This is a genomic window from Pseudomonas syringae group sp. 26L6 (genome assembly GCF_032587815.1).
GTDB classification, from domain to species: Bacteria; Pseudomonadota; Gammaproteobacteria; order Pseudomonadales; family Pseudomonadaceae; genus Aquipseudomonas; species Aquipseudomonas amygdali.
Map to the genome: position 1 here is coordinate 115344 of NZ_JAWHPJ010000018.1, position 56553 is coordinate 171896.

General features: G+C 59.3%; 53 protein-coding genes and 1 pseudogene (2 of these 54 running past the window's edge). 28 read left to right on the forward strand and 26 right to left on the reverse strand.

From position 1 onward, the window contains the following. A protein-coding gene (coaD, locus tag RYA97_RS08155; RefSeq protein ID WP_002555639.1) for a pantetheine-phosphate adenylyltransferase crosses the window boundary here: on the reverse strand, positions 1-205 show its start. The gene continues 275 nt to the left of window position 1, outside the view; 205 of the gene's 480 nt are visible here — the first part of the coding sequence; its start codon is at positions 203-205; the stop codon falls past the left edge of the window. Between the two features lie 110 nt (positions 206-315). Here coaD and RYA97_RS08160 point away from each other — a divergent pair, with 110 nt between their 5' ends. Genes RYA97_RS08160 through RYA97_RS08170 form a run of 3 tightly spaced genes read left to right on the forward strand, consistent with a single transcriptional unit; the run spans position 316 to position 2094 of the window. Continuing rightward, complete coding sequence (locus RYA97_RS08160) at positions 316-477, forward strand: hypothetical protein (protein ID WP_155276207.1); 162 nt, start codon at positions 316-318, stop codon at positions 475-477. A gap of 42 nt (positions 478-519) precedes the next feature. After that, a complete protein-coding gene (locus tag RYA97_RS08165; protein WP_005781208.1) occupies positions 520-1182 on the forward strand; it encodes a TetR/AcrR family transcriptional regulator in 663 nt (220 codons plus the stop codon). A 54-nt stretch (positions 1183-1236) separates the two neighbouring features. Further along, positions 1237-2094, forward strand: a complete 858-nt coding sequence (locus RYA97_RS08170; protein WP_005781206.1) for a sulfurtransferase — start codon at positions 1237-1239, stop codon at positions 2092-2094. Positions 2095-2110: 16 nt separating this feature from the next. On the opposite strand, the gene RYA97_RS08175 is transcribed toward RYA97_RS08170, so the two are convergent. The 5 genes from RYA97_RS08175 to RYA97_RS08195 all read right to left on the reverse strand — a co-directional run bounded on the left by RYA97_RS08175 (position 2111) and on the right by RYA97_RS08195 (position 7170). Further along, positions 2111-3136, reverse strand: coding sequence for a hydrolase (locus RYA97_RS08175; RefSeq protein WP_004654847.1), 1026 nt, complete (start codon positions 3134-3136; stop codon positions 2111-2113). Positions 3137-3318: 182 nt separating this feature from the next. Further along, positions 3319-3663, reverse strand: a complete 345-nt coding sequence (locus RYA97_RS08180; protein ID WP_199734978.1) for a hypothetical protein — start codon at positions 3661-3663, stop codon at positions 3319-3321. 74 nt (positions 3664-3737) lie between these two features. Further along, the gene (gene rsmD, locus RYA97_RS08185) at positions 3738-4328 is read right to left on the reverse strand and encodes a 16S rRNA (guanine(966)-N(2))-methyltransferase RsmD (protein ID WP_003316320.1); all 591 of its coding nucleotides are present in this window, start codon (positions 4326-4328) and stop codon (positions 3738-3740) included. Next, positions 4328-5821, reverse strand: coding sequence for a M16 family metallopeptidase (locus RYA97_RS08190; RefSeq protein ID WP_002555634.1), 1494 nt, complete (start codon positions 5819-5821; stop codon positions 4328-4330). The genes rsmD and RYA97_RS08190 overlap by 1 nt, the downstream gene beginning before the upstream one ends. After that, positions 5818-7170: a M16 family metallopeptidase gene (locus tag RYA97_RS08195; RefSeq protein WP_005781203.1), complete on the reverse strand. Its 1353-nt coding sequence runs from the start codon at positions 7168-7170 to the stop codon at positions 5818-5820. The genes RYA97_RS08190 and RYA97_RS08195 overlap by 4 nt, the downstream gene beginning before the upstream one ends. A 256-nt stretch (positions 7171-7426) precedes the next feature. On the opposite strand from RYA97_RS08195, the gene ftsY reads away from it, so the two are divergent. From ftsY to rpoH, 4 genes are all read left to right on the forward strand, one after another. Continuing rightward, the gene (ftsY, locus tag RYA97_RS08200) at positions 7427-8917 is read left to right on the forward strand and encodes a signal recognition particle-docking protein FtsY (protein WP_005781201.1); all 1491 of its coding nucleotides are present in this window, start codon (positions 7427-7429) and stop codon (positions 8915-8917) included. Next, complete coding sequence (gene ftsE, locus RYA97_RS08205; protein WP_002555631.1) at positions 8914-9585, forward strand: cell division ATP-binding protein FtsE; 672 nt, start codon at positions 8914-8916, stop codon at positions 9583-9585. Before ftsY ends, ftsE begins: the two co-directional genes overlap by 4 nt. Then, positions 9582-10616, forward strand: coding sequence for a permease-like cell division protein FtsX (ftsX, locus tag RYA97_RS08210; RefSeq protein WP_002555630.1), 1035 nt, complete (start codon positions 9582-9584; stop codon positions 10614-10616). The genes ftsE and ftsX overlap by 4 nt, the downstream gene beginning before the upstream one ends. 118 nt (positions 10617-10734) lie before the next feature. Then, the gene (gene rpoH, locus RYA97_RS08215) at positions 10735-11589 is read left to right on the forward strand and encodes an RNA polymerase sigma factor RpoH (protein ID WP_002555629.1); all 855 of its coding nucleotides are present in this window, start codon (positions 10735-10737) and stop codon (positions 11587-11589) included. Positions 11590-11808: 219 nt separating this feature from the next. Here the strand turns inward: rpoH and mtgA are convergent, their stop codons facing one another. Next, positions 11809-12519 carry a monofunctional biosynthetic peptidoglycan transglycosylase gene (gene mtgA, locus RYA97_RS08220; protein WP_002555628.1) on the reverse strand — a complete coding sequence of 237 codons (711 nt, stop codon included), beginning with the start codon at positions 12517-12519 and terminating at the stop codon, positions 11809-11811. A gap of 80 nt (positions 12520-12599) precedes the next feature. Between mtgA and RYA97_RS08225 the strand changes: the two genes are divergently transcribed. From RYA97_RS08225 to trmB, 4 genes are all read left to right on the forward strand, one after another. Further along, the gene (locus tag RYA97_RS08225) at positions 12600-12980 is read left to right on the forward strand and encodes a DUF423 domain-containing protein (RefSeq protein WP_005781198.1); all 381 of its coding nucleotides are present in this window, start codon (positions 12600-12602) and stop codon (positions 12978-12980) included. A 115-nt stretch (positions 12981-13095) separates the two neighbouring features. After that, positions 13096-13296: a sulfur carrier protein ThiS gene (thiS, locus tag RYA97_RS08230; RefSeq protein ID WP_003372514.1), complete on the forward strand. Its 201-nt coding sequence runs from the start codon at positions 13096-13098 to the stop codon at positions 13294-13296. A gap of 52 nt (positions 13297-13348) precedes the next feature. Then, entirely contained in the window at positions 13349-14143 is a 795-nt protein-coding gene (locus RYA97_RS08235; protein WP_003304387.1) for a thiazole synthase, read from the forward strand. Between the two features lie 97 nt (positions 14144-14240). Continuing rightward, positions 14241-14888 carry a tRNA (guanosine(46)-N7)-methyltransferase TrmB gene (trmB, locus tag RYA97_RS08240; protein ID WP_212785061.1) on the forward strand — a complete coding sequence of 216 codons (648 nt, stop codon included), beginning with the start codon at positions 14241-14243 and terminating at the stop codon, positions 14886-14888. Positions 14889-14940: 52 nt separating this feature from the next. Here trmB and RYA97_RS08245 read toward each other — a convergent pair whose 3' ends face one another. Together RYA97_RS08245 and RYA97_RS08250 are read right to left on the reverse strand one after the other, a co-directional pair. Then, positions 14941-15999: a hypothetical protein gene (locus RYA97_RS08245; RefSeq protein ID WP_010194758.1), complete on the reverse strand. Its 1059-nt coding sequence runs from the start codon at positions 15997-15999 to the stop codon at positions 14941-14943. Between the two features lie 190 nt (positions 16000-16189). Beyond that, a complete protein-coding gene (locus RYA97_RS08250) occupies positions 16190-16702 on the reverse strand; it encodes a dihydrofolate reductase (RefSeq protein ID WP_005781189.1) in 513 nt (170 codons plus the stop codon). Between the two features lie 109 nt (positions 16703-16811). Between RYA97_RS08250 and RYA97_RS08255 the strand changes: the two genes are divergently transcribed. The 10 genes from RYA97_RS08255 to RYA97_RS08300 all read left to right on the forward strand — a co-directional run bounded on the left by RYA97_RS08255 (position 16812) and on the right by RYA97_RS08300 (position 27940). Beyond that, entirely contained in the window at positions 16812-18191 is a 1380-nt protein-coding gene (locus tag RYA97_RS08255) for a DUF2868 domain-containing protein (RefSeq protein ID WP_005781187.1), read from the forward strand. Then, positions 18184-19572 carry a GTPase/DUF3482 domain-containing protein gene (locus RYA97_RS08260; protein ID WP_117140509.1) on the forward strand — a complete coding sequence of 463 codons (1389 nt, stop codon included), beginning with the start codon at positions 18184-18186 and terminating at the stop codon, positions 19570-19572. The genes RYA97_RS08255 and RYA97_RS08260 overlap by 8 nt, the downstream gene beginning before the upstream one ends. 434 nt (positions 19573-20006) lie before the next feature. Next, positions 20007-20600 carry a transcriptional regulator BetI gene (gene betI / locus RYA97_RS08265; RefSeq protein ID WP_002555619.1) on the forward strand — a complete coding sequence of 198 codons (594 nt, stop codon included), beginning with the start codon at positions 20007-20009 and terminating at the stop codon, positions 20598-20600. Positions 20601-20702: 102 nt separating this feature from the next. Beyond that, positions 20703-22175 (forward strand): betaine-aldehyde dehydrogenase, encoded by a 1473-nt coding sequence (gene betB / locus RYA97_RS08270; RefSeq protein WP_016981554.1) that lies wholly within the window; start codon positions 20703-20705, stop codon positions 22173-22175. Positions 22176-22315: 140 nt separating this feature from the next. Beyond that, entirely contained in the window at positions 22316-24022 is a 1707-nt protein-coding gene (gene betA / locus RYA97_RS08275; RefSeq protein WP_005758134.1) for a choline dehydrogenase, read from the forward strand. 286 nt (positions 24023-24308) lie between these two features. Beyond that, positions 24309-24827, forward strand: coding sequence for an RNA polymerase sigma factor (locus RYA97_RS08280; protein WP_002555616.1), 519 nt, complete (start codon positions 24309-24311; stop codon positions 24825-24827). Further along, complete coding sequence (locus RYA97_RS08285; protein ID WP_005781175.1) at positions 24824-25807, forward strand: FecR domain-containing protein; 984 nt, start codon at positions 24824-24826, stop codon at positions 25805-25807. Before RYA97_RS08280 ends, RYA97_RS08285 begins: the two co-directional genes overlap by 4 nt. Positions 25808-25928: 121 nt before the next feature. Next, positions 25929-27062 carry a PepSY-associated TM helix domain-containing protein gene (locus RYA97_RS08290; protein WP_010194796.1) on the forward strand — a complete coding sequence of 378 codons (1134 nt, stop codon included), beginning with the start codon at positions 25929-25931 and terminating at the stop codon, positions 27060-27062. Then, on the forward strand, positions 27059-27241 hold the full coding sequence (locus RYA97_RS08295) for a hypothetical protein (protein WP_005781169.1): 183 nt from the start codon (positions 27059-27061) through the stop codon (positions 27239-27241). The genes RYA97_RS08290 and RYA97_RS08295 overlap by 4 nt, the downstream gene beginning before the upstream one ends. A gap of 69 nt (positions 27242-27310) precedes the next feature. Beyond that, on the forward strand, positions 27311-27940 hold the full coding sequence (locus RYA97_RS08300; RefSeq protein WP_005781167.1) for a glutathione S-transferase family protein: 630 nt from the start codon (positions 27311-27313) through the stop codon (positions 27938-27940). A 266-nt stretch (positions 27941-28206) separates the two neighbouring features. Here the strand turns inward: RYA97_RS08300 and RYA97_RS08305 are convergent, their stop codons facing one another. After that, positions 28207-28710 carry an ATP-dependent zinc protease gene (locus RYA97_RS08305; RefSeq protein WP_005735042.1) on the reverse strand — a complete coding sequence of 168 codons (504 nt, stop codon included), beginning with the start codon at positions 28708-28710 and terminating at the stop codon, positions 28207-28209. Positions 28711-28903: 193 nt separating this feature from the next. Here RYA97_RS08305 and RYA97_RS08310 point away from each other — a divergent pair, with 193 nt between their 5' ends. Next, on the forward strand, positions 28904-29803 hold the full coding sequence (locus tag RYA97_RS08310) for an acyltransferase (RefSeq protein ID WP_316892090.1): 900 nt from the start codon (positions 28904-28906) through the stop codon (positions 29801-29803). On the opposite strand, the gene RYA97_RS08315 is transcribed toward RYA97_RS08310, so the two are convergent. Further along, positions 29783-30346, reverse strand: a complete 564-nt coding sequence (locus RYA97_RS08315) for a DUF2780 domain-containing protein (RefSeq protein WP_004654797.1) — start codon at positions 30344-30346, stop codon at positions 29783-29785. The two genes, RYA97_RS08310 and RYA97_RS08315, sit on opposite strands and share 21 nt — an antisense overlap. 230 nt (positions 30347-30576) lie before the next feature. Between RYA97_RS08315 and RYA97_RS08320 the strand changes: the two genes are divergently transcribed. Continuing rightward, positions 30577-31623, forward strand: coding sequence for an RHS repeat-associated core domain-containing protein (locus RYA97_RS08320; protein ID WP_044295362.1), 1047 nt, complete (start codon positions 30577-30579; stop codon positions 31621-31623). Between the two features lie 237 nt (positions 31624-31860). Then, complete coding sequence (locus RYA97_RS08325; protein ID WP_005781157.1) at positions 31861-32883, forward strand: RHS repeat-associated core domain-containing protein; 1023 nt, start codon at positions 31861-31863, stop codon at positions 32881-32883. Between the two features lie 56 nt (positions 32884-32939). Here RYA97_RS08325 and fdhA read toward each other — a convergent pair whose 3' ends face one another. The 10 genes from fdhA to RYA97_RS08375 form a co-directional block, all read right to left on the reverse strand. Continuing rightward, on the reverse strand, positions 32940-34136 hold the full coding sequence (fdhA, locus tag RYA97_RS08330; RefSeq protein WP_005781155.1) for a formaldehyde dehydrogenase, glutathione-independent: 1197 nt from the start codon (positions 34134-34136) through the stop codon (positions 32940-32942). A 49-nt stretch (positions 34137-34185) separates the two neighbouring features. Next, positions 34186-35043, reverse strand: a complete 858-nt coding sequence (purU, locus tag RYA97_RS08335; protein ID WP_004655932.1) for a formyltetrahydrofolate deformylase — start codon at positions 35041-35043, stop codon at positions 34186-34188. A 245-nt stretch (positions 35044-35288) separates the two neighbouring features. Further along, positions 35289-35921 carry a sarcosine oxidase subunit gamma gene (locus tag RYA97_RS08340; RefSeq protein WP_016981551.1) on the reverse strand — a complete coding sequence of 211 codons (633 nt, stop codon included), beginning with the start codon at positions 35919-35921 and terminating at the stop codon, positions 35289-35291. Positions 35922-35972: 51 nt separating this feature from the next. After that, positions 35973-38993: a sarcosine oxidase subunit alpha gene (locus RYA97_RS08345; RefSeq protein WP_004663381.1), complete on the reverse strand. Its 3021-nt coding sequence runs from the start codon at positions 38991-38993 to the stop codon at positions 35973-35975. Continuing rightward, on the reverse strand, positions 38990-39286 hold the full coding sequence (locus tag RYA97_RS08350) for a sarcosine oxidase subunit delta (RefSeq protein WP_002555603.1): 297 nt from the start codon (positions 39284-39286) through the stop codon (positions 38990-38992). Before RYA97_RS08350 ends, RYA97_RS08345 begins: the two co-directional genes overlap by 4 nt. A gap of 15 nt (positions 39287-39301) precedes the next feature. Next, a complete protein-coding gene (locus RYA97_RS08355) occupies positions 39302-40552 on the reverse strand; it encodes a sarcosine oxidase subunit beta family protein (RefSeq protein WP_002555602.1) in 1251 nt (416 codons plus the stop codon). 17 nt (positions 40553-40569) lie between these two features. Then, on the reverse strand, positions 40570-41823 hold the full coding sequence (gene glyA / locus RYA97_RS08360) for a serine hydroxymethyltransferase (RefSeq protein ID WP_316892093.1): 1254 nt from the start codon (positions 41821-41823) through the stop codon (positions 40570-40572). 269 nt (positions 41824-42092) lie between these two features. Further along, complete coding sequence (gene choV, locus RYA97_RS08365) at positions 42093-43271, reverse strand: choline ABC transporter ATP-binding protein (RefSeq protein WP_002555600.1); 1179 nt, start codon at positions 43269-43271, stop codon at positions 42093-42095. After that, positions 43268-44116: a choline ABC transporter permease subunit gene (gene choW, locus RYA97_RS08370; protein WP_170846044.1), complete on the reverse strand. Its 849-nt coding sequence runs from the start codon at positions 44114-44116 to the stop codon at positions 43268-43270. The genes choV and choW overlap by 4 nt, the downstream gene beginning before the upstream one ends. Positions 44117-44180: 64 nt before the next feature. Then, on the reverse strand, positions 44181-45128 hold the full coding sequence (locus RYA97_RS08375; RefSeq protein ID WP_002555598.1) for a choline ABC transporter substrate-binding protein: 948 nt from the start codon (positions 45126-45128) through the stop codon (positions 44181-44183). Between the two features lie 780 nt (positions 45129-45908). On the opposite strand from RYA97_RS08375, the gene RYA97_RS08380 reads away from it, so the two are divergent. After that, on the forward strand, positions 45909-47012 hold the full coding sequence (locus tag RYA97_RS08380; protein WP_002555597.1) for a GlxA family transcriptional regulator: 1104 nt from the start codon (positions 45909-45911) through the stop codon (positions 47010-47012). A gap of 181 nt (positions 47013-47193) precedes the next feature. Here RYA97_RS08380 and RYA97_RS08385 read toward each other — a convergent pair whose 3' ends face one another. Next, positions 47194-48324 carry a methyl-accepting chemotaxis protein gene (locus RYA97_RS08385; RefSeq protein WP_404940567.1) on the reverse strand — a complete coding sequence of 377 codons (1131 nt, stop codon included), beginning with the start codon at positions 48322-48324 and terminating at the stop codon, positions 47194-47196. Continuing rightward, positions 48325-48819, reverse strand: a pseudogene (locus tag RYA97_RS26445) (MCP four helix bundle domain-containing protein); the annotation flags it as partial. 421 nt (positions 48820-49240) lie between these two features. Between RYA97_RS26445 and RYA97_RS08390 the strand changes: the two are divergent. Then, positions 49241-49474 (forward strand): hypothetical protein, encoded by a 234-nt coding sequence (locus tag RYA97_RS08390; protein WP_002555595.1) that lies wholly within the window; start codon positions 49241-49243, stop codon positions 49472-49474. Further along, positions 49471-49773, forward strand: coding sequence for a cell division protein ZapA (locus RYA97_RS08395; RefSeq protein ID WP_005735052.1), 303 nt, complete (start codon positions 49471-49473; stop codon positions 49771-49773). The genes RYA97_RS08390 and RYA97_RS08395 overlap by 4 nt, the downstream gene beginning before the upstream one ends. Before the next feature lie 13 nt (positions 49774-49786). On the opposite strand, the gene RYA97_RS08400 is transcribed toward RYA97_RS08395, so the two are convergent. Both RYA97_RS08400 and RYA97_RS08405 read right to left on the reverse strand, forming a co-directional pair. Beyond that, a complete protein-coding gene (locus RYA97_RS08400) occupies positions 49787-50500 on the reverse strand; it encodes a PolC-type DNA polymerase III (RefSeq protein WP_005744060.1) in 714 nt (237 codons plus the stop codon). Further along, positions 50497-52431: a putative nucleotidyltransferase substrate binding domain-containing protein gene (locus RYA97_RS08405; RefSeq protein WP_005781137.1), complete on the reverse strand. Its 1935-nt coding sequence runs from the start codon at positions 52429-52431 to the stop codon at positions 50497-50499. The genes RYA97_RS08400 and RYA97_RS08405 overlap by 4 nt, the downstream gene beginning before the upstream one ends. 232 nt (positions 52432-52663) lie before the next feature. On the opposite strand from RYA97_RS08405, the gene RYA97_RS08410 reads away from it, so the two are divergent. Continuing rightward, positions 52664-53110, forward strand: coding sequence for a response regulator (locus RYA97_RS08410; RefSeq protein ID WP_002555590.1), 447 nt, complete (start codon positions 52664-52666; stop codon positions 53108-53110). A 45-nt stretch (positions 53111-53155) separates the two neighbouring features. On the opposite strand, the gene RYA97_RS08415 is transcribed toward RYA97_RS08410, so the two are convergent. Further along, positions 53156-56553, reverse strand: partial view of a type III effector gene (locus RYA97_RS08415; protein WP_198661912.1) — the 3' portion only. The gene runs 340 nt beyond the window's last position; the window shows 3398 of its 3738 coding nt (coding positions 341-3738); the start codon falls outside the window, past its right edge; its stop codon occupies positions 53156-53158.

Genomic DNA, 56553 nt, shown 5'->3' on the forward strand with positions numbered 1-56553 from the left:
AGCCGACGACTTCCACGTTGGGCAGGTGTTTGGTGACTTCGCGGGCCAGTTCGACGCGTTGTTCCAGAGGAAACAGCGGGTTTTTCTTCGGGCTGGCGGCAACCGCAATGACCACGTGGTCGAACAGGCGCGAGGCGCGCTCGACCAAATCTCCATGGCCCTTGGTAATCGGGTCGAAGGTGCCTGGGTACAACACTCGGTTCATCGCGTCGTCCTGGTCGGAGTCCGTTGTGGGACTCGGATGGTATCGCAGCCTTCCCGATGGGCCAAGCTGCGTAATAAGCGCCAAGCGTCGTATTGCGCCGATTATCGGCCATGTTTCAGCCCAAACCCCCGATTTTGGGGCTATTTACTGTGGTGCGGATGATGCTCGACGCGCAGCAATTGGCCAAGACGCCTTATGTTCAGCTTGCCTGCGTCGACTCGTCACTGGTGCTGCTTCGATTCTGCCACCATTGCGGCATCTGCCTGCGTTAAGATTGCCATCATCTGATTAGCGATTAGAGTGGCCTTGTCCGCATGGCAACCCGTACCAAAACCCGTGAACGTATCGTGCAAACCAGTCTGGAGCTGTTCAATCAGCAGGGCGAACGAAGCGTGACCACCAATCATATTGCTGCGCACATGGAAATCTCGCCCGGCAATCTCTATTACCACTTCGCCAACAAGCAGGTGATCATCGCCGAGCTGTTCACCGAGTATGAAATGCTGGTGGGCAGTTTTCTGACCCTGCCTGCCGACCGCCCGCCGACCATCGAAGACAAGCGCGATTATTTTCTGGCGATAATGGACGCCATGTGGCGCTACCGTTTTCTGCATCGCGACCTTGAGCATCTACTGACGTCGGATGCAGAGCTGGCGAGGCGTTATCGGCGCTTTTCATATCGTTGCCTGATGCAGGCGATGACCATCTATCGGGGTTTTATCAAGGCTGGCATCCTGAAAATGGATGAATCGCAGATCGAGTGGACCAGTCTCAACACCTGGATCGTTCTGACGTCGTGGGTGCGTTTTCTGTGCACCAACCGGGAAAACGCTACAGAGTTGAACGAATCAGCGATTCGACGTGGCGTCTATCAGGTACTTATGCTCGAATCTGTGTTTGTCGCGCCTCAGGCTCGCGAAGCGTTCGACGCGCTATGCGAAACGTTTCACTCGACGTTGCCTGAGGTTCTGATGTGAATTTCAGAGCCGATGAGCGGCCTGCTTGTCGGTTCTCTGCCACAGGAGTGTGTCATGTCCATTGCGCAACTGATCAGCCCCGAGCAACTGGCTGCACGACAGAAAACCCCAGGTCTGGTGATTCTCGATTGCCGTTATGCGCTTGAAGATTCCGATTACGGTCAGCGCAGTTACGCCCAAGGGCGTATCGAGGGCGCGTCCTTTGCCGATTTGAAGCGCGACCTCAGCGGGCCTGCTATCAAAGGCAAGACCGGACGTCATCCACTGCCCGATCCCGCCGCTTTGCTGCAATGCTTTCAGGCTTGGGGCATCAACGCCGATAGCGATGTTGTGCTGTATGACGATGGGCCGGGAATGTATGCCGCGCGGGCCTGGTGGTTGCTGGCCTGGATGGGTAAGCGCGAAGGCGTCTACCTGCTCGATGGAGGGCTGAAAGCCTGGCACGCTGCCGGGTTGCCGTTGAGCCTTGACGCTCCGAATCGTGAGCCAGGCAGTTTCAGCGGTGAGCCGGACATGTCGATAGTGCTCAGCGGCAGTCGCTTGCATGGCCGTCTCGGTCGCCCGGAAATGACCTTGATCGACGCCCGCGCCGAAGCGCGCTTCCGAGGTGACGTAGAGCCTTTGGACCCTGTCGCCGGGCATATTCCAGGTGCTCAGTGTGCGGCCTGTACCGATAATCTCGGGCCGGATGGACGCTTTTTGCCACCTGAGCAGCTCAGGCAGCGTTTTGCCGAAAAATTGCAGGGTCGTCCGCCGGAAAGTCTGGTGTCCTACTGCGGATCAGGCGTCACGGCCTGCCATAACCTGTTCGCGCTGTGCCTGGCCGGACACCCGTTGGCAACGCTTTATGCGGGCTCGTGGAGCGAGTGGATCAACGATCCCGAGCATGAAATCGCCACGGGCGCCGGTTGATGCGTCGTCAGCCTGATCAGGCGTTTTCGCGCTGATGTGCAGCGCTTAGCCATAACGGGATGCGGCGTTCAAGGTAATAGCCCGGATTGCGCAGCGAGCCGTCGACGAAACCGACATGCCCGCCTTTGGCGTGTAGCTCGAACTCGGTGCAGGACGACAGCTCGCTCGGTTCGGGGAGGCTGTGAGGGAACACGAACGGGTCGTCGCTGGACTGAATGATCAGCGTCGGCGTCTGAATCTGACCCAGATAGTAGCGGCTGGATGCCCTGCGGTAGTAATCCGTGGCGTCGGAAAAACCATGCAGCGGTGCAGTCACCCGTCCATCGAAGTCCCAGAACGTTCGCATGTTCTCCAGTGAGCCCAGCGCGGCGAGTTCGGCCAGCCCCTCGCTGATGCCTTCATGCTGGAAGCGATGCTGCTTGTCACGGATATACGCCAGCATTTCGCGCATGAAGTGCCGTTGATAAACCCTGGAGAATCCTTGGCCGATGCGGTTGGCGCATTCGTCCAGCCGAAACGGCACTGACACCGCCACCGCTCCTCGAAGATCACTGCTAGCGCCGGATTCACCCAAGTACTTGAGCAACACATTGCCGCCCAGCGAATACCCCGCCGCATAAATCGGAGCCAGTGGTCGCAGCGAACGCAAATGAGCGATCACTTCGGCCAGGTCCTCGCTGGCTCCCGAGTGATAACTGCGTGACAGCAGGTTCGGCTCTCCCGAGCACCCGCGCCAGTTCAGCGCCACACTGGGCCAGCCCTGCGCCGCCATGGCCTTTTGCAGACCGGCTACATACGGCGAATTGGACGACCCGGTCAGGCCGTGCAATACCAGCACCAAGGGCTTATCGGGCTCATCCGGGCCATGCCAGTCCATGTCCAGAAAATCCCCATCCTTCAACCACAACCGCTCGCGAGTGCGCGCCAGCAGCGTCGGCTTGCGCAGCAGCGGCCCCCAAAGCGTCTGCAAATGCGGATTGCCCATGCCGACGGCCGGGACGAATGGATTGGCATGGGACAGAAAGGTAGGGCGTGTGGACACGTGCTTGCTCAACGATCAGTTCAGGGGCTGAAGCTGTACGTTGCCATTAAGTGGACCGGGATGTAAGTGGCTTGACGGTGTCGTTGGTATAGAAATGCGTTTCGTGACGCTCTGCATCGCAAAAGAGTACGCACAGCGTCCAGAACGACATGCCGACGCCGAGCGTCGCACGATAGTCGAGGTTATCGTTCCGCACGCTCCAGCGTGGGAATGCCTTTCACGACGCTCTGCGTCGTCAAGAGGACGCGGAGCGTCCAGAACTGCATGCGACGCGGAGCGTCGCACGATAGTTGTAGTTGCTCCAGCGTGGGAATGCCTTTCACGACGCTCTGCGTCGTCAAGAGGACGCGGAGCGTCCAGAACTGCATGCGACGCGGAGCGTCGCACGATAGTTGTAGTTGCTCCAGGGTGGGAATGCCTTTCACGACGCTCTGCGTCGTCAAGAGGACGCGGAGCGTCCAGAACTGCATGCGACGCGGAGCGTCGCACGATAGTTGTAGTTGCTCCAGGGTGGGAATGCCTTTCATGACGCTATGCGTCGTCAACAGGACGCGGAACGTTCAGAGCGCATGCCAAACGCGGAGCATTGGTTCGTGAGCTGTCAGCCCTGGCCCCGCTGCCACAACGCGTAATACACCTGACCAGCCTTTTTCTCGCGGTGTAACCGCCAGCTGCCCGGCAAGCCGGTGGTCGATGGCGGGGTTTCGCTTTCGGTGTAGATCCAGGCAGTGTCGGCCAGCCAGCCGTGGCTTTCCAGCAGGTTGCAGGCTGAAGCCAGCAGGCCCTGATGGAAGGGCGGGTCGAGGAACACAACGTCAAAGGGCGAGGCGGTGGCGGTTTCCAGATGGCGCAGGGCGTCGGTCTGGGAGACCTGGCCGCTGGTGCAGTTCAGTGCGTTGAGGTTCTGGCGCAGACTGGCGATGGCTGCCGCGTTGCTGTCCAGCGCCAGGCCCATGCTGGCGCCACGGGACAGGGCTTCGAAATACAGTGCGCCGCTGCCAGTGAAAACGTCCAGCACCCTGGCACCAGCGATGTAGGGTGCCAGCCAGTTGAACAGGGTTTCGCGCACGCGATCAGGCGTCGGGCGCAGGCCGGGGGCGTCGGGGAAGGTCAGGCGACGGCTGCCCCATTCTCCGCCGATGATACGAAGCTGACCCAGGCCGTTGTGGCCCTTCGGACGTGGATTGGCCATCAGTGTTCCGGGACCCCTACAGGTTGGCGAGTGGGTTTGTCGGTCGGCGCCGGCAGAGGCTTTTGCTCGACGGTCGGGCCAACGGTAACAATGACCATCTTGTCGGCGCTCAGGTGCTTGCTCATCGCAGCTTTCACCTGTTCGACGGTCACGCTCTGGGCGGCGGCCATGTAGTCCTCAAGGTAGGTCAGCGGCAGGTTGTAGAAACCGATTGCTCCTAGCTGGCCCACGATGGCCGAATTGCTGGCTGCGGTGAGCGGGAAGCTGCCGGTCAGTTCGCGTTTCACATCGTCGACTTCTTTCTGGGTCGGGCCGTTGGCGAGGAAGTCGCGAACGATGTCCTGTACCAGTTTGAGGGTGTTTTCGCTCATTTCCGCGCGCGTTTGCAGGCCGATCATGAACGGCCCGGCAACCTGCATGGCGGTGAAGCCTGACGACACACCGTAGGTCAGGCCGCGTTTTTCCCGCACTTCGGTCATCAGTCGACTGCCAAAGCCGCCACCACCCAGTACCGAGTTACCCACGGTCAGCGCCGCGTAATCCGGGTCGTTACGGTCGATGCCCAGTTGCGCGAGCATCAGGTGGGTCTGGTTGGACGCGAATTCGATATGCGTGGTGCCTGCCTTCGGTTCAACCGGATCGGCGACCTTCGCCAGCGCCGGGCCTTTGGGCAGCGAGGCGGAAACCTGCGCCGCGACGGCTTGCGCTTCGTCTCGCGACAGATCGCCTACCAGAGCAATCACCGCGTTGCCTGCCGCATAGCCTTTGGCGTGGAAGGCCTTGAGCTGAGCCAGGGTAATGGCATTGATGCTTTTTGCGTCGCCTTCACTCGGGTGAGCGTAAGGATGGTCGCCGTAGAGACGGTTGAACAGTTCCTTGCTGGCGATAGCGCCGGGGTTCTGTTTCTGAGTCTCGAAGCTGGCGATCAACTGGTTTTTGATACGGGCCAGAGAGTCGGCAGGGAAGGTGGGCTTGCCCACGACTTCGCTGAACAGCTTCAGGGCCGGGTCGCGCTTGTCGGCAGCACTCAGGCTGCGCAAGGACGTGACCGCCATGTCACGGTAGGAACCGTTGCTGAAATCCGCTCCCAGGCCTTCGAAGCCCTGAGCGATGGCGTTGACGTCCTTGCCTTTGACGCCCTCGTTGAGCATGGCGTTGGTCAACAGGGCAATGCCGGGCGATTTCTGGTCCTGGCTGCTGCCTGCGGCGAATGTCAGGCGCATGTCGAACATCGGCAATTCGCGCGATTCCACGAACAGCACCCTGGCACCCTCGGCGGTATTCCAGGTTTGTATGTTCAGGGCACGACGGGCCGGCGCCTTGCCGTCCAGTTCCTTGAGGGTTTGCAGGTTGCTGCCCAGTGCAGGAGTGGTCTGGCCCTGCTCGGCAGGGGCGGCGTTGTCGGCCACGGCTGGCAATGCGACAAAGGTGCCGAGTGAACCGGCCAGGATCAGGCCAAGCAGCGCATGACGTGGAGCGTTGCGCGTGATCATTTGGCTTTCTCCTCAGGCAGAACGTGCGCAACGCTGAGGCGCTCACGGGTGAAATAGGTATTGGCTGCTTTCTGGATGTCTTGCGGGGTCACGCTTTGCAGCGCCTCCAGTTCATTGTCCATCAGCTTCCAGGACAGGCCGACAGTTTCAAGCTCGCCGATCATGGTCGCCTGGCTGGTAATCGAGTCGCGCTCGTAGACCACGCCCGCAATGACCTGAGCCCGAACGCGCTCCAGCTCTTCGGCCGACGGTGCCTTGGTTTTCAGCTCGTCGAGCAGACGCCAGATGCCGGCTTCCACATCGGCCAGGGTCTTTTTCTTTTGCAGATTGGGTGTGGCGCTGATCATGAAGAGGCTGTCGCCGCGAGCAAATGCGTCGTAGCGCGACGATGCGCCGGAGACCAGTTCTTCGCCACGTTCCAGGCGTGAGGAAATGCGTGCGCTGTAACCACCGTCGAGCAGTGCCGCAATCAGGCGCAGGGCATTCGCCGAACGTGGGTCTTCAGCGGTCGCAACGCTTGGCACGTTGAAGCCGTAAATCAGGCTCGGCAACTGAGTTTTGACGTGCAGAGTGATCTTGCGCTCGCCCGGCTCGGCCAGTTCCAGTGGTTTTTTCGAGGGCGGCACGTCGCGGCGCGGGATCGGCCCGAAGAAACGCTCTGCCAGGGCTTTGACCTCGTCCGGCTGCACATCGCCAACCACCACCAGCGTGGCGTTGTTCGGCGCATACCAGGATTCGTACCAGTGGCGCAGCTCTTCAACCTTCATGCGCTCCAGGTCCGCCATCCAGCCAATGGTCGGCGTGTGATAGCCGCTGGCAGGGTAGGCCATCGCCTTGAAGCGTTCGAATGCCTTGCCCATCGGCTTGTCATCGGTGCGCAGGCGACGCTCTTCCTTGATGACTTCGATCTCGCGGCTGAACTCGTCGGCGGGCAATTTCAGGGTTGCCATGCGATCGGCTTCCAGCTCCAGCGCTACGCTCAGACGATCGCGGGCCAGGACCTGATAGTAGGCGGTATAGTCATCGCTGGTGAACGCATTCTCTTCAGCACCCAGATCGCGCAGAATCAGCGAGGATTCACCCGGTTCGGTCTTGCTGCTGCCCTTGAACATCATGTGTTCCAAGGCATGGGACAGGCCGGTCTGGCCGGGTGTTTCGTAGCTGGAGCCGACCTTGTACCAGATCTGGGAAACCACCACTGGAGCGCGGTGGTCTTCGCGGACGACAACTTTCAGGCCATTGTCCAGGGTAAATTCATGGGTCGGTTGCGAATCAGCAGCCAATGCTGTCAAGGGCAGACAAATAGTGCTGAGCAGCAGGCCTGCGGCGCGGCGGGCTAGAGCATTCATTCGTAGTTTGAACCTGTAGGACGGCCCGCGTGAACTTAGCGTCGGCGGGCGCGGGGGTGTTAGGATACTGATCCGTTTGCTTCAGAGACAGCCTTCACTGGCCGATTGCGAGTGAAACCTGTCTGAAACGCAGGTAAAGGTAGCGCTTCAAGCGGCTGTTGAGTGAACAAGAAGTCCTAAACGCAGTCTGTTTTGCATGTCAGAATTTTTCCGGGTCGCCCTCTGGCGCCCCGCAACCTTGAGATAGCCGTCCTCCATGTTTGGTTCCAACGACGACAAGAAGACCCCAGCCGAGGCTGGAGAGAAGAAAGGCCTGTTCGGATGGCTGCGCAAGAAACCGCAGCAAGCCGAGCCAGCGCCACAAGAATCATCCCCGACGCAACCCGATCCGGTCCACGACCCGGTTGTGACCACGCCGCAGGTTGAGCCTGCTGTTGCCTCGCAATCTGTACCCGAGAGCATCGTCGAGCCGGTTGCGCATTCGCAGCAAGGCCATGTCGAGCCGGGTGCGCCGTCGCCTCAGCCGTGGCTGACCTTGCCGGTAACCGAGGAGCCAGTGGCACTGAGTGACGAGCGCGAGCCGCACATCACCCCGCCAATTCCAGAGCAAAGTCAGGCTCATGCCATGCCCGAGCCGGTCGCAGCGCAACCTGTGGCTGATATCGTGCCGCTGAGTGTTCCCGAGCCGCTCCTGGTTCAGCCTGTTCCAGAACCAGAACCCGTCGTGGCGCAGGCTGTGCCACAACCGGTAGCGCCTGTTCCGCAAGTGGTTCCTGCTCTGGCCCCTGCTCCGGTACAAGAGCCCGAAACCGGCAAGGTCGGCTTCTTTGCTCGCCTGAAGCAGGGGCTGTCGAAAACCAGCGCCAGCATCGGCGAAGGCATGGCCAGCCTGTTCCTGGGCAAGAAAGCCATCGATGATGACCTGCTGGAAGAAATCGAAACCCGTTTGCTGACCGCCGATGTCGGCGTTGAGGCCACATCGGTCATCATCAAGAGCCTGACTCAGAAGGTCGCGCGCAAGCAGTTGACCGATGCTCAGGCGTTGTACACCTCGTTGCAGGGTGAACTGGCTGCGATGCTCAAGCCTGTCGAGCAGCCCTTGGTGATCAAGGCCGAGCACAAGCCGTTCGTGATTCTGGTGGTCGGCGTCAATGGTGCGGGCAAGACCACTACCATCGGCAAGCTGGCCAAGAAGCTGCAACTGGAAGGCAAGAAGGTCATGCTGGCCGCGGGCGACACGTTCCGCGCTGCAGCCGTCGAGCAATTGCAGGTCTGGGGTGAGCGTAATCACATACCGGTCATCGCTCAGCACACCGGTGCCGATTCCGCCTCGGTGATTTTCGATGCCGTGCAGGCCGCCAAGGCCCGTGGCATTGATGTGTTGATCGCCGACACCGCAGGTCGCCTGCACACCAAGGATAACCTGATGGAGGAATTGAAGAAGGTTCGCCGTGTAATTGGCAAGCTGGACGCAGATGCCCCTCACGAAGTCCTGCTGGTCCTCGATGCGGGCACCGGGCAGAACGCTATCAATCAGGCCAAGCAATTCAACCAGACCGTCACGCTGACCGGGCTGGCGCTGACCAAGCTGGACGGCACCGCCAAGGGCGGCGTGATTTTCGCTTTGGCCAAGCAGTTCGGCTTGCCGATTCGCTATATCGGTGTCGGTGAAGGTATTGATGACTTGCGTACCTTCGAGGCCGAACCCTTTGTTCAGGCACTGTTTGCGGAGCGGGAGCGTCCATGATTCGATTCGAGCAGGTCGGTAAGCGCTACCCGAATGGACATGTCGGGTTGCATGAACTGAGCTTTCGAGTACGTCGCGGCGAGTTTTTGTTTGTCACTGGTCATTCCGGTGCCGGTAAAAGCACGCTGTTACGCCTGTTGCTGGCCATGGAGCGTCCGACCACCGGCAAACTGATGCTGGCTGGTCAGGACCTTGGGCAAATCAGCAACGCACAAATCCCGTTTCTGCGTCGTCAGATCGGCGTGGTATTCCAGAATCACCAGTTGCTGTTCGATCGCACGGTGTTCAACAACATCGCGTTGCCCTTGCAGATCCTCGGTCTGTCCAAGCCCGAGATTGCCAAACGGGTCGATTCGGCCCTTGAGCGTGTGGCGCTGTCCGATAAGGCCGAGCTGTACCCCGGCGACCTGTCCACCGGTCAGCAACAGCGTGTCGGGATTGCTCGCGCCATTGTCCATCGCCCGGCCTTGCTGCTGGCCGATGAACCGACCGGTAACCTCGACCCACGTCTGGCGGCGGAAATCATGGGCGTGTTTGAAGATATCAACCGACTGGGGACCAGCGTGCTGATCGCCAGTCACGACCTTGCATTGATTGCCCGCATGCGCCATCGCATGTTGACCCTGCAACGCGGTCGTCTGATCGGTGACGGGGAGGCCGGAGTATGAGTGCTACACGCAGCCCCAAGGTGTCGGAGCGCGTCGCGCCCAAGGCCGCCGACCCAGTGCCGCCGAAAAAGAAAAAGCAGCGTCACGACCATGATGATGACGGCCCGGATTTCAGTGCGTTGTTGTCGGCGTGGCTGGAAAGCCATCGCTCCAGTCTGCTGGACAGCCTGCGACGTCTGGCCAAACAGCCGATAGGCAGCTTTTTTACCTGTCTGGTGATGGCGATCGCCTTGAGCCTGCCGATGGGCTTGTCATTGCTGCTGAGTAATGTCGAGCGTCTGGGTGGTTCATGGCAGCGCGCGGCGCAGATTTCCATCTACCTGAAGCTGGATGCCAATACTGCTGATGGCACTCGCTTGCGCGATGAAATCAAGTCGATGCCCGGTGTGGCAGACGCCGAGTACATCAGCAGCGAGCAGGCATTGGGTGAATTCAAGCAACAGTCCGGTCTGGGCGAGGCGCTCAAGGAATTGCCAGAGAACCCGCTTCCGGGCGTGGTGCTGGTAACGCCGGATGAAGTGGACAAACCTGCGCTGGAAGCCTTGCGCACGCGGTTGGCAGAACTGCCTAAAGTCGAGCAGGCGCAACTGGATCTGGTCTGGGTCGAAAGGCTGGCCGCGATCCTCAAGCTGGGTGACCGATTCGTTTTCGGCTTGACGGTTTTGCTTGTCTCAGCTTTGCTGTTAGTAATTGGTAACACAATTCGTCTACATATTGAAAACCGCCGTATCGAAATCGAAGTCATCAAGCTGGTGGGCGGTACTGACAGCTACGTGCGCAGACCCTTCCTTTACATGGGCGCGCTGTACGGTTTCGGGGCAGGTATCCTGTCCTGGGGCGTTCTGGCTTATGGCCTGAACTGGCTGAACGGTGCGGTCGTCGGGCTGGCAGGTCTCTATGGAAGCGACTTTGCGCTGGCAGGTGTTCCGATGGGTGATGGTCTTTCGCTCTTGCTTGGAGCGGTTCTGTTAGGGTATATCGGTGCCTGGATTGCGGTCGCTCGTCACTTGCGTGAGCTGGCGCCCCGTTAGAGGCAAATTTTTCGTTCACCAGACTGGCTTCTGAAAATCAAGGAACTTGGTTAGCGGTTCCGGGTCAATCTGGCTATTGCTGAACTGCACATAACCTGTGCGCTGGAGGTTTTTTCGTATGACCACTTCTTTGCAACCTGCTTATGCTTTAGTCCCGGGTGCGAACCTTGAGGCCTATGTGCACACGGTCAACAGCATTCCCTTGCTGACGCCCGAGCAGGAGCGTGAACTGGCTGAAAGTCTCTACTATGAGCAGGATCTGGACGCGGCCCGACAAATGGTCCTCGCCCACCTGCGCTTTGTCGTGCACATCGCTCGCAGTTATTCGGGTTACGGTCTGGCTCAGGCTGACCTGATTCAGGAAGGTAACGTTGGTCTGATGAAGGCCGTGAAGCGTTTCAACCCCGAAATGGGCGTGCGTCTGGTGTCCTTTGCCGTGCACTGGATCAAGGCCGAAATTCACGAGTTCATCCTGCGTAACTGGCGCATCGTCAAGGTCGCCACCACCAAGGCGCAGCGCAAGCTGTTCTTCAACCTGCGCAGCCAGAAGAAGCGTCTGGCCTGGCTGAACAACGACGAGGTGCATCGCGTCGCTGAAAGCCTTGGCGTCGAGCCGCGTGAAGTCCGTGAAATGGAAAGCCGTCTGACGGGCCATGACATGGCCTTTGACCCGGCAGCCGAAGCGGATGACGACAGTGCGTTTCAGTCACCAGCCAATTATCTGGAAGACCACCGTTACGACCCGGCGCGTCAACTGGAAGATTCCGACTGGACTGACAACTCCACCGCCAACCTGCATCAGGCGCTGGACGTGCTGGACGAACGCAGCCGCGACATCCTCTACCAGCGCTGGCTGGCAGAAGAAAAAGCCACGCTGCACGACCTGGCGCAGAAGTACAATGTCTCCGCCGAGCGTATTCGTCAGCTGGAAAAAAGCGCGATGAACAAGCTCAAGACGTCGATAGCTGCGTAAGGTTAACTGGCAACGAAAAACGCCCCGAGATGATCGGGGCGTTTTTGTTTGTGTACCAGCTATCGTGCGTCGCTCCGCGTCGCATGCCGCTTCGGACGCTTCGCGTCCTCTTTTGTGACGCAGAGCGTCACGAACGGCATTCCCACGCTGGAGCGTAGGGAACGATAATCTCAATATCGCATGCCGTTCTGGACGCTCTGCGTCCTCTTCGCGACGCAATCACCACCGACGGCTGCTATTGAGTCCCTGCAAATACTCATCCCCACCCAACTGACGCATTTGCTGACGAATCCAGCCGGCGCGACGCGAGACGTAGCTGCTCGGGTGGCTGGCGCTCCACTCGCGCGGGTTGGGGAGGACGGCGGCGAGGTAGCTGGCCTGTTGTACAGAAAGCGCGCTGGCGTTGGTGCGGAAGTGATGTTGCGCTGCTGCCTGCGCGCCGAATACGCCTTCGTCCCATTCGACGCTGTTCAGGTACACCTCAAGGATGCGCTCCTTGGACCACAGCAGCTCGATGAGCATAGTGAACCACGCCTCCAGCCCTTTGCGCAGGTAGCTGCGACCGGACCACAGGAACAGGTTTTTCGACACCTGCTGGCTAAGCGTACTGGCGCCACGGATCGAGCCGCCGCGCTCGTTATGCAGGATGGCCGCTTGAATGGCGTCGACATCGAAACCCCAATGCTCGGCGAATTTCTGATCCTCGCCGGCAATGACCGCAATTTTAAGGTTGTCGGAGATCCTGTCCCACGGTTCCCAGTCGCGTTGCAGGTCGATAGGCTCGCCGTCGACCCAGGATTCGACCTTGCGTTCGACCATCAGCGCGGTGCCTGGTGGCGGTACCCAGCGCAGAACCAGAACCACGAGAACACTGCCTGCGGCGAACCACAGCAGGGCTTTGACGATGCGACGAAGGATAAACTGCAGCATAGAGATGGCTTGGCCGAACCCGTTGAGCGGGCCATTATACAGACCGTGCGCCTTTCGACGATTTTTCACTGGAGTTCCTGATGCTTCGTAGCTTTTTGATGCTTGCTGCCTTCTTCGGCTTCACGGGTGTGGCGTTGGGCGCATTTGCCGCCCACGGTCTCAAGGAACGCCTGAGTGCCGAGTACCTGGCGGTGTTCCATACGGGTGTGCTTTACCAACTGATCCACGCGCTGGCCCTGCTCGGTGTGGCGATACTGGCGACGCACATCCCCGGGCGTCTCGTCACTTGGGCCGGATTCTCGTTCGCTATCGGCATACTGTTGTTCTCCGGCAGCCTGTACGCGCTGACCCTGACCGGCATCGGCAAGCTGGGCATCATCACCCCGTTCGGTGGTCTGGCCTTTCTGTTTGGCTGGTCGATGCTGGGGCTGGCGGCCTGGAGGCTGGGTTCGCCTCCTTGAACATCTGCTCATCTGGAGGCCAGCCACGCTTGAGACGAATGGCGTGGCTTTGCCTTGGTCATACCCGCTGATCGGGCTAGAATGCTGGCCCCCCAAAAATGATGGCTGCTCTCGCATGCACATTCAGTTGAACGGTGAACCCTTTGAATTGCCCGATGGCGAAACCGTCGCGGCATTACTGACCCGCCTGGACCTTGCCGGACGCCGGGTTGCGGTGGAACTGAACCTGGATATCGTGCCGCGCAGTCAGCATGCGGCGACCGTCCTGAGTGAAGGCGATCAGGTCGAAGTGGTTCATGCCATTGGCGGTGGCTAGTTCGCAACCTGCACTTAGCCCAACCCCCATCTGCACGTTATGAGGATTTCCGATGAGCAATGTTCGCAGCGACAAGCCCTTCGTCCTGGCCGGTCGGACTTTCGAGTCGCGTCTGTTGGTAGGCACCGGCAAGTACATCGATATGGAACAGACCCGTCTGGCCATTGAGGCCTCGGGTGCCGAGATCGTGACTGTTGCCGTGCGTCGCACCAACCTCGGCCAGAACCCCGGCGAGCCGAACCTGCTGGATGTGCTGCCACCTGATCGCTACACCATCTTGCCGAACACCGCTGGCTGCTTCGATGCAACCGAGGCTGTGCGCACCTGCCGCCTGTCCCGCGAACTGCTCGACGGCCGCAATCTGGTCAAGCTCGAAGTGCTGGCCGACCAGAAAACCCTGTTTCCGAACGTCATCGAAACCCTCAAGGCCGCCGAGATACTGGTCAAGGACGGTTTCGACGTGATGGTCTACACCAGCGATGACCCGATCATCGCCCGCCAGCTGGCCGAAATCGGCTGCATCGCGATCATGCCGCTGGCCGGCCTGATCGGCAGCGGTCTGGGTATCTGCAACCCCTACAACCTGCAGATCATTCTTGAAGAAACCAAAGTGCCGGTGCTGGTCGATGCCGGTGTCGGCACTGCCTCCGACGCCACCATCGCGATGGAACTGGGCTGTGAAGCCGTATTGATGAACTCGGCCATCGCCCATGCGCAGCAGCCGGTGATGATGGCCGAAGCCATGAAGCACGCTGTAATTGCCGGTCGTCTGGCGTACCTCGCCGGGCGCATGCCTCGAAAACTCTATGCCAGCGCATCTTCGCCGCTGGATGGCCTGATCAAGTAAGAGCCCGTTGATGACTGATTCGCACGTTCCGCACCCAGAGTCGCCTGCTGTCGAAGAAGGCGAAGAGCGCCCGCACCGCCGCATCAAGAGTTTCGTGATGCGTGCCGGTCGCATGACCGAAGGTCAGCAGCGCGGCCTCGATCAAGGTCTCCCCCTGTATGGCCTGTCGCTGACCGATGCGCCGGTGGATTTCGATCAGGTGTTCGGTCGCGCTGCGCCGCGCACGCTGGAAATCGGTTTCGGCATGGGCCACTCGTTGCTGGAAATGGCGGCAGCGGCTCCCGAGCACGATTTTATCGGTGTCGAGGTGCACTCCCCAGGCGTAGGCGCGCTGCTCAACGGTGTGCTGACCCAAGGGCTGACCAATGTGCGCGTCTACGATTGCGACGCCATTGAAGTGCTGAACCGCTGCGTCGCCGATAACAGCCTTGATCGCCTGATGCTGTTCTTCCCGGATCCGTGGCACAAGAGCCGTCACCACAAGCGCCGTATCGTGCAGCCGGAATTCGCCGCACTGGTGCGTAGCAAGCTCAAGGTTGGCGGTGTGTTTCACATGGCCACCGATTGGGGGCCTTACGCGGAATACATGCTGGAAGTGATGAGCGTAGCGCCTGGTTATCGCAATCAGGCTGAAGACAAGCAGTACGTACCGCGCCCTGCGGAACGGCCGATCACCAAGTTCGAGCGCCGTGGCGAGAAGCTCGGGCATGGCGTCTGGGATCTGAAGTTCGAGAAAGTCGACTGAGCGTGCTGATCGTGCCCGGTTACATGGGCACGATCACGCAGTATAAAGCCCGTTACTGAATCTCGTCCGGCTTGACGATCACCCAGTTCTTGTCCGCCGTGACCGGCAATTTCTCCTTGGCCTGAGCTTCGGCATTGTCCTTGATCATGCCATTGAGCTGGGTCATGTACTTGTCCTTGCGGTTGATCCACAAGTGCACGCCGCCCTTGCTCACGTCGACGCTGTGAAACAGCATGTAGCCGTCGCTGGTCGGGGTATCGCCGCCGACCAGAACCGGTTTTTTCCACTGGTCGATGTAGGTCAGAATCGCCGCCTGCTTGCCGGCCATCCAGGTCGCCGGGGTCCACAGATAAGGTGTCAGCTCCAGCCCCATGTTGCTTTTCGCATCGTATTTGCCTGCGGTGATCTGCTTGCGTGCGGTAGTCAGCTCACCGGTCTTGCGGTCTTTGAGCAGGGTGGTGACGCCTATCACGTTCTGCGGTTTGACGTTGTAGCCGTACTTGGGATCGGCGGCGACCATGCGCACCAGCTCTTCGGACGCTGCGGTCATCACGTAGACCTCGATGCCGTTCTCCATCAGCTTGTTGTACAGCTCGGTCTGCCCGGTGAATACGCGCGGCGGCTCGACATTGAGTTGCTTGACCGTATCGCCGTCGTAATAGGTCGCCGGGATCGGCTTTTTCAGGGCCATCAGCTCATCGACATAGCCTTTGAGCTCCTGCAGGGTAAAGCCGGAAAACACCTGCGCGACCCACGGGTAGCAGACCATGTCGTCTATTTCGCAAAGGCGATAGTAGTAACTGAACAGGCTTTCCTTGTGGTCGGCGGTGTCTTTGAAGGGGATCAGCTTCAGCGAAGGGTCGAGCGTTTCGCGGGTAATCAGTCCTTTGTTTTCCATGTACGGCAGCAGCGACTCTTCAAGGTCGAAGCGGTAGCTGGTGTTGTCCATGTCGAAGACCGCATAGTTGCCCTTGTTGGCATTGGCGGCAATCATCGCGTCGAGTGCCTTGGCGGCAGGCTCGGGCCAGTGCTTCAATTCAGTGGCAGCAAAGGACTGACTGGCGAGCCCGGCACAGAGCGCTGCAACCAGCAGTTTTGGCGCGATTTTCATAGGCGATTTTCCCTTGTCATAAAAACGAAGGGACAAACCGTAACAAAATATTGTGAAGGCAAAAGTACGTCAGCGACCCGAAAAAGGCCAAAAGACGCCGTTTGCCCCTTTATTTGCGACAGTGAAACTAAAAGCGACACTTTTATTGCAGTTTTTCGTCAGCGACCTCAAATACGCCGAAAGACGCTTATCAGACGCGTTCCCAGACTTCAAAGTTGTAAGCAGGCTTGTCATCGACAGCCGCGTTCTCGGTATCGGACACCAGCGCCCATTGCGCCGTATCGATTTCTGGAAACCACGCGTCGCCATCAGGGCTCAGTGCCACGCGAGTCAGGTACAGGCGATCCGCCTCGGGAAGGCCCTGAGCATAAAGCTGCGCGCCGCCGATCAGCATCACCTCGTCGACACCCTGTTCCTTCGCCCATTGCTCGGCGCGCACGACTGCGGCATCCAGCGAAGGGAAGACTTCCGCGCCCTCGAGCTGCAAATCAGTCTGGCGGCTGACTACCAGGTTCAGGCGACCGGGCAGGGGGCGGCCCAGCGAATCCCAGGTCTTGCGACCCATGATGATCGGCTTGCCGAGCGTCGTGGCCTTGAAGTATTTGAAATCCCCCGGCAAATGCCAGGGCATGGAATTGTCGACGCCGATCACTCGGTTTTCACCAAGGGCGGCAATCAGGCTAAGGGGGAGATGAGTTTTCATGCGCCGAGGATATCAGAGGTCGCAGGGCAGGCGAATGAACTGACACGCACCGTGCTCAGTCCCATGACAGCGGTTATGCTCACCGCTGAATTCAATCAAGAGACACTGTGTGACTGCACTGACCCCACTCGATACCCTCTGGCTGACCGAAGCCGTGCGCCTGCGTGAACACCAGGCTGGCGCGCTGGATGATCAGGAAGCCAATCGCCGCGCCCGGGCGGCCGGAGGCGACCTGACTGCCCGTATCACCCATCGCGCCCTTGGGCTGGCACAGCGCGACGGCATGCTCGGCGCATTGCATCACTGGAAGCAGGGCGCGCGGTTGGCGTTGATTGCGCTTGCCGTATTCGCTGTCATCAGTGGCGCGGGCCTGGCCTTCGCCGCAATGGGCGACGGGCAGGCACCGGTCAATGTGTTCTGGGCGCTGGGCAGTCTGCTTGGGCTTAATCTGGTGCTGCTGGCTACCTGGGCGCTGGGCTTTATCTTCGCTGGCCGCAGCAACAGCGGGCTGGGCCGCTTATGGCTGTGGTTGAGTGAAAAGCTTGCCCGTGACGCCCAGGCTGCGCAACTTGCTCCGGCATTGGTTCTGCTGCTGCAACGCAAGCGTCTGAATCGCTGGGTGCTTGGCCTGGTGGTTCACAGCCTGTGGCTGCTCGCGCTGGTCAGTGCGCTGGTGGTGCTGTTGATGCTGATGGCGACCCGGCGCTACGGGTTTGTCTGGGAAACCACCATTTTGAGCAGCTACACGTTTGTCAGCCTGACTCAGACACTCAGTACCGTCCCGGCTTGGCTGGGCTTCAGTGTGCCGGACGAAGCCATGATTCGCGCCAGCGGCAATGCAGCGCTGAGTATCGAGAATGCACGCCAGGCCTGGGCTGCGTGGCTGGTGGGCGTGCTGCTGGTCTACGGCATTGTGCCGCGTCTGTTGCTGGCAGCGTTCTGCCTGTGGCGCTGGAAGCAGGGCAGGGCAGCGCTGCGCCTTGATCTGGATTTGCCCGAATACCTTGAATTGCGTGAGCGCCTGATGCCCAGCAGCGAGCGCCTGGGAGTCAACGATGCCGAGCCTGCCGCACTGCATCAGGTGCTGTCCGGCGGAGGGGCGAGCGAAAGCGACGGCGCGTTGCTGGTGGCCATCGAGCTGGATGATCAACAAGTCTGGCCGCCAGAACTGCCGTCAGGCGTGGTCGATGCGGGCATTCTCGACAGCCGTGAGTCGCGCCACAAGCTGCTGGAGCAACTGACCCAGTATCCGCCTGCGCGCATAGTGATCGCCTGCGACCCGCGCCGCTCGCCGGACCGTGGCAGTCTGGCACTGATTGCCGAACTGGCGCGCAGCGCGGGGGCGACACGTGTATGGCTGTTGCCCGCGCCTGCCGGGCAGGTGCTCGATCTGGAGCGTCTGGGCGACTGGCACACCGCGCTGGATCAATTGCAGTTGCCGCGCACAGACAGCGCGCCTTTGAACTGGCTGGAGACAGGCCATGACTGAAGCAGACAATGTCCGCGCCATCAAGCTGGCGGTGGTTGGCCACACCAATGTCGGCAAAACGTCGCTGCTGCGTACCCTGACCGGCGATGTCAGCTTCGGCGAAGTGTCTCACCGGCCCAGCACCACCCGCCATGTGGAAGGCGCGCGCCTGTCGGTGGACGGTCAGGCACTGGTCGATCTGTACGACACGCCCGGCCTGGAGGACGCCATTGCGCTGCTCGATTACCTGGAGCGGCTTGATCGTCCTGATGAACGTCTGGATGGCCCGGCGCGACTGGCGCGCTTTCTGGAGGGCAGTGAAGCACGCCAGCGCTTTGAGCAAGAGGCCAAGGTCATACGCCAGTTGCTCGGCTCGGACGCTGGGCTGTACGTGATCGATGCGCGTGAACCGGTACTCGCCAAATACCGTGACGAGCTGGCAGTGCTGGCCAGCTGTGGCAAGCCGTTGCTGCCGGTGCTGAATTTCGTCAGTGCGCGCGAGCACCGGGAGCCGGAATGGCGAGAGGCGCTTTCACGCTTGGGTTTGCATGCATTGGTGCGTTTCGACAGCGTCGCACCGCCGGAAGATGGCGGTCGTCGTCTGTACGAAAGCCTGGCGCTGCTGCTGGAAAGCGCGCGGCCTCGGCTTGAGCGTTTGATTGAGGATCAGGAGAAACAACGTCGAGCCAGAAAACACAGCGCGGCGCGGCTTATCGCCGAACTGTTGATTGACTGTGCAGCGTGTCGGCGTAGCGTCGAGACCACTGCCGAGCAGGAACAGCAGGCTGTGGAAGCGTTGCGCAAGGCTGTTCGCCAGCGTGAGCAGCAATGTGTCGAGGCGCTGCTCAAGCTGTATGCGTTTCGCAATGATGATGTGTCTACCAGCGATTTGCCGTTGATGGATGGCCGTTGGGGCGATGATCTGTTCAATCCGGAAACCCTCAGGTTGATGGGCGTGCGGGTTGGCGGCGGCGTGGCAGCCGGTGCGGCGGCCGGGGCAGGGGTCGATCTGATGGTCGGCGGCGTAACGCTTGGCGCGGCGGCTTTAGTCGGCGCAATTGCGGGCGGTGCCCTGTTGACGGCGCGCAGCTACGGCGGACGATTGCTGGGCAAGTTGAAGGGCCGCAGGGAATTGACGGTGGACGATGCAGTGCTGCGCCTTCTCGCACTGCGACAGGGGCACTTGTTGCTGGCATTGGGAGTGAGAGGCCACGCGGCCATTCACCGCATGGAATTGACCACCCCGCAGGACAAAACCTGGCGCAAAGGCAAAATCCCCGAGCCGCTCACCCGTGCCCGCGCCCACCCGCAATGGTCAACACTCAATCCGCACGCCAAACCGAATCAGGCTGAGCGGCAGGAAGCGATTGATCAGCTGGCGGATGTGGTTTTGCAGGATTGACTATTCCAGCGCTGAAGACCGGACGCAGAGCGTCCTAGAACGGCATGCGACGCGGAGCGTCGCACGATAGTTGAGGTGATCGTTCCTCACGCTCCACCGTAGGAATGCCGTTGCGTCACAGGTCTGTGCAGCGCCACGGCCCCAAGACTGGACGCGGAGCGTCGCACGATAGTTGAGGATGAAGCTGAGCACGATAGTTGAGATATCGTTCCTCACGCTCCAGCGTGGAAATGCAGTGGGCGACGCTCCGCGTCACGAATCTGCGCCTTGACGCATCCTCCAGAAACCCCGCATTCAGGCGCTTTTCAGCTTGCCGTTTACCGGCGAAAACCCGCCGATTATTTTTATTGATTGATCGTTCAATAAAAAATCTTTAGACTGGTCTCACCGTTTTGGTACAACGATCACTGCAGACACCCGGGAGAATCGCGCCAATGCCCAAGGTCGGAATGCAACCCATCCGCCGCCAACAACTGATCCAGGCCACGCTTACTGCGGTCGATCAGGTCGGTATGGGCGACGCCAGCATTGCTCTGATCGCGCGACTGGCGGGCGTGTCCAACGGCATCATCAGTCACTATTTTCAGGACAAGAACGGCCTGATCGCCGCCACGATGCGGCATCTGATGAACGCCTTGATCCAGAACGTCCGCGAACGTCGGCAGGCGCTGACCGAAGACAGCCCAAGGGCTCATCTGCAAGTGATCATCGAAGGTAACTTCGACGCCAGTCAGGTCAGCGGCCCGGCCATGAAAACCTGGCTGGCCTTCTGGGCGACCAGCATGCATCACCCTTCGCTGCACCGATTGCAGCGTATCAACGACCACCGTTTGTATTCGAACCTGTGCTGTCAGTTCCGCCGTACCTTGCCACTGGAACAGGCACGCAGCGCCGCCCGCGGGCTTGCTGCCCTGATAGATGGGCTGTGGCTGAGAGGCGCGCTGTCAGGCGATGCATTCGACACCGAGCAAGCGCAACGGATCGCTTACGAGTACATGGATTTCCAATTGGCGAAATCGGCGAGCTGAGGCTTTCGAAGCCCCTTACCGAACGACTGTAAAAGCCTGTTGCCGAACGAACCCGGCACACTGAAATCAGTCATCGCCCCCCACTGAATTTGCGAGGACTTTATGGCCCGTTTTGAACTGCAGAAACTTTACATCAATGGCGGTTACGTCGATGCCAGCAACACTGAAACCTTCGATGCCATCAACCCGGCGAACGGCGAAGTACTGGCGCAGATCCAGCGCGCCGGCAAGGAAGACGTCGAGCGCGCAGTCGTTGCTGCTGAAAAAGGCCAGAAGATCTGGGCGGCCATGACCGCCGTCGAGCGTTCGCGCATCCTGCGCCGTGCTGTCGACATCCTGCGTGAGCGCAACGATGAGCTGGCCGCGCTGGAAACGCTGGACACCGGTAAAGCCATTTCCGAAACCCGCTACGTGGATATCGTGACCGGCGCTGACGTACTGGAATACTACGCAGGCCTGGTACCTGCAATTGAAGGCGAACAGATCCCGCTGCGTGATTCCTCTTTCGTTTACACCCGCCGAGAGCCGCTGGGTGTGGTTGCAGGCATCGGTGCTTGGAACTACCCGATCCAGATCGCCCTTTGGAAATCCGCACCGGCGCTGGCTGCGGGCAACGCGATGATCTTCAAACCAAGTGAAGTCACCTCGCTGACCACTCTGAAACTGGCAGAAATCTACACCGAAGCTGGCGTGCCAAATGGCGTGTTCAATGTGCTGACCGGTAGCGGTCGCGAAGTCGGCACCTGGATCACCGAGCACCCGCGCATCGAGAAAGTCTCGTTCACCGGCGGCACCGACACCGGCAAGAAAGTCATGGCCAGTGCCTCAAGCTCGTCGCTCAAGGAAGTGACCATGGAACTGGGCGGCAAGTCGCCGCTGATCGTGTTTGACGACGCTGATCTGGACCGTGCTGCCGACATCGCAATGATGGCCAACTTTTACAGTTCCGGTCAGGTCTGCACCAACGGTACGCGTGTGTTTGTACCGAACGCGTTGAAAGCCGAGTTCGAAGCGAAAATCCTTGAGCGTGTGAAGCGTATTCGCGCCGGTAACCCGGAAGACGAAAACATCAACTTCGGCCCGCTGGTCAGCTTCGAGCATATGGAAAGCGTGCTGGGCTACATCGCCAAGGGCAAAGAGCAGGGCGCACGCCTGTTGTGCGGCGGTGATCGTCTGACCGGTGGTGTGTTCGACAAGGGCGCTTTTGTTGCGCCAACCGTGTTCACCGACTGCACCGACGACATGACCATCGTGCGTGAAGAAATCTTCGGCCCGGTGATGAGCATCCTCGGTTACGACACCGAAGACGAAGTGGTGCGCCGCGCCAACGACACCGACTTCGGTCTGGCCGCAGGCATCGTGACTCGCGACCTGAACCGCGCACACCGCGTGATTCATCTGTTGGAAGCCGGTATCTGCTGGATCAACGCCTGGGGCGAGTCGGCGGCACAAATGCCGGTCGGCGGTTACAAGCAATCGGGTGTTGGTCGTGAGAACGGCATCAGCTCTCTGGCGCAGTACACGCGGATCAAGTCGGTACAGATCGAGCTGGGCGACTACGCCTCGGTTTTCTAAACACGCTTCAAGTGGCACGCGGCAAATCTCAAGCAGACGCAATCAAAAGCGGCTTGCCGCACCCCATTTTCACAAGTATCGCCTCGCTGCTTCTGCTTGCAGCCGAGGCTTGAGACTTGCAGCTCTATGAGGGAGCCTCTATGACGACTCAATCCGAATACGACTACATCATCATTGGTGCCGGCTCTGCCGGTAACACCCTGGCAGCCCGTCTCACCGAAGACGCAGGCGTCACTGTTCTGCTGCTGGAAGCCGGTGGCCCGGACTACCGTCTGGATTTCCGTACCCAGATGCCAGCCGCTCTGGCATTCCCGCTGCAGGGCCGCCGTTATAACTGGGCCTACGAGACCGAGCCAGAGCCACACATGAACAACCGCCGCATGGAATGCGGTCGTGGTAAAGGCCTGGGCGGTTCGTCGCTCATCAACGGCATGTGCTACATCCGCGGCAACGCGATGGACTATGACGGCTGGGCCAAAGAGCCGGGCCTTGAAGACTGGAGCTACCTCGATTGCCTGCCGTACTTCCGCAAGGCCGAGACGCGTGACATCGGCCCGAATGACTACCACGGTGGTGAAGGTCCGGTCAGCGTGACCACGCCCAAGGCAGGCAACAATCCGCTGTTCCACGCGATGGTCGAGGCGGGCGTGCAAGCCGGTTTCCCGCGCACTGACGACCTCAACGGTTATCAGCAGGAAGGTTTCGGTCCGATGGACCGCACCGTGACGCCTAACGGTCGTCGCGCCAGTACCGCCCGTGGTTATCTGGACGAAGCGAAGAAGCGCTCGACCCTGACCATCGTCACTCACGCGCTGACCGATCGCATTCTGTTCGAAGGCAAGCGTGCCGTCGGCGTGGCGTACCTGGTAGGTGACAGCGACACCCGCATCCAGGCCCGTGCCCGCAAGGAAGTGCTGCTGTGTGGCGGCGCGATCGCTTCGCCACAGATTCTCCAGCGTTCCGGCGTCGGCCCGGCCGAAGTGCTGAACAAGCTGGATATTCCGGTGGTTCATGACCTGCCGGGCGTTGGCCAGAACCTTCAGGATCACCTGGAGATGTACCTGCAGTACGCCTGCACCCAGCCGGTGTCGCTGTACCCTTCGCTGAAGTGGTGGAACCAGCCTGCCATCGGTGCAGAGTGGATGTTCCTCGGCACCGGTATCGGTGCGAGCAACCAGTTTGAAGCCGGTGGTTTCATTCGCTCCAGCGAAGCGTTCGAATGGCCGAACATTCAGTACCACTTCCTGCCGGTCGCGATTAACTACAACGGCACCAAGGGCGTTCAGGAACACGGCTTCCAGGCTCACGTCGGCTCCATGCGTTCGCCGAGCCGTGGTCGTGTGCAGGTCAAATCCAAAGACCCGCGCGAGTACCCGAGCATCCTGTTCAACTACATGTCCAGCGAGCAGGACTGGCAGGAGTTCCGTGACGGCATCCGCCTGACGCGCGAGATCATGCAGCAACCGGCTCTGGACCCGTACCGTGGCCGCGAAATCAGCCCCGGTATCGATGTGCAGTCTGATGAAGCGCTGGATCAGTTCGTGCGCGAGCATGCTGAAACGGCTTATCACCCGTCCTGCTCGTGCAAGATGGGCACCGACGAGATGGCCGTTGTCGACGGTCAGGGCCGTGTGCATGGCCTGCAAAGCCTGCGCGTAGTCGATGCCTCGATCATGCCGATCATCACCACGGGCAACCTGAATGCACCGACAATCATGATCGCCGAGAAAATCGCCGACAAGATCCGTGGTCGCCAGCCGCTGCCACGCAGCACGGCCGACTACTTCGTTGCAGGCGACAAGCCGGCACGCGGCAAGCCGCTGCGCGAGATCAGCCACCAGGCCTGATCTGACGACGGGCGTCCTCCATGGACGCCTTTCGTTGTGCATGCTCCAGCGTGAATGTATTTCACACTGGAGCATCGGCACGATAGTTACAGGATTCTCGTTCCTCACGCTGCAGCGTGGGAATGCATTTCCCGACGCTCCGCGTTGCAATGGACGCGGAGCATTGGTACGAGCGCCAACTCGATTCAGACCCTCCTCCCGACAGACGCGAATTGCCACCATCTCTGCGCTCTGCCACAATCGCGAATGATTCTCTTTAGTTAGATCTTTCTCATCGAGGCTATTCGTGTCGTCAGTCCCAAGCACTCATAGCGAGATTGTTGGCGCGCTGTATCGCGATCATCGTGGTTGGCTGCTGGCCTGGCTCAGACGTAATGTCGCCTGTCCACAGCGTGCTCAGGATTTGAGTCAGGACACGTTCGTGCGTTTGCTCGGGCGACAGGAATTGCTGACGCCCAGAGAGCCTCGAGCGTTCCTGGCGGCCGTTGCCAAGGGACTGATGTTCGACTACTTCCGCCGCGCTGCGCTGGAGCAGGCTTATCTCGGGGAGTTGATGCAGGTTCCCGAGGCCGAGCAGCCTTCGCCGGAAGAGCAGATGCTGATTCTGGAAGACCTCAAAGCGATCGACCGTATGCTGGGCAGCCTCTCCAGCAAAGCACGGGCAGCCTTTCTGTACAGTCGACTCGACGGGCTGAGCCACGGCGAAATTGCCGAGCGGCTGGGCGTCTCGGTTTCGCGCGTCAGGCAATACCTGGCTCAAGCCATGCGTCAGTGCTATGTGGCGCTCTACGGTGAGCCGACATGAACACCAGGCCGGTATCCGCTCATGTTCTGGACGCCGCGATCCAGTGGCAATTGAACATGGATGGCAGCAGCGGCAATGACGCTGAGCTTGCTCGCTGGCTGGCCGCCGACGAAGAGCATGCCAGGGCCTGGAGCCAGTTGGGCATGGTCAATCAGCGTTTTGCCTTGCCAGCAGGTCCGGCGCGCAAGGCATTGCAGCAATCGCCTGGTGCCCAGCGGCATAGCTTGCGCAAGCTTGGCGGCGGTCTGGTCGGCGTGTTCATGGCGTTGGGGCTGGCATTGTTCGTCGGCGACCGCTACCTGCCGATAGATTACTGGCTTGCCGATCAGCGCACCGCCACCGGTGAACAGCGTGACGTGCATCTGGCGGACAACACCCTGATTCGCCTTAACACCCACAGCGCGATTGATGTGCGCTTCGATGCGCAGCAACGTCGGGTGATTCTGCAGGACGGCGAAATAATGGTGCAGACCGGCAATCATGACGATCCGCGTCCCTTCATCGTCGAAACTGCGGATGGCAAAATGCGCGCCCTGGGTACGCGCTTTCTGGTCCGTCGCGAGCCAGACGGAACACTGCTCAGCGTGCTGCAATCAGCGGTTGCCGCCAATGCGCGCAATGCGTCCGGTGAACAGGTTCTGCGCGAGGGCCAGCAGGTTCTCCTCACGCGCAATGGCCTTGGCCCGTTGCTCAGCATGCCTTCCGGCGTCGACGCCTGGACGCGCGGCATGTTGGTGGTGGACAACGCCCGGCTGGCGGACATGCTTGCTGAACTGGGTCGTTACCGTACAGGCCATCTGGGTGTCGACTCGACCGTGGCTGATCTGCGTATTACCGGCACATTCCCGCTGGCCGACACTGACCTGGCGCTCAAGGCGTTGTTGCCGACCTTACCCGTGCAGATCGAACAACACACCGCGTGGTGGGTCACTGTGCTGGCCAGGGATGAGCAGGCCAGCAGCAATCCGGCAAAACTCTGAAACATACCTCTTCATGCCTGCACCGGATCGCCCTGACACTTTTCCGGTTTCGAGCGGCTTAGTCTTACAAGTCATTTCGGGGGCACGCTCGGTTTTGCGTCCCTTCGCCTGTGGATAAACCATGAAAAGCCAAACCGTGCGCCGTTGGTCCATCGTGCATACCTGGAGCAGCCTGATTTGCACCCTGTTTTTGTTGATGCTCGCGGTTACAGGACTGCCGTTGATCTTCCATCATGAAATCGATCACCTGCTGGGCGACGCCCCGCAGTACCAGGAGATGCCTGCCGACACGCCGCATCTGAACCTGGAGCAACTGGCCAGGGCCGCCGAAGCGCATCGCCCCGGCGAGGTGATGCAGTATTTCGGCTGGGACGACGAAGACCCCAATGGCGTGATGGCCATCACCGCGGCAACCGCAGGTACCGAGCCCAACTCATCGCATACCTTCGCCCTTGATGCACGCACCGGTGAAGCGCTGGAAATGCCTTCTGCCAATGGCGGCTTCATGATGGTCATGCTGCGCCTGCACGTAGACATGTACGCCAACCTGCCCGGCAAATTGCTGCTGGCGTTCATGGGTTTGCTGTTTGTGGTGGCGATTGTTTCCGGGACCGTGTTGTATGCGCCGTTCATGCGCAAGCTGGAGTTCGGCCAGGTGCGGGTCAATAAATCCAGGCGTACGCGTTGGCTGGACCTGCACAACCTGATCGGCGTAGTGACATTGACCTGGGCGCTGGTTGTGGGCGTGACGGGGGTGATCAGTGCCTGTGCCGATCTGCTGATTGCCTCCTGGCGCAATGATGCGCTGGCCACCATGATCGCCCCTTACAAGGACGCGCCGCCATTGACCCAGCGCGCCCCGGCGACTCGATTGCTGGAAATTGCCGAATCCGCTGCGCCCGGCATGCAGGCCGATTTCATCGCTTTCCCCGGCACGCGCTTCTCCAGCGAGCATCATTACGCGGTGTTCCTCAAAGGCAACACGCACTTGACTGCGCACCTGGCCACGCCAGTGCTGATCGACGCGCAGACGCTGCAAGTCACGGCCGTGGTCGAGCGTCCCTGGTACATGGATGCATTGGGTATGTCGCAGCCTCTGCATTTCGGTGATTACGGCGGCATGCCGATGAAGATTCTCTGGGCGGTACTGGATGTGCTGACCATCATTGTGCTCGGCAGCGGGGTGTACCTGTGGTGGGTGAGACGGCGTGCCACGCGCTCGGTGAGCGTGATTCGCGCTCAGGCGGCGCAATGAGTTCCAGGCCATCGGGATTCTGGAAGACCTTTGCGATACCCGCCTTGATAGCGCTGCTTATCGGCGTCGGCTTGTTCGCCGCGCTGCTGGGGGATGGCTGGTGGGATACGCTGGCGTGGCTGGGCATGGGGACGGCTGCCCTGTTGAGCATCAAGGGCTTGCTGGTGCGGCGCGGCTGATTGAAACGCTCATTGCAGGCGCGTCACAGGCTGACTAGTCTAGGATCCTGTCTCATTCGAGGAACACCCATGTCAGCGCCCACGATGACGTTGTACTTCAACGCCGCCTCGCCTTTTGCCCGCAAGGTGATGGTGATGCTTCATGAAACCGCTCAGCTCGACCGCGTCGAGTTGCAGACCACAGTGCTGACGCCGGTCAGCCCGTCTGCCGAGCTCAATGAAGACAACCCGGCCGGCAAACTTCCCGCGCTAAGGCTGGCTGACGGTAATGTCATTCATGACAGCCGGGTGATTCTTGATTTTCTCGACCACCAGCACGTGGGCCTGCCACTGATCCCCCGGGAAGGCTCGGCACGCTGGAGGCGCCTGACCCTGGCTTCGCTGGCCGATGCGGTGTTGGATGCAGCGGTAATGATTCGCTACGAAACTGCCTTGCGTCCGCAGGAAAAACACTGGGACCAGTGGCTGGACAACCAGCAGCAGAAGATTGAACGCTCGCTGCATTACTTCGAAAGCGATGCGGTCACCGAGCTCAGCACATCCTTTGATGTCGCATCGATCAGCGTCGCCGTGGCGCTCGGTTATCTGGACTTTCGCCAGCCGGATCTGAACTGGCGCAGCACTTATCCGAGACTGGCCGCCTGGTATCTGGACGTCAGTCAACGCCCGTCGATGATCGCGACCCTGCCGCCAGTTTGAGTCAATCTGCGCCGCGCCGCGCCGCACAGTCAAGATAGGACTCGGAGCGTCCTGAACGGCATACCCACGCGGAGCATGGGCACGATGGTGTTCTCGCGTGCGGCTATCGTTCCTCACGCTCCAGCGTGGGAATGCCGTGGGTGACGCTCTGCGTCACAAATCTGCGCCGCGCCACGCCCTCAAGACCGGACGCGGAGCGTCCAGAACGGCATGCGACGCGGAGCGTCGCACGATAGTCAGGAAGAAGCATGAGCACGATAGACGCCTCAGCAATCAGGCTCATCAGCAGTGTAGCGGCGGGCCGGATTAACCGCTGCGTCGAACTCGCGCAGCGCCTTGGCACCGATCAGTAGCGGGAAGTTGAAGTGGCTGCGGTCGACCAGATTGACTTCGACCGTGCGCTTCTTGTTTCCCAGGCACAGTTCCAGGTCTACAACAGGACGCTTGGCAGGGTTGATGCCTTCGTCGTCTTCGTCATCACCTTCTGCACGCCCTTTGATCTTGCTGATCCGCGACACCTTGTGCTCATACACCTTGTTGTCGGCGCCCTTGGTTGCCAGACGGAATCGCACCCAGTCATCGCCATCACGCTGGAACAGCTCGATGTCCTTGGCCGACAGTGAAGCAGTCAGTGCGCCGGTGTCCATCTTGGCCTTGAAGGTCTGGTCTACGTCCAGAACCTTGATGTTCTCGTAGCGGCCATACAGCGTCGGTTCAGCAGCCATGACCGGCAGGGCCAGCAACGACAATAGCGCCAGGATTGGTTTCACGTGAGAGGTTCCTCGCAATGGTCAGCGCCTGATTGGCGCGCGTTTTTAGACAGCGAACCTGCAGTAGGTTCGCCAGCAAGAGTGTCAGGCCAGCATAAGTGCCCGGACGTGAAACATTTGTAAGCACCTGTGTAATTGGCGTAAAACGCGTGGGTCTTTATTATTGCCGCCCCTGAACCTTCAAGAGTCCGCCATGCGCCGTCTGCTCACCGGCTGTTTTGTTGCTTTGTTGTTACTGATCAATACGCTGGTATTGATAGGTCCGTTATTGGTTTTTGCCTTGCTCAAGCTGCTGTTCAGAGGCCGAATGCGCGATCACTGTTCAGTCGCCGTTATGTGGATTGCCGAAATTTGGGCCGAGATCGACAAGGTCATCTTCGCCACCTGCATACCGACGCAATGGGATATTCGTGGCGATGAGGGCTTGCGCGGTGATACTTCGTATCTGGTCATCAGCAATCATCAGTCGTGGGTGGATATTCCCGCGCTGGTCCAGGCACTCAACCGGCGCACGCCCTTCTTCAAGTTTTTCCTGAAAAAAGAACTGATCTGGGTGCCCCTGCTGGGCCTGGCGTGGTGGGGGCTGGATTACCCGTTCATGAAGCGCTACAGCAAGGCGTTTCTGGCGAAGCACCCGGAACTGAAGGGCAAGGATCTGGAAATCACCAAGGCCGCCTGCGAGCTGTTCAAGCGTCAGCCAGTGACCATCGTCAACTATCTGGAAGGCACGCGCTTTACTCCGGGCAAACATGCGACTCAAGCATCGCCCTATACCCATCTGCTCAAGCCCAAGGCCGGTGGCGTCGCATTCGTGCTGGCTGCCATGGGCGAGCAACTGGACGCCATTCTCGATGTCACCGTGGTCTATCCGGGTTCAGGCATTCCGGGGTTCTGGGACATGCTGTGCGGGCGGGTGCCCAAGGTGATTGTCGACATCAAAACCCGTGAAATGGACCCGGCACTGTGGCAGGGCGATTACGAGAACGATCCGGTGTTTCGCGAGAAAATCCAGAGCTGGGTCAACCAGCTCTGGGTGGAGAAAGATGCGCGTATTGCGGCGTTGCGGCTTGAATCAGCTGCCGGAACCCCATAACCCACTCAGGCTCTGCAACGCCGAACCGCTGGCACCTTGCTGCCCGAGGTATTGCAGAATCAGCGGGGCAAACTGGCTGACCATCGTGCTGTCCATGCCCAGTGCCTTGAAGGCGTTATTCACATCACCCATGCTCTGCACGTTGCCCAGTGCGCTGTTGAGCATCGAGTTATCGCCGGACTTGCCACCGAGCAGGCTGCCCAGTGCGTTTGCGCCTCCCAGGCTGTCCAGTGCGGAGGTGCCGGACATCTGCTCCAGGCCGGGAACCGATTTGGCCAACTGCGAATAATCGGTGCTGGTCAGCTTGTTCTTCGCCAGCCCGAGCAATGCGCCTGTTCCGCCAACGGCTTGTTCAGGGGTGACATTGAGCTGGGTGCCAAGGGTATTAAGCAGTCCTGCGACTTCAGGGGCCGCTGTGGCTTTCTGATTGCCACTCGTGGCATTGGAAACCGCATTTGCGGCGTCATTCAGATTGAAGGCAAACACCGGGCTTGCAGCCAGTGCCATCAACGTTACCAAAGCCATACCGCGTGCAGTTTTCATTGCGTCACCCTTATCAAACCTGAACCGCCCATGAGTGGGCGGTAAAGCAGACGGTTTGACTGTGAGCAACAGAGACTTGTTCCCAACGCGCTGAAGACAGGCAGTTATTTCATTTGCCTGAATCGGCTCTGGCAGACGAGATGGGCTCCCTAGCATTTCTGCTAGCTGTGCAGCACGAGATCACACGCCCAGAATTACGGTTCTATCATCGATTGCCGCAGGTGATGTTCATGTCTTCTGCCAGCCCTGTAGTGCTCTGCACTTACCATTACGACGCAACGGATCGCTTGGCCGACTGCTCGCCTGCGGCGCAGGGGAGCGCCCGGTTCTTTTATCAGCAGAATCGCTTGGCGACGCAAATTCAGGGGCAGATACAGCACACGCTTCTGCGTACGGACGAGCATTTGCTGGCTCACCTGAGTGTGGAAAACAACCAGAACGATTGTCTGTTACTGGCGACGGACCAACAGCAGTCCGTGATCGCGGCACAGGGTTTGGCGTTTGCTTATACGCCTTACGGCCATCGTTACCCTTCAGGTCCCGCAAGCCTGCCGGGCTTTACCGGCCAGCGGCTTGACCCGATTACAGGGCATTATTTGCTGGGCAATGGGTACAGGGCTTTTAATCCGGTGTTGATGAGGTTCAATAGTCCGGACAGTTTGAGCCCGTTTGGCGAGGGCGGGTTGAATGCGTATGCGTATTGTGAGGAGGACCCGGTTAATCGGGTTGATCCGGGCGGACATTGGCCAACGTTTTTAATGAACATTTTGAAAAGAGCAAGCAGTGTGAAAAAGCGCTTACTTGGTCGAAACGGTAGCCAGGATTCTCTATCTTCCCCGTTGCTTGATCCTGTCGAGAGTTTCGGGTCCACACAGGTAACTACTTCAACTAACTCGGTGAGCTCGCATATGTCTGCATCTGGTATTATCGATAGGTCACAATTTGTTGCCCCACCACCCCGCCCTCCCAAGAAAGGACTGCCGAGCAATGTCCCACCGCCCATCCCTCCAAAGAAAGGGCCGCCCAGCAATGCTCCACCATTCGTTCCTGCTCGAAAAAGTTACCTGAGGATAGAAGGTGAAGATGTAGACATTCATGAAGCTAAAAGACGGCGTGATGAACTGGTCCTGACAAATGAATCATATATTGGTAGAGGTGATTTTGTACCGTATGCTGTAAAGAATAATCTTGACTATTATAGACGTGCGGTTGAGCGTCTTAGAGGTGGCAATGGCACTATCGAGAAGCGGGCGGGCGCGTCAAATCGATTCCGATAATGGCCAACCACCCAGTTGGTTAAAGGGGTAGGCGGAGCGCCTTTTAACCATGACGCTGATAATAAGTTTTGTTGTGTTTAAGTCACGCCCATCAATGAGTGAAGGGCGCTTCGGTCTGTGCGCCGGCATGACTGTGTTCAGCGCCTTTCGGCCTGGCACCTAGTAGTTCTGCTAGCTGGGCGCAAGTAGATAGTCAGCCCAGACTTGCTGCAATGGGTGACTTCAAGGAGTGAAGCCATGGCTTCGTCTGGGCAATCCGTGCTCTGTGTTTATCGCTACGATCCATTGGATCGCCTGGCCGATTGTTCGGCCGCGGGGCAGGGCAGCACTTGCCTTTTTTATCAGAAGACACTCTTGGCTACGCAGATTCAGGGGCAGGTCCAGCACACTCTTATGCGCACGGATGAGCATTTGCTGGCGTGCCTGAGTGCAGAAAATAATCAGCGCGACGGCACGTTGTTGGCGACGGATCAACAGCAGTCAGTGATTGCCGCTCAGGGGTTGGAGTTTGCCTACACGCCTTACGGACATCGTCATCCTTCAGGCCGCGCAAGCCTGCCGGGCTTTACTGGCCAGCGGGTTGACCCGGTGACGGGGCACTATTTGCTGGGGAATGGGTATCGGGCGTTTAACCCGGTGTTGATGAGGTTCAACAGCCCGGACAGTCTGAGCCCGTTTGGTGAGGGTGGGGTGAATGCGTATGGGTACTGTGGGGGGGATCCGGTTAATCGGATCGATTTGACTGGGCATATGTTTAATCCATTCATGCTTGCTTTAAAGATAATAAAAGCCAAAAAGAAATCAACTCTTACTATAGGCGGCTCATCGTCTGCTGAACTTGTTTCAGTGGGTTCGAGTCGCAGTCCAGGAGTTGATTCTACCGTGGGTTCATTATCCGAAACTTCATTGGCTGGTAGGTCGGGATTAACTACGCAAGAGCTAAATCATCCTGGAAAGATAATAAATAAGTCGAGGCAAAATCTTGTTGTCGACGACGCGTATAGAAAATACGGCGCGTTGGAATACAATTTTAATCTAGCGGAATTTTGGAAGAGGACATATGCGCTTCAAGGTATTTCCCCGCCTATAGAGTTTATCGAAAGCTATAAGCTTCTTGAAAAGAGATTTTTGAGCGTTTCAAGGACGCTAACCGGGGCGCCACCCCCCAGTTACGACTTTGCGACGCAGCTTCCGCCACCCTATAGTAAGAGTAAGTTAAGGATATCCAGGACGTCAAACAGAATAAGGCGGACGGAATAAAAGACCGATTGCTCGGCCTTTTATTGAGAGGCGAAATGGGCAAGCGTTTTTTTCAGTTAGGCACCAAACAACCCATGCGGATCAATCACAAACTTCTTCGGCACGCCCGAATCAAACTCGCCATAACCCCGCGGAGCCTCATCCAGACTGATCACCTCGACCCCCACTATGTCGGCGATCTTGATGCGGTCCCACATGATTGCCTGCATCAGCTGGCGGTTGTATTTCATGACCGGGGTCTGGCCGGTGTGGAAGCTGTGGGATTTGGCCCAGCCCAGGCCGAAGCGAATGCTCAGGCTGCCCATTTTTGCGGCAGCGTCTACGGCACCTGGGTCTTCGGTGACGTACAGGCCGGGGATGCCGATCTTGCCTGCGACGCGCACCACGCCCATCAACGAGTTGAGAACGGTGGCGGGTGCTTCGGCCTGAGCGCCAGCATGGCCGTGACCGCGTGCTTCGAAGCCTACGGCGTCGATGGCGCAATCCACTTCAGGCTCGCCGAGCAGGGCAGCGATCTGTTCGTGCAGTGGCGTGTCCAGGGACAGGTCAGCAATTTCGAAGCCTTGGGCCTTGGCGTGGACTAGGCGTTTCGGGTTGACGTCGCCGACGATTACCACCGCCGCGCCCAACAAGCGTGCTGACGCCGCCGCAGCCAGGCCGACCGGGCCAGCGCCTGCTACGTAAACCGTGCTGCCAGGGCCAACCCCGGCAGTCACTGCACCGTGGTAGCCGGTGGGCAGGATGTCGGACAGGCAGGTCAGGTCGCGGATTTTCTCCATCGCCGCGTCGCGGTCTGGCAGTTTGAGCAGGTTGAAGTCAGCGTAAGGCACCAGGACGTATTCAGCCTGACCGCCGACCCAGTCGCCCATGTCGACGTAGCCGTATGCACCGCCGGGGCGGGCCGGGTTGACCGTCAGGCAGACGCCGGTGTTCTGTTCCTTGCAACTGCGGCAGCGACCGCAGGCCACGTTGAACGGCACAGAAACCAGATCACCGACTTTCAGATGTTCCACGTCGCGCCCGGCTTCCAGCACCTCGCCGGTGATTTCATGACCCAGGACCAACCCGGTTTGCGCCGTCGTGCGACCACGCACCATGTGTTGGTCCGAGCCGCAGATATTGGTGGAGACTACGCGCAGGATCACGCCGTGTTCGATGCGCTTGCCGCGTGGGTCTTCCATTTTCGGGAAGGGGATTGATTGCACTTCGACCTTGCCAGCGCCGAGATACACTACACCGCGATTACCAGACATACATGTCACCTCGCTTTTATTGTGGTGGAGCAGAGAGAAGCAGTTGCAGCTATAAAACCACCGTCCTGTTGGCGTTGAGAAACACCCGCCGTTCAATGTGATAGCCCACTGCGCGGGCCAGTGTCAGACCTTCGATGTCTCGACCTTTGGCAATCAGGTCTTCGGGATAGTGGCTGTGATCAACCACTTCCACGCCTTGAGCAATGATCGGACCTTCGTCCAGATCGTTGTTGATGTAATGTGCGGTGGCACCCACCAGTTTCACACCCTTGTTGTAAGCCTGATGGTAAGGCTTGGCACCCTTGAAACCGGGCAACAGCGAGTGGTGGATGTTGATCGCCTTGCCGTCCAGTTTTCTGCATAGATCGGGTGAAAGGACCTGCATGTAGCGGGCGAGAATCACCAGCTCTGCGCCGGACTCTTCGATCACCTGCCAGACCTTCGCTTCCTGCGCAGGCTTGTCGTTCGGGTCCAGAGGGAAATGGTAGTACGGAATACCGTGCCAGCCAGCCAATGGCTCAAGATCCGGGTGATTGGACACCACCGCGACCACGTCCATGGACAGTTGATTGATACGCTGGCGATAGAGCAGATCGTTCAGGCAGTGATCGGCTTTTGAAACCATGATCACCACTTTTGGGCGGTAGTTGGGTGCTGTGAGTTCGAAGATCATGCCGAAGGCTTCGCCTCGTTCGCTCAGCCCGGCCCGGAAAGCCTGTTCGTCGAAAGCCTGGGGCTGACGAAATTCCACGCGTATGAAGAAACGCCCTGACAGGCGATCATCGAAGGAGTGGTGCTCAGTGACGTAGCAGCCCTGCTCGAACAGGAAGCGGGTCACCGCATCTACCGTGCCCAGTACACTGGGGCAGTCGGCGGTTAAAATCCACGTATCGGGCGCGCGGCTCATTGAATCAAAGCTCCTGAATGTTCGTTATCCACAGATACGGCTGACTCTTGTGCCAATGCTCCGCGTTATACACAAATCTTGTGGGAGCGTACCGGGCGACGCTTCGCTTGTTCGCGAAGGGGGCGGTACATTCACCGGAAATGTCTGGACTACCGTCTTCGCGGACAAGTCCGCTCCCACAGGCCTCTCCCTCTGGAGTCTTCATTGAGACCGACGCTGCGGTTTCAGCCCCGGTTCCAGGCTCTTCACGCCTGAATGCTCAGCCCGTACTCGGCACTCGCATCCTGCAACCACAGCCACCAGTAATCCGAGAAGCTGCGGCGGACCAGCAGCTCCCAGGTTTCTTCACCGGTACGGCGGATCACCAGTTGTGATTTGGCGAACACCGTGCCGACGGCCTTGCCCACCGGGAAGTTGTCCGGGTGCACGTCGTAGCTGGTGGACTTCATCAATACCTGGCGCACTTTCGGACCGGTCAGTTCGAGGATCGACTGGCCGCCACTGACGTTGACGATGGAGATATGCAGCCCGGTCAGCGCCTCTCGCAGCTTTTGCTCTGCCGCGAACTCTTCGCCGCTCGGCACGATCAGCAGCCATTCATCCGGGCCAAGCCATTGCAGTGAGCTTTCGCCGTTGACCACCAGCATCAGTGCGGCGGGAAGCTCCATGCCAAGCGCCTTGTGTACGCCTGCGGCGAAGGCCGGATCGTGGGCATTGCCACGAATCGTCAGGTGGCCCAGCAGCTTTTTCTCGCGCAGGAACACGCCGGGGCTGGCGCGCCCCTTGCCGATCAGGCTGTCGAGGTTTGCGTGGAACAGCGGCGACTCGGCTTTGACATCGGTGGTCGGGCGCTGCTGGTAAACGTTCGCTGTGGTCATGAATCACCTGCCTTGAATTCTGTGTGCTGCTTATGATCGGCGCTCCGTGTGTTACTCGACATTCTGGCGCTCACCCTTTGGATCGAAGAACACCGAGGAAACGATCTCGGCTTCGATCACGCTGCCGTCTGCCAGAGGCGCGAACACCCGCTCTCCCATGCGCGCCAGGCCGCCTTTGACCACGCCCATCGCAAACGAATAGCCCAGCGAGTTGTGTGCATAGCTGGAAGTCACATGGCCAACCATGCTCATCGGGATCGTCTGTTTGGTATCGAACACCAGTTGCGCACCCTCTGGCAGCCATTTGGTCGGGTCGACAGGCTTGAGGCCGACCAGTTGCTTGCGCTGTTCGCGTACACAGTCTTCGCGATTCATGCCGCGCCAGCCGATCCACGAGAATGGCTTGGTCCGGCCGACACACCAGCCCATGTTCAGGTCGTCCGGAGTCATCGAACCATCGGTGTCCTGGCCAACGATGATGAAGCCCTTTTCGGCGCGCAGTACGTGCATGGTTTCAGTGCCGTAAGGCGTCAGGTTGTACTGTTTGCCTGCCTCGGCGATCTTTTCCAGAACGCCCATGGCGTAGTCAGCCTGAATGTTGACCTCGTAGGACAGCTCACCGGTAAACGAGATACGGAATACGCGAGCTGGCACACCGGCGACCAGACCTTCCTTCCAGGTCATGAACGGGAAGGCTTCACGGCCCAGGTCGATATCGGTGACTTCGCTGAGCAGCTTGCGGCTGTTGGGGCCGGACAGCGTCAGCGTCGCCCAGTGATCGGTCACTGAGGTGAAATACACTTTCAGGTCCGGCCATTCGGTCTGCTGATAGATTTCCAGCCATTGCAGGACGCGTGCAGCGCCGCCTGTGGTGGTAGTCATCAGGAAGTGGTTGTCGGCGAGGCAGGCAGTCACGCCATCATCGAAGACCATGCCGTCTTCCTTGCACATCAGGCCGTAGCGAGCCTTGCCCACGTCCAGTTTGGTCCACGCATTGGTGTAGATGCGGTTGAGGAATTCGCGGGCATCCGGGCCTTGAATGTCGATTTTGCCCAGCGTCGAAGCGTCCAGCAGACCCACACTGTCACGCACAGCCTTGCATTCGCGAGCGACGGCTGCGGGCAGGTCTTCACCGTTTTTCGGGAAGTACCACGGGCGTTTCCACTGGCCGACGTCTTCGAATTCGGCACCGTTTTTGACATGCCAGGCGTGCAGTGCGGTGAAACGCACCGGTTCGAAGATGTGCTTGCAATGACGCCCGGCTATCGCGCCGAACGTGACCGGCGTGTAGTTGGGACGGAACATGGTGGTGCCCATTTCCGGGATCGACACGTTCAGTGAACGGGCGGCGATGGCCAGACCGTTGACGTTGCCCAGCTTGCCCTGATCAGTACCGAAACCCAGCGCGGTGTAGCGTTTTACGTGCTCGACCGACTCGAAACCTTCACGGGTCGCCAGCTCGATGGCGGCAGCGGTCACGTCGTTCTGCAGGTCGACGAATTGCTTGGGGGCCCGAGCGGTGCCTTTCTCGTGCGGCACCTGAAACAGCGCCAGTGTCGGTTCTTCAGCGCGACTGAGGGCTTTGGGCATCACGCCTTCGACCACCTTGAAGCCTGCTTCGCTGGCCGCGCGCACGCCACCTTCAAAACCATCGGCCAGGCTGTCTGCCAGACTGTAGACGCCGTTGACGCCGCCTACGCAGATACGTTTCTGCGGTGCTTCGCCCGGTACAAACCCGAGGATGTCCTCACGCCATACCGGCTTGCCACCCAAGTGCGAGGCCAGGTGCACAATCGGGCTGTAGCCGCCGGAGCTGGCCACCAGATCGCACTCAAGCCATTCGCCGGGGCTGGTGACGGTGTGCGCCTTGACGTCGATTGCGGCGACGCGGGCAGCTGTCACGCGTTTGCTGCCACGCGCTTCAATCACTGCGCTGCCGGTCAGAATGCGAATGCCTTTGGCGCGGGCTTCCTCAACCAGCGGGCCGCGCGGGTTGTGCCGCGCATCGGCAATCGCAACCACTTGCAGGCTGGCGTCGAGCCAGTCCAGCGCAACGCGGTAGGCATGGTCGTTGTTGGTGGACAGCACCAGTTTTTTACCCGGTGCTACGCCGTAACGCCGGACATAGGTCGAAACGGCGCCGGCCAGCATGTTGCCCGGCACATCGTTGTTGCCGTAAACCAGCGGGCGCTCATGAGTACCGGCAGCCAGCACCACGCGCTTGGCGCGTACCCGGTGCATGCGTTGGCGAACCATGCCGATGGGCGCGCGATCACCGAGGTGATCGGTCAGACGTTCGTGAATGGTCAGGAAATTGTGATCGTGGTAGCCGTTGACCGTGGCGCGCGGCAGCAGTGTCACGTTGCGCAGGCTTTTCAGCTCGGCGACCACCGTAGCCACCCATTCGGCAGCGGGTTTGCCATCGAGACTTTCACGGCTGTCGAGCAGACTGCCGCCGAACTCCTCCTGTTCATCCGCAACGATCACTCGGGCACCACTGCGGCCCGCAGCCAGCGCGGCGGCCAGGCCGGCAGGGCCAGCGCCTACGATCAGCACGTCACAGTGCTGGTTCATCGCGTCATAGCTGTCCGGATCGTTCTCGGTCGGCGAGCGCCCCAGGCCCGCAGCCTTGCGGATGTACTTTTCGTAAGTCATCCAGAACGATTGCGGGTACATGAAGGTTTTGTAGTAGAAGCCCGGTGGCATCAGCTTGCCACCGACCTTGCCCAAAATGCCCATGACGTCGGTGTTCACGCTTGGCCAGCCGTTGGTGCTGGTGGCGACCAGTCCTGCATAGAGCGCTTGTTGCGTGGCGCGCACGTTGGGGATTTGCGTCGCTTCGGTCGCGCCGATCTGCAACACGGCGTTTGGCTCTTCCGAACCCGCTGCGAAGATGCCGCGCGGGCGGGAGTATTTGAAACTGCGGCCGATGATATCGACGCCATTGGCCAGCAGGGCAGAGGCCAGCGAGTCGCCTTCAAAGCCCTGATAGGTCTGGCCGTTGAAGGTGAAGTTGAGCACCTTGCTGCGATTGATACGGCCGCCGTTGGGCAGGCGCTGGGTCTGGCTCATACCTTGTCTCCCTGATCCGTGAACTGCGGCTTCGTACCAATCGGATAGGTTTCGAGAATCTCGTAGGTCACGGTATTGCGCGTCATGTTGAAGTACTGGCGGCAACCGGCAGCGTGTATCCACAGCTCGTGGTGCAGGCCGCGCGGGTTATCGCGAAAGAACATGTAGTCGCCCCATTGCTCATCGGTGCAGGCACCTGGGTCCAGCGGGCGTGGAATATGCGCCTGGCCGGACGGGTGGAATTCCTCTTCGGAGCGCAGTTCGCCACAGTGAGGACAGAAGATATGCAGCATGGTCGGGTTCTCCTGTTAGTGGGCTACGGCTGCAGCGCCGTGTTCGTCGATGAGCGCGCCGTTGTGGAAACGGTCGATGGAGAACGGTTTGGCCAGCGGGTGCATCTCGCCTTTGGCCAGACTGGCGGCAAACACGTTGCCCGAGCCCGGCGTGGCCTTGAAGCCGCCTGTGCCCCAGCCGCAGTTGAAGAACATGTTCGGCACCGGCGTCTTGGAAATGATCGGGCAGGCGTCCGGCGTGGTGTCGACGATGCCGCCCCACTGGCGGTTCATGCGCACACGCGACAGCACCGGAAACATCTCAACGATGGCCTGAATAGTGTGTTCGATCACCGGGTAAGAGCCACGCTGGCCATAACCGACCCAACTGTCGATACCGGCACCGATCACCAGGTCGCCCTTGTCGGATTGACTGATGTAGCCGTGCACGGCGTTGGACATGATGACGCTGTCGATAATCGGCTTGATCGGCTCGGAGACCAGTGCCTGCAAAGGATGTGATTCGATCGGCAGACGAAAGCCCGCCAGTTTGGCCATGTGCCCGGAGTTACCGGCGGTTACCACGCCGACACGTTTGGCACCGATGAAACCCTTGTTGGTTTCGACGCCGATGCACACGCCGTTTTCCTTGCGAAAGCCGATGACTTCGGTCTGCTGGATAAGGTCCACGCCCAAGGCGTCGGCGGCACGCGCAAAGCCCCAGGCCACTGCGTCGTGACGAGCTACGCCGCCACGGCGCTGAACGGTTGCGCCGATGATCGGGTAGCGGGTGTTTTTCGAGCAGTCCAGGTATGGGATTTCCTCAGCGACCTGCTTGCCGTTGAGCAGTTCGCCATCTACACCGTTCAGGCGGTTGGCGCTGACACGCCGCTCGGAGTCGCGCATGTCCTGCAAGGTGTGGCACAGGTTGTAGACGCCGCGCTGGGAAAACATGACGTTGTAGTTCAGGTCCTGGGACAGGCCTTCCCACAGTTTCATCGCGTGCTCATAAAGGTGGGCCGACTCGTCCCACAGGTAGTTGGAGCGCACGATGGTGGTGTTACGTGCGGTGTTGCCGCCGCCCAGCCAGCCTTTCTCGACCACGGCCACATTGGTGATGCCGTGCTCCTTGGCCAGATAGTAGGCAGTCGCCAGACCGTGCCCGCCACCGCCGACGATGACCACGTCGTAGACCTTTTTCGGGGTCGGCGTGCGCCACATGCGCTGCCAGTTTTCGTGATGGCTGAGGGAATGCTTGAGAAGGCCGAAGCCTGAGTAATGCTGCATGTAAGGCTACTCCTGACTCAGCGATAAACCGGGAAATCGGCGCACAAGGCTGCTACCTGGCTGGCGACGTTGGCCTCGGCATCGGCATCACCGAGGTTATCGAGAATGTCGCAGATCCAGCCCGCCAGCTCGACGCATTGGGTCACCTTGAAGCCGCGGGTGGTGACGGCCGGCGTGCCTATGCGCAGACCGGAGGTCACGAACGGCGACTGCGGGTCGTTGGGCACCGAGTTCTTGTTGACGGTGATGTGCGCACGGCCCAGTGCCGCGTCGGCGTCCTTGCCGGTCAGGCCCTGACGAATCAGGCTGACCAGAAACAAATGGTTGTCGGTCCCGCCTGAAACCACATCGAAGCCGCGGTCGATGAATACCTGCGCCATCGCTTGTGCGTTGTCGATGACCTGCTGTTGATAAGCCTTGAAACCTGGCTCCATCGCTTCCTTGAAGCACACGGCCTTGGCGGCGATAACGTGCATCAGCGGGCCGCCCTGACCGCCGGGGAAGACGGCGGAATTGAATTTCTTCTCCAGCTCTTCGTTGGCCTTGGCGAGAATCAGGCCGCCGCGTGGGCCACGCAGTGTCTTGTGCGTGGTGGTGGTGACCACATCGGCATACGGCAGCGGGTTCGGATAGAGACCGGCAGCCACCAGACCTGCAACGTGCGCCATGTCGACGAACAGGTAGGCACCTACCTTGTCGGCGATTTCACGGAAGCGCGGAAAATCCAGCGTCTTCGAGTAGGCCGAGAAACCGGCAATGATCATTTTCGGCTGGCATTCGACGGCGATGCGTTCGACTTCGTCGTAATCGATCAGCCCGGTGGTGGTGTCGATGCCGTACTGCACGGCGTTGTAGAGTTTGCCCGAGAAGCTGACCTTGGCACCGTGGGTCAGATGACCGCCGTGCGCCAGGCTCATGCCCAATACAGTGTCGCCTGCTTGCAGCAACGCCAGATAGACCGCTGCGTTGGCCTGGCTGCCGGAGTGTGGCTGGACGTTGGCATAATCGGCCCCGAACAGCTGTTTGGCGCGCTCGATGGCCAGTTGCTCGACCTTGTCGACGTGCTCGCAGCCGCCGTAGTAACGCTTGCCAGGGTAGCCCTCTGCGTACTTGTTGGTCAGGCCGCTGCCCTGCGCCTGCATCACGCGTTTGCTGGTGTAGTTCTCCGAGGCGATCAGCTCGATATGGTCTTCCTGACGCTGCTCCTCGGCGTTCATTGCCGACAACAGTGCGTCGTCATAACCCTGGATCTGGTCTTGCTTGCTGAACATCGCGGATCTCCCAGCGGCGGCGCGGCGCCTGACTTGTCGTTAGGGCCGAACAGAGCCCTCTGAGAGCGATGGTAGGGCCGGACCGAAGTCGCCAAATGCCTATGGACGCCACACAAAGGTGCGTTTACGACATGGGGGCCAAGGGAACGGAAATAGCAGAAGAGGCGTTGCGCGGTGACGAGGCCGCAAACGAAAAAGCCCGCTCCCGGCTGGAGTGATTCCAGCACAGAGAAGCGGGCTTGTCGGTTTCAGACTTTAATTTTCAGGCCTTAGCCGTGGTTTTTGCCCAGCAGTGCGTGATACAGCTCGGTATCCCCGAGAATGCCGACCACTTTGTTGCCGTCCTGCAGGACCAGCTTGTTGCCGGTCTGGTAGCGGATCTGCAATGCGTCGCGCATGCCGATGTTGGAGTGCACCAGGGTAGGGCGACGGTCGAGCGTGCCGACGTCCTGGCCGGGGGTCCAGTTCTGCAGATCGAGGGGCGTAGCACCTTGCCGTGCGCCCTTGATCACATTGCCTTCGGCCAGGTCGAGCCATGAGTCGCCGCTCGGGTCCAGGCACACCGAATCGTTGACGTGCGTGCACTCATCGACCGTGCGCATCAGGCTGCGACCACACAGCACGTTCAGTGGGTTGGTGTGTGCAACGAAGGTGCGCACGTATTCGTCTGCCGGATTGAGCACGATCTGCTCTGGCACGCTGTATTGCACGATGCGGCCATCTTTCATGATGGCGATCCGGCTGCCGAGCTTCAGGGCTTCATCCAGGTCGTGGCTGACGAAGACGATGGTCTTGCTCAGCTTGCTTTGCAGGGCCAGCAGTTCGTCCTGCAAGCCTTGGCGGATGAGCGGGTCAAGCGCCGAGAACGGTTCGTCCATCAGCAGAATGTCGGCATCCATTGCCAGTGCGCGGGCCAGCCCGACTCGCTGCTGCATGCCGCCGGACAGCTCGTCCGGTTTCTTGTTGCGCCACTGTGTCAGGCCCACCAGCTCGAGCTTTTCATCGACCAGCTTGCGTCGTTCCTTTTCCGGGCGACCCTGCATTTCCAGGCCGAAGCTGATGTTCTCGCGTACTGTCAGCCAGGGCATCAGGGCGAACTTCTGGAAGACCATCGCAATGCGTTTGGTGCGCATCATTTTCAGTTCGGCCGCGCTGCAGTTGGCGATGTTGATCTGCGAGCCTTCATGCTCGACGAACAACGAGCCACGGCTGACGGTATTGAGGCCGTTGATGCAGCGCAACAGGCTGGATTTACCCGAGCCGGACAAGCCCATCAACACGCAGATTTCGCCTTTCTCGATGTCCAGACTGGCGTTCTCGACGCCGACGATCTGCCCGGTTTTCTTCAGAATCTGGTCACGCGTGAGGCCTTCGTCCAGCAGCTTGAGGGCTTCACGCGGGTCCTTGGAGAAGATGACGTCTACCTTGTCGAATTTGATGATACTCATGCGTCGGACCCTACCTTGGCTTCGGGTTGTTTGCAGATACGGTCGAGCATGATGGCCAGCAATACGATTGCCAGACCGGCTTCGAAGCCGAGCGCGATATCGGCTGTGTTCAGTGCGTTGACCACGGGTTTGCCCAGACCATCGGCACCGACCAGCGCGGCAATCACCACCATCGACAACGACAGCATGATGCACTGGGTGATCCCGGCAGCGATGCTGGGCATGGCGTAGGGCAGTTCGATACGGGTCAGCAACTGGCGGCGCGACGAGCCGAAGGCCTTGCCGGCGTCCAGCAATTCCTGGGGTACATCGCGGATGCCCAGATACGTCAGGCGAATCGGTGCAGCAATGGCGAAGACCACGGTCGAGATCAGGCCGGGCACTACGCCCAGACCGAATAGCGTGAGTGTCGGGATCAGATAGACGAACGTGGGAACAGTCTGCATCAGATCGAGCAATGGCCGGATGATGGTGTAGAACAGCGGCTTGTGCGCGGCAATGATGCCCAGCGGCACGCCGATGACGACACACACCAGCGTGGCGAAGAGCACCTGCGCCAGGGTTTCCATGGTTTCCTGCCAGTAATGCAGGTTGAGGATCAGCAGAAACGAAAGGATGACGAAAACCGTCAGGCCCCACTTGCGCTGGATGAAATGCGCGAGGGCGGCGATAAGGCCGATCAGTACGAATGGATTGAACCAGGTCAGCGCGAAAGTGAACCCGTGGATCATCATTTCCAGTGTCGAGGCAATCGCGTCGAAGTAGTCGGCGCCGTTGGCCGTCAACCAATCGACAAATGCGGCGATGTACTCGCCCAGAGGGATTTTATGGTCAGTCAGCATGATTTCGGGTGTCCGCTTGCGGAAGGTGAAGAGGGCAGCAGGCGGGTCAGCCCCGCCTGCTGTCGGCTTACTGGGTCAACTTGGCTTTGGCTGCCTCCAGGCCTGGCTTGCCATCGACGGTGGTCACGCCGGCGAGCCAGGTGTCGAGTACTTGCGGGTTTTTCTTGATCCACGCCTTGGCGGCGGCATCAGGCTTCATTTTGTCGTCCAGGACGTTGCCCATCAGGGTGCTTTCCATGTCCAGTGTGAAGGACAGGTTCTTGAGCAACTGACCTACGTTGCTGCATTCCTGACTGTAGCCTTTGCGGGTGTTGGTGTAGATGGTCGCCTGGCCATAGTTGGGGCCGAAGAAGTCATCACCGCCAGTCAGATATTTCATCTTGAAACGCGTGTTCATCGGATGCGGTTCCCAGCCGAGGAACACGACGTCGTTTTTGCGTTTCACGGCGCGGTCGACCTGCGAAAGCATTGCGGCTTCGCTGGACTCTACAACCTTGAAGCCTGCATCTTTCAGGCCGAAGGCGTTCTTGTCGATCATGCTCTGGATCAGGCGATTGCCATCATTGCCGGGCTCGATGCCGTAGATCTTGCCGCCCAGTTCCTTCTTGAATTTGGCGATGTCGGCGAAGTCATGCAGGCCTTTGTCGTAGAGCGCCTGAGGCACTGCCAGGGTGTACTTGGCGTTCTCCAGGTTGGCACGCACGGTTTCGACAGTCCCGGCTTCGCGATACGGCTTGATGTCGTTTTCCATGGTCGGCATCCAGTTGCCGAGGAACACGTCCATGTTCTTGCCGTCGGCCAGCGACTTGTAGGTCACCGGTACGGAAATCATGGTGGTCTTGGTCGTGTAACCCAGGGACTCGAGTACGGCGCTGGTGACCGCAGTAGTAACGGTGATATCGGTCCAGCCTACGTCGGAGAAGTTGACCGTATGACAGGCCTCTGGCTCGGCTGCCTGAGCAAGCACCGGCATACAGAGCGTAGCGGCCAACAGCAACGATTTGGAACCTTTCATGGGTGGACTCCTGTGAATTTCTTCTAGTCATCAGCAGGTGAACGCTGACGCGGCTTATGGGTTGGCGAGGCTTTTCGCGAAGCTCCATCACTGCGCCGGGCGATCGAGTCGGAACCGATCATGTAACAGGGAAAATCAAACGCCTACAGGGGGCGTCGTATCCAGTGCAGGAGGCGTCGTATCCAGTGCGCGCAAGGTCGCTTACAGATTCGTTGCATCGTACACACGCCCGGTTGCAGTGTTGGGACTGCTGAAAAACGGCCAGTACGTTACACAGTCGCTGCGCAGGTCGGCAGCGGTCGGTTGGCAGGTCGGTGCCTGCGCGAACGCGGTCTTTTGGAGGGGGGTAACGCCGACAAGTTCATTATCGGGTCAGCCCGTGCGGTCGTGTCGTCAGGTCTGACAATCACTTTTGATGGCTGCGCGGTTTTTGATCACACGCCTCGATGGCCGCCACCTTTTAGCGCGAAAACCCGCTGACGACCTGATTTTTCAGGGCGTGCCTTGAGTAGCACTTGGGGCACGTCTAGCCCCATGGCGTTTCCCCGTGTGCTACCGAATTGCTCATCAGGAGTGCGGCCAGCGCGCCTTGGCGTCGCAAACAGACACTCGGGTCGCTGCTGGATAGACACTTCGCGACGTCGTTTTCAGGTGTTGTTGAATGGCTGATCAATTTCCGGCATGGGATTTGCGATGTCATCACAAAGCCCATCAATGAAGAGGGCTATAAGAAGAGCCTGTCCTGGGGCCAACCAATGCCATATGTGAGGAGATAGTGTGATGACATCGTTCAATCAAGGGGCCCAACCTCAGAACCGCGCGCCACAATCCATCGGCTTTCTGCTGCTGGATAACTTCACCCTGATCTCCCTCGCATCGGCGGTAGAACCTCTTCGTATGGCTAACCAGCTATCGGGCCGCGAGTTGTATCGCTGGACCACGCTGAGCGTGGACGGCGGTCAGGTGTGGGCCAGTGACGGTTTGCAGATCACACCGGATGCCGCCATGCACAAGGCTCCGGCACTCGATACCGTCATCGTCTGTGGTGGTGTCGGCATTCAGCGCACCGTGACGCGTGAACACGTGAGCTGGCTGCAGAGCCAGGCACGTCAGTCACGTCGCCTCGGCGCGGTGTGCACCGGCAGTTGGGCGCTGGCGTGTGCCGGCTTGCTGGATGGCTTCGATTGCAGTGTGCATTGGGAGTGTCTGGCTTCAATGCAGGAAGCCTTTCCACGCGTGTCGATGAGCACCCGGCTGTTCACCCTGGACCGTAACCGCTTCACCAGCTCGGGTGGCACGGCGCCATTGGACATGATGCTGCACCTGATCAGCCGCGATCATGGTCGTGAGTTGTCGGCCGCGATTTCCGAGATGTTCGTCTACGAACGCATTCGCAACGAACAGGATCATCAGCGCGTGCCGCTCAAGCACATGCTGGGTACCAATCAGCCAAAGCTGCAGGAAATTGTGGCGTTGATGGAGGCCAATCTTGAAGAGCCGATCGACCTTGACGAGCTGGCGGTGTACGTCGCCGTGTCGCGCAGGCAGCTAGAGCGACTGTTCCAGAAATACCTGCACTGCTCGCCGTCGCGCTACTACCTGAAACTGCGCCTGATCCGCGCCCGGCAACTGCTCAAGCAGACACCGATGTCGATCATCGAAGTGGCGTCGGTGTGCGGCTTCGTATCGACGCCACACTTCTCCAAATGCTACCGCGAATACTTCGGCATTCCGCCGCGTGACGAGCGCGTGGGTTCCAACACCGCGCAACAGGTCGCCATGATGCCGATCCCGCAGGCAATGGTGCTCGCCCCATTGTCCGGACCGATGTCGGCGTTGAGTCAGGCGCGTAATGAATCGACGTTTGCGAGTGTGAGGCTTTAGTCGCCCTACGCCACAAGAGGACGCGGAGCGTCCGGAAAGGCATGCGACGCGGAGCGTCGCACGATAGTCGGGATCCAGCGTGGTATGCAGTTCGCGACGCTCTGCGTCGCAAGAGGACACGGAGCGTCCAGAACGGCGTACTGACGCGGAGCGCCGGCACGCCAGTTGAGTTTTCGTGTGTTTACAGTGCGAAGCGCGACACCATGCTGTTGAGGTCCACGGCCAGGCGGGATAGCTCGGTGCTGGCCGCGCTGGTTTGATTGGCGCCGGTGGTGGATTGTGCAGACAGGTCGCGGATGTTGACCAGGTTGCGGTCCACTTCGCGAGCGACTTGCGCCTGCTCTTCGGCAGCACTGGCGATGACCATGTTGCGTTCGTTGATCTCTTCGACTGCAACGTTGATGGTGTTCAGCGCCAAGCCCGCGCCTTTGGCGATGTTCAACGTCGATTCGGCGCGTTCGGTGCTGTTGCGCATCGAACTCACTGCCTGCTCCGTACCGCTCTGAATGCTACCGATCATGCGTTCGATTTCACTGGTCGATTGCTGCGTGCGGTGCGCCAGGGCGCGGACTTCGTCGGCGACTACAGCAAAGCCACGCCCGGCTTCACCAGCGCGTGCAGCCTCGATGGCGGCGTTGAGGGCGAGCAGATTGGTCTGGTCTGCCAGGCCGCGAATCACGTCCAGCACCTTACCGATATCACGCGATTCACTGGCCAGGTTGATGATCAGTTCAGCCGTACCTTTCACATCGCCGCTCATGCGTTCGATGGCGCTGACGGTTTCCTGAACCAGATCACGACCGTCGCCAGCAGATGTCGCAGCATTGCGAGACGCTTGTGACGTGCTGACGGCATTGCGCGCGACTTCTTCCACGGCGCTGGTCATCTCGTTGACTGCGGTTGCAGCCTGCTCGATTTCGTTGTTCTGCTGCACCAGCCCGCGTGCGCTTTCGTCGGTGACAGCATTGAGCTCTTCAGCAGCCGAGGCCAGTTGCGTGGCCGAACCGGAAATTCCCTGCAACGTATCGCGCAGCTTGTCCTGCATGGTTTTCATGGCCAGCAGCAAACGACCGGCTTCATCGGTACCGTCGATCTGGATCGGCCGGGTCAGGTTGCCTTGTGCGATGGTTTCCGCTGCATGCAGAGCCGTGGCAATCGGCGTGGTAATACTTTTGATCAGCATCCAGGCAAACACGATGGTCAGCAGGGTGGCAGCGATCAACAGTCCGACGACCAGATTGAATGCCGAATCGTACTCGCTGGACGCATCCTTCTTCACCTGGTTCAACTGAGCCGTGTTGAACTCCACCAGTTTGCTGAGCACAACATTCATCTGGTCGGAGTTGTTGAGCATTTCGTTATTGAGCAGGCCCTGCAATTCATCGATCTTGTTGGCGCGAGTCAGGGTCTTCAGGCGCTCTTCAAGCTGGCGATATTGTCCCAGCAGTTGTACGTACTGGCTGTAAAGATTGCGCTCGTCGGGATCGCTGATGAGCTTCTCGTAAATCGCCTGAGCGTCAGTGATCTGCTTGTTGCGCATCGCCATCAACTCGATGGTTTTCTGCTGGGTTTCCGGGTCGCGGTTGACCAGCAATCGATAGGACAGAACGCGCAAACGAATGCTGACTTCAGCGAATCGGTCAAGGCTCTTGATGCTCGGCACATTGTTGTCGGCCAGCACTTCAGTGGCGCCACGGATCTTGCTCATCTGAGACAGTGCAAATACACCCAGAATCAACATGAGTATGCCGATCATGGCAAATCCAAGAAACGCTCGGGGCGCGATGTTCATATTTCGCAGGGACATAGAAAGCTTCCAGGGTCAGGTACGCAATCCATGCGATTTAACGGTGAAGGGAATGCAGTGAATGGCTGCCTATCGGTCATGCGACTAACGTCTTGAGTCAGTAGGCACTAAATATTGACGACTTATTACTGACGGTTATCTTTGGATATGGCTGACATTCGCGCAAACCCTTGAAAAGACTGGGTTGGGGAGGGTTAGGGTGATGTCAGTTTGCCCATTGCCTGTGCGCATTTGTCGCAGTTCGGGGCGGTCTGACGAACAGCAGGAACCGGATTCCGAATACGTAGTCACAAGCCCCCTACGCGTCTACGTTATGGACATGTCAACGTCATGACAGATCAGTATCAAAGCCTGAGCGCTGGCATGCGCAGCGACTTTTCTTTATCGTACGCGCCCGTTGAAATTTGCTCGAGAAATCAAAATGTTGGAAGCCTCCCTTAGCCAATTGGAACAACTTGTCGGTGATCTGGTGCAACAGAACCAGGCCCTTCAAGACACAAATGCACAGCTCGGTGCCGAGCTGGCAAAAGCCAAGGACGAGAACGAGAACTTGCAACTGAGCCTGATGGAGCAGGAAGAGAAGCAGGGCAGCACCGCCGCCCGTATCCAGGCACTGGTTGATCGCGCGACCAGCGCAAGCGCTGTTGGCGCATGAACGTCGATGGCAACGGTGTAACCGTTCTCACCATTCTGGGTAATGAGTACTCGGTCAAAGCCCCTGCCGGTGAAGACCTGACCCTCATGAAGGCCGCGGCGATGCTCAACGCGTCGTTGGCCGACACCAAGCGCAAATACCCGACGTTGATCGGTGACCGTCTGCTGGTTCTGGCAGCGCTGAACCTCTGTTCGCAGCAAATCGAGCTTGAGCAATTGCACAAGGTCGAGCTCAAGCGTTACCGCGAGCAGGTCGACGCGACGGTGGATGTAATCGCCAAGACCATTTCCCAGAGCTAAGTGCAGGTCGCAGTCAAAACGAGTGCGATTGCTTGCGTCTGCGCCATTGCCCGAGTCGCTCCTCCAGTAGCCGCGGGCTGTCGATCTGCTGACGACGGGCGTGGCTGAACAGGATCAGCGCCAGCTCTGCGGTGACCAGTGCATCAGCGCTGGCGTTGTGACGCTCTTCGGCATGCAGGCCAAAAAACTGCGTCCAGTCGTCCAGCCCCGCGTGACGCAGGTTGGCTTGTTCACAGAGCATCGGGGCTATTTCTGCGGCATCGAAAAACGGATGCCGCAAGCGGTAGTCCAGGCTTTCTTTCAGTGCGCGCGACAGCATGTGCTGATCGAACGGCGCATGAAAACCCAGAATCGGGCTTTCGCCGACGAACTCCATGAAGTCCAGCAACGCCTCGGCCGGCTCGCAGCCCGCGGCAATCGCACTGGGCGCCAAACCATGAATAAGCACGGCCGGGCTGACCTTGTGGTCGACGCGCAACAGCGTACGCTCGAACTGTTGACCCAGATCGATGGCACCGTCTTCAATTACGACCGCACCGATGGACAGCACTTGATCGCGGTTCATGTTCAAGCCGCTGGTTTCAAGGTCCAGCACGACCCAGCGCTGTTGGCGCAACGGCTTGTCGCTGAGGTTCGCGCAGACCGGCAGCTTTTTGAGGCGATCCAGGTGATGCGCTTGCAAGGGTGTCTTTTTCGCGCGCGGCTTGAGCCATTCGAACAGGTTCATAGTTGATAACGCAGGGTCAGGCTGGTTTGCAGTCGCTGCGCCTGGCGAAATGATTCGCGCAGAATGCGTCTGTCCAGATGGTTGAGCGTGTCAGGGTCGATGCGGTTGGAGTAAGGAAGGTTCTGGCGGCTTTGCAATTGATGTTGCTGCATGCGGGTCTGCTGAATGAAGTGGTACGCCTCTTCATACGCAGCGCCATCCAGGGGGTCGATGACTTCACGTTCGACCAGTTGGCGCAGGCGTTCCTGGGTATTGTTGACGCCGACACCACTGGCAAGCGCCAGCAGGCGCGCACCGTCGACAAAGGGCGTCAGGCCTTCGGTCTTGAGGTCCAGGGTGTCTTTTTCGCTGCCTTTGCGCGCCAGGACGAAATCCTTGAAGCGGCCCACCGGCGGCCTTTGGCGCAGTGCGTTCTCGGCCATCATGCGCTGGAACAGCTTGTTGTCTGCTACCTGATCAAGAATGCCGCGGCGCAGTTGCTCGCCGCCGCTCTCATCGCCCCAGACCACGCGCAGATCGAAATAGATACTCGATGCCAGCAGGTTCTCCGGAGTTGCCTCGCGGATAAAGGCTGCAAAGCGCTGTGACCACTCGAGCCGGGACAGGCACAGGTCGGGGTTGCCGGCCATGATGTTGCCCTTGCACAGGGTAAAACCGCACTGTGCCAGGCTCTGATTGATACGCTCGGCAATCGGCAACAATAACGTGCGGATCTGCTCTGCCTCCGCCGCATCGCTGGCTTCAAACAGAATGCCGTTGTCCTGATCGGTATGCAGCGTCTGCTCGCGACGGCCTTCGCTACCAAAGCACAGCCAGCTGAATGCAATGCCGGGGTCGCCATTTTCTGCAAGTGTCAGCTCGATCACGCGGCACACGGTGTGGTCATTGAGCAGGGTAATGATCTGGGTTATCTGGGTCGAAGAGGCACCATGGGCCAGCATGCGGTCGACCAACTGGACGATATCGCCCCTCAAACCGGCGAGCGCCTCGATACGCGGCGCATTGCGGATGGTCCGCGCCAGGTGGACCAGGTCGACCCGTTGCAAGGAAAACAAATCGCGCTCCGATACCACGCCACACAATCGCCCGTCTCTGACCAGGCACACGTGGGCGATGTGACGTCCGGTCATGGCGATGGCCGCGTCGAATGCGCTGGCGTCCGGGCTCAGATGGAACGGCGACAGGCTCATGGTGTGTCTGACCGGCGCGCTGAAATCGGCATTCACATCGGCAACTGCCTCACGCAGGTCGCGCAGGGTAAAAATCCCCAGCGGGGCCTGCTGCTCGTCGACAATCACGATGCTGCCTACCTGCTGTTCATGCATCAGTTTCACCGCGTCGCGCATGGGTGTTTCAGGGCTGCACATCACCGGGTGACGCATGGCCAGTTCGCCCAGACGTGTATTCAGGGAATACTGCGTGCCCAGGGTTTCAGCGGCGCGCTGCTGGACCTGCTGATTGACCTGATCCAGCAGGCTGCTGACGCCGCGCAGGGCAAAGTCGCGAAACGTTGTGGAAAGCGCGAATAGCTTGATGAACGCCTGCTTGTTCAATTGCAGGCAGAAGGTGTCTTCTGCAGCCAGGTGTTCAGTGCGAGTGGCACGCTCGCCCAGCAGGGCCGCAAGTGGAAAACACTCGCCAGTGGTAATTTCAAATGTTGTTTCTGTGCCGCCTTTGGCAGAATGCGGACGTTCACCGACGATTCGCCCCTGCTTGACGATGTAAAAGTGCTCTACCGGGCCATCGCCAGGCTTGATGATGCTTTCATCCGCAGCATAGAACCGGAGCTGACACTGCTCTACGAGGTACGCCAGATGCGCGTTTTCCATCTGGTTGAAAGGCGGGAATTTTTGCAGAAACTGCATGGTGCCGTGTATGTTCTGTAGCACGGCTGTCTTGCCTGCCTGGGTGAAAGCATCTGCCTTGCTCATGGCCTGTTCCGCGTTCTTGTTATTGGTGCTCATGGTCGGCCGCTTGCAGCCAGGTGCCCATTGGACGTAAGTCTTACGCTTGAACCGAGTGACAGTGCCGTGCCTGCTGCGGCGTAACTGATTTGACGAACGCAATGGATTGCGAGCGGAGACTGGCCAGGATGCCGACGAAATGCATCGCAGATTTATCCATATCTGCTGTCGGATTAGTTCAGGGAATGATGAGACTGCAATGATTGACCACGACATTTTGAGCGATGAAGAGCGCAATGCCCTCCATGAGGTCATGCTCACGCCCGCCCGTGACGCACCGCAACGAGTTCTGATCGTCGATGACGACAGCGACGCGCGCGAGCTGCTGGCCGAAATTCTGAGCCTCAATGACATCAGTTGCATGACCGCACCCGGTGGCGACAGCGCGCTCGAAATGATCCAGACGCGTCAGTCCATCGGACTGCTGATTACCGATTTGCGCATGGCACCTTTCGACGGGCTGGACCTGATCCGCAAGGTAAGGGAGTCGGATCGCGCCGAACTGCCGATCATTATCGTCTCCGGCGATGCCAACGTGCGCGATGCCATCGATGCCATGCACTTGAACGTGGTGGACTTCCTGCTCAAGCCGCTTAACACCAAGCAGCTGGTGAAGCTGGTAAAGCGTGAGCTGGGAATGAATTGACGCGTTAGTCGTGCAGTTGAATGACCAGCGTGTCGATCCCCGTTTTCACGGCGGCGGAAACTGCGCTGCAGTGCGCTGACCGTCGATATTGGAGAGCTTCTGCCAACGCAGCAGGTTACGCCAGCCGACAACGGTTGAGTCCCGTGCCCGTTCACGAACGATCAACACCAGTGGTCGCCAGGTTTCTTTGGTCAGCAAAATATCGTCAATGGCCTGCTGGGCCTTTTCCGCTGCCTGCACATCCCCGCGCTGCAAAGCCACAGCCTGAATGCCGCGATAGCCGTCTATTTCGGCGCCTGCCCGGCCCTTCATCGAGTAATTGACGTTGTACTGGCAATACTTGCTGTCCTTGCCCAGACGTTTGATTGTCGCCTCGAAAGCGTCAAGGTGTATAGCCGCGCGCAGGCGGTTGTCGGGGGTGTTTTTGTTGCCTTTCTCATCCGGCTCCAGTGTTTCGATGCAACGCATCAACCACAGATCGCGGTTGGCGGTGATTTCGGCCTGCATGTCGCGCGGCGTGGAGTAGTGCCGGTCCAGATCGGCGTCCTGTTTGTCGCCAATCAGGAAGGGCGATATTTCGTTCTTTTCCAGCGCCCAGGCCAGGTCTCGGGACACGCCCAGTTGCAAACCCAGCCCCTGACCCTGAACCCCATGGTTGGCACCTTTTTTTGCTGACGTGGCCGAGCTGGCAATCGGCGCGAAGTTCAGGTTGGCGGTGACCCCCGCCCGTTGCTGAGCAGTGTCACCCTTGGCGCCGACAACGCTGATGAATCCGCCGGTTTCCGTACGTGTTTCCTTGATTCGATCCGCTTCGACGTACACCGAAGGTTCCGGCGTCAGGGTTTGAGAGGCATCGCTTGCGCCATCCTTGAAACGTACCGCCGGGACGCGCAATGCCATACGCGCCGCGACGTTGCGGGTGCTGGACGTCGCATCTATCTGGCTGACAGAGACCTCCGGGTTACGCGCCAGTATGGCTTCCAGCGGCCCGGCGTAGCGCTGGCCCTTTTGCGGGTCGATGATGTCCCAGCGGACCATGCTGTCCAGCGCGGTCAGCATGTTGCCGCGCATTTCATCGTCCTTGTGACGGGTGCGGAAAAAGCGCATGAGGGTCGAGCTGGTTTGGGTTTCCTGAGCGGTAAAGCGGCCAGTGAGCGCAGCCTGTATCCCCACACCCTCTGCAACCGCGCTTCCTGCCGCCACACCGATGGTGACCTCGGCGGCTTCGGTTCGTGCTTTGCCGAAGGACATTTCCATCCCCAGAATCGGCATGAACACCTGGGCAAACGCTTCGTCACTGCGAGATTTCTCTGCCGAAAAGATCGGTGACACGATGGGCGATATCAAGCTGTAGGGCAGCGACGGCAAGCCTACGCCCAGCGTGCCTCCGCCGCCCAGCCGAAGCCGGTCGCGCAGGCGGCTTTCAAGAATGAACGGCTTGAAAAACGTCACAATGTCGCTTTTCTCGCTCAAATGCCGGGTTTTCAGCAGTTTTATCGCCGCGTTCAAGTCCTGATCAAGCACCTCTTCGCCAGACTGAGCAGGTTGCAGCGCTGGCGGCAATATCTCGCGCAGGTGCTCATCGACGCGATTGATTGCCTCGTAGACCGACAGCTTGCTGTTCGCCAGTTCGCTGTACAGCGGCGGCAGTTCGATGTGCTGAGCTTTGTGCAGTACGTTGACTGCGCGCTTGCCGTTCGCGTCCGGCTTATCCCATATCTGTGATAGCCGCTGCTGTTGAACGCGGGCCTTGAGCAGGCTTTGCATCGATTTGCCATCGCGATTTTTAAGCGTCACCTGCGACAGGTGAGTGCCTTTCTTTTCCAGAGATTTGAGGTGATCGAGCAGGGCGTGGGCGGCCGAGATTTCAAGTTGCAGTCCTGGTGCACCCTTGGCGTTTTTCAGGGTTTCTTCCAGCATACTGATACGCGCAGAAATCACCTGATCAACCTGCTTTCTGGGCGATTGCAGGCCCATGCTTTCGCCCACCGAGTAGGCCCGATCCAGCGTCGATTTAGCAAAGGGTGTTTTGTTCAGCGTGGGGACCAGGCGGCGTGGTAACGAGCTTTTCGCTGGGGCAGTTGCTGTTGCTTGCTCCGGGGTATTGGCCGCCACGGCGCGCATGACCCATTCCATCGTCGCTTTTTTCAGGCGCTGGTCATGCTGCGCATAGGGCGTGCCGGGAGCGTTGCTGAAATAACCGTTACGAACCGCGTTGAAGGCGGCGTGATCAACATCGTCGAACGACTTCTCGTCTCCATCCAGCTTGCTGCGCGCCACCTGTTTGGCGGTTTGCAGCCATGCCTTGACCTTGCCGTCGGGCTCTTTCTGCTGCGCTTCATCGGCATTCCAGAACACGCGCAAAGGCTTGGCCCGCTCGGCCACGATCGGTGCAGTGCCATCGCTGGAGAGCACTTGCAGCATTTCCATGCCACGCGGCACAGTTGCCAGTTTTCGACAGAGGTTGAGCGTGTCCTGCTGAATGCTATTGTTTGTGGCGCTGCGGGTCCTGACCGACTTCGACATTTCTTCGGCCACGCGTGGCCAATGTTCCAGTGGGTGCTGGCTCAGTACGTCGAGCACACGGTTGGCACGTGTGGCGTCATTGCCCGTCACGTCTGCCAGCGCCGACGTTATTACCTCGATAACCGCGAAAGCTGGCAGCGATGTGGGTGGCGGCGTGCCTTGCAGGCGATCGCCGATACGTTGCAGGGCCGCTTGAATTTCATCCGCACCGGTTGCTGCAAAAGCGTGCGCTTGACTGATCTGACTGGCGAGGTACTGCTCGCGGACGTTCTTGAGAGCGGTTTTATCGATTCGTTCTTGGACCTCGCCCTCTGCAGGCGTGGTGACCTGGTCTGATGCGGGCAGTTTCTGATCAAGTGTCTTGAGTGCAAAGCGCTCGTCATTGACGATCGCGATTCGCTGATGAATCTCGCCCAGCTCGTCGTTCAGGCGCGCAACATCGGCATCGACCCGCACCAGTCTTTTTGCCAGTTGCTGATGTGTTTGCATGGCCTGTGAACGCGTTGCAAGCGTCTGTCCAATGGCGGTGTCCAGCCTGTCGGCTTCGTCTGACCCTTCGGGCGTCTCCTGTCGCTGGGCGCGCAACGCAGAAAGCTGCATATTGGCGTGCGCGGCCGTGTGCTCGGCCGCGGTCATGTCGTGATCGAGTGAAATCAGCTCACGAGTCTCTGCCACCTTGATTTGCAGTTCGATTTCGATGGCAGCGTGCCGGTCGGCGAAACGGACATCCAGCGCCTGCATGCGTGTGCGCAACTCGCCCAGCCACTGCTGAGAGAACTCGGCTTTCTGTTTAACCTGATCCTGCCCCTCACTCAGCGCGCCCAGTTGCAGTACTTCTGTGCCCTGAATCAGCTCCCGAAGTTGCTGGCTGGCCAGGCGGGTGGTGGAGCCGGCCTGTTGAACGCGAGCCCTGGCAT

Bases quoted from the DNA above. Each gene is read 5' to 3' on its own strand.
- RYA97_RS08160 (WP_155276207.1), top strand. From the start codon at position 316: ATGTTTCAGCCCAAACCCCCGATTTTGGGGCTATTTACTGTGGTGCGG.
- RYA97_RS08165 (WP_005781208.1), top strand. From the start codon at position 520: ATGGCAACCCGTACCAAAACCCGTGAACGTATCGTGCAAACCAGTCTG.
- RYA97_RS08170 (WP_005781206.1), top strand. From the start codon at position 1,237: ATGTCCATTGCGCAACTGATCAGCCCCGAGCAACTGGCTGCACGACAG.
- RYA97_RS08180 (WP_199734978.1), bottom strand. From the start codon at position 3,663: ATGAAAGGCATTCCCACCCTGGAGCAACTACAACTATCGTGCGACGCT.
- rsmD (WP_003316320.1), bottom strand. From the start codon at position 4,328: ATGGCCAATCCACGTCCGAAGGGCCACAACGGCCTGGGTCAGCTTCGT.
- RYA97_RS08190 (WP_002555634.1), bottom strand. From the start codon at position 5,821: ATGATCACGCGCAACGCTCCACGTCATGCGCTGCTTGGCCTGATCCTG.
- RYA97_RS08195 (WP_005781203.1), bottom strand. From the start codon at position 7,170: ATGAATGCTCTAGCCCGCCGCGCCGCAGGCCTGCTGCTCAGCACTATT.
- ftsY (WP_005781201.1), top strand. From the start codon at position 7,427: ATGTTTGGTTCCAACGACGACAAGAAGACCCCAGCCGAGGCTGGAGAG.
- ftsE (WP_002555631.1), top strand. From the start codon at position 8,914: ATGATTCGATTCGAGCAGGTCGGTAAGCGCTACCCGAATGGACATGTC.
- ftsX (WP_002555630.1), top strand. From the start codon at position 9,582: ATGAGTGCTACACGCAGCCCCAAGGTGTCGGAGCGCGTCGCGCCCAAG.
- rpoH (WP_002555629.1), top strand. From the start codon at position 10,735: ATGACCACTTCTTTGCAACCTGCTTATGCTTTAGTCCCGGGTGCGAAC.
- mtgA (WP_002555628.1), bottom strand. From the start codon at position 12,519: ATGCTGCAGTTTATCCTTCGTCGCATCGTCAAAGCCCTGCTGTGGTTC.
- RYA97_RS08225 (WP_005781198.1), top strand. From the start codon at position 12,600: ATGCTTCGTAGCTTTTTGATGCTTGCTGCCTTCTTCGGCTTCACGGGT.
- thiS (WP_003372514.1), top strand. From the start codon at position 13,096: ATGCACATTCAGTTGAACGGTGAACCCTTTGAATTGCCCGATGGCGAA.
- RYA97_RS08235 (WP_003304387.1), top strand. From the start codon at position 13,349: ATGAGCAATGTTCGCAGCGACAAGCCCTTCGTCCTGGCCGGTCGGACT.
- trmB (WP_212785061.1), top strand. From the start codon at position 14,241: ATGCGTGCCGGTCGCATGACCGAAGGTCAGCAGCGCGGCCTCGATCAA.
- RYA97_RS08245 (WP_010194758.1), bottom strand. From the start codon at position 15,999: ATGAAAATCGCGCCAAAACTGCTGGTTGCAGCGCTCTGTGCCGGGCTC.
- RYA97_RS08250 (WP_005781189.1), bottom strand. From the start codon at position 16,702: ATGAAAACTCATCTCCCCCTTAGCCTGATTGCCGCCCTTGGTGAAAAC.
- RYA97_RS08260 (WP_117140509.1), top strand. From the start codon at position 18,184: ATGACTGAAGCAGACAATGTCCGCGCCATCAAGCTGGCGGTGGTTGGC.
- betI (WP_002555619.1), top strand. From the start codon at position 20,007: ATGCCCAAGGTCGGAATGCAACCCATCCGCCGCCAACAACTGATCCAG.
- betB (WP_016981554.1), top strand. From the start codon at position 20,703: ATGGCCCGTTTTGAACTGCAGAAACTTTACATCAATGGCGGTTACGTC.
- betA (WP_005758134.1), top strand. From the start codon at position 22,316: ATGACGACTCAATCCGAATACGACTACATCATCATTGGTGCCGGCTCT.
- RYA97_RS08285 (WP_005781175.1), top strand. From the start codon at position 24,824: ATGAACACCAGGCCGGTATCCGCTCATGTTCTGGACGCCGCGATCCAG.
- RYA97_RS08290 (WP_010194796.1), top strand. From the start codon at position 25,929: ATGAAAAGCCAAACCGTGCGCCGTTGGTCCATCGTGCATACCTGGAGC.
- RYA97_RS08295 (WP_005781169.1), top strand. From the start codon at position 27,059: ATGAGTTCCAGGCCATCGGGATTCTGGAAGACCTTTGCGATACCCGCC.
- RYA97_RS08300 (WP_005781167.1), top strand. From the start codon at position 27,311: ATGTCAGCGCCCACGATGACGTTGTACTTCAACGCCGCCTCGCCTTTT.
- RYA97_RS08310 (WP_316892090.1), top strand. From the start codon at position 28,904: ATGCGCCGTCTGCTCACCGGCTGTTTTGTTGCTTTGTTGTTACTGATC.
- RYA97_RS08315 (WP_004654797.1), bottom strand. From the start codon at position 30,346: ATGAAAACTGCACGCGGTATGGCTTTGGTAACGTTGATGGCACTGGCT.
- RYA97_RS08320 (WP_044295362.1), top strand. From the start codon at position 30,577: ATGTCTTCTGCCAGCCCTGTAGTGCTCTGCACTTACCATTACGACGCA.
- RYA97_RS08325 (WP_005781157.1), top strand. From the start codon at position 31,861: ATGGCTTCGTCTGGGCAATCCGTGCTCTGTGTTTATCGCTACGATCCA.
- fdhA (WP_005781155.1), bottom strand. From the start codon at position 34,136: ATGTCTGGTAATCGCGGTGTAGTGTATCTCGGCGCTGGCAAGGTCGAA.
- purU (WP_004655932.1), bottom strand. From the start codon at position 35,043: ATGAGCCGCGCGCCCGATACGTGGATTTTAACCGCCGACTGCCCCAGT.
- RYA97_RS08340 (WP_016981551.1), bottom strand. From the start codon at position 35,921: ATGACCACAGCGAACGTTTACCAGCAGCGCCCGACCACCGATGTCAAA.
- RYA97_RS08345 (WP_004663381.1), bottom strand. From the start codon at position 38,993: ATGAGCCAGACCCAGCGCCTGCCCAACGGCGGCCGTATCAATCGCAGC.
- RYA97_RS08350 (WP_002555603.1), bottom strand. From the start codon at position 39,286: ATGCTGCATATCTTCTGTCCTCACTGTGGCGAACTGCGCTCCGAAGAG.
- RYA97_RS08355 (WP_002555602.1), bottom strand. From the start codon at position 40,552: ATGCAGCATTACTCAGGCTTCGGCCTTCTCAAGCATTCCCTCAGCCAT.
- glyA (WP_316892093.1), bottom strand. From the start codon at position 41,823: ATGTTCAGCAAGCAAGACCAGATCCAGGGTTATGACGACGCACTGTTG.
- choV (WP_002555600.1), bottom strand. From the start codon at position 43,271: ATGAGTATCATCAAATTCGACAAGGTAGACGTCATCTTCTCCAAGGAC.
- RYA97_RS08375 (WP_002555598.1), bottom strand. From the start codon at position 45,128: ATGAAAGGTTCCAAATCGTTGCTGTTGGCCGCTACGCTCTGTATGCCG.
- RYA97_RS08380 (WP_002555597.1), top strand. From the start codon at position 45,909: ATGACATCGTTCAATCAAGGGGCCCAACCTCAGAACCGCGCGCCACAA.
- RYA97_RS08390 (WP_002555595.1), top strand. From the start codon at position 49,241: ATGTTGGAAGCCTCCCTTAGCCAATTGGAACAACTTGTCGGTGATCTG.
- RYA97_RS08395 (WP_005735052.1), top strand. From the start codon at position 49,471: ATGAACGTCGATGGCAACGGTGTAACCGTTCTCACCATTCTGGGTAAT.
- RYA97_RS08400 (WP_005744060.1), bottom strand. From the start codon at position 50,500: ATGAACCTGTTCGAATGGCTCAAGCCGCGCGCGAAAAAGACACCCTTG.
- RYA97_RS08405 (WP_005781137.1), bottom strand. From the start codon at position 52,431: ATGAGCAAGGCAGATGCTTTCACCCAGGCAGGCAAGACAGCCGTGCTA.
- RYA97_RS08410 (WP_002555590.1), top strand. From the start codon at position 52,664: ATGATTGACCACGACATTTTGAGCGATGAAGAGCGCAATGCCCTCCAT.